Origin of the sequence: Helicobacter ailurogastricus (assembly GCF_001282945.1) — a bacterium.
GTDB classification, from domain to species: domain Bacteria; phylum Campylobacterota; class Campylobacteria; order Campylobacterales; family Helicobacteraceae; genus Helicobacter; species Helicobacter ailurogastricus.
On sequence record NZ_CDMG01000002.1, the window covers coordinates 1 to 56,607 of the forward strand.

Genomic DNA, 56,607 nt, shown 5'->3' on the forward strand with positions numbered 1-56,607 from the left:
TTAGAATGGCTCTTAGCATATTGCTCCTTTTTTTGTTTTGTAGGGTTGTAGTCTAGCCAAGAGAAAGATTAAAACAAGGGTTAAAAGCATTTAACGCCAGTCGTTAGCAGGTTGGGGTTCTGTGGCATGGAGGGGCTTGGGCATGTGTTTTTTAAAAAAATTCTTAGATTGGGGGGTTTTACTGCTCGTGGTTTGCTTAAAGCGTGTTATAATGTTCCAATTGCCTTTTGTGGCTTAAAATTGACATTATGCCTTGATGTGTGCTATACTCGGGCATTTTGTGTTCTTTTTGATTTAGCATTGTCGTTACCCTAGAGCTTTAAGTGATGGGTTTTTTTGTGTTCCCTAAGTGGGACTTTCTTAAGGACTTTCTTAAGAGCTATAGCAAAATAGGGTTTGTGTGATCTGGGCGAAAAATCGGGGGCTTAAAGGGCTTTTAGGGGGTTGGCTAATTGCTCTAAAAGCTCTTTATCTCCGCTGGCAAAGAGCTCTAATTGCGTGTGGGTGTGGGCTTTTAAGTGATAAACCTGTTTTAAACGCGCCACGATCGTCTCGCCTGAATGCACCAAGCGCACGGGGGTTTTAAAGCGGCTGGTGAAATATTTTTGCAGGCTGTTAGCGATCCAAGGAAAATGCGTACAGCCCAAAACCACAACGGCCGGGGCAACTTTTAAGGGCGCAAAATAGTACTCCATGCATGCCTCTAACAAGGCACCCTCTAAAACCCCCTCTTCAATCAAGGGCACCAACAAGCCCGCAGCTAGGCTATTGACGCAAGTGTAGCCCTGTGCTCCCAGCTCCCTTGCGTAGCGCCCTGAAGCGATGGTCGCTTTCGTGCCTAAAACTAAAATGGGCGTGTCTTTGGGCGTGCTCTGCGTGATGGCCAGCACCCCCGCCTCGATCACGCCCACAATGGGGATTTGCGCTTTTGCACGCATGGCCGGCAGGGCCCACGCGCTCACACTATTGCACGCCACGACCAGCATGTCAATGTTGTGGGGTTTAAAGAAGTCTAGGGCCTCTAGGGAGAATTTAGCAATGGTGGTGGGGTCTTTAGGACCATAGGGGACGCGGGCGGTGTCGCCATAATAAATAATGTGCTCGAATAAGCGGGCTTTAAGTAGGCTTTCTAAAACGCTTAAGCCCCCCACTCCGCTATCAAAGACACCTACCCTCAAGAACCCTCTTGCATGAGTTTTAAAAACTCTTGATTGTCCTTTGTGGTTTGCATTTTAGAATAAATAAAATTCAACGCCTCGACATCGTCCATCTGTTGCATCACATTTCTAAGCACCCAAACTTTCGTCAAGGTGTCTTTGCCAAGTAAAATATTGTCTTTGCGCGTGCCCGATTTGAGTACATCAAAGGCGGGATAAATGCGCCGATCAGAGATGCTGCGTGCCAGCACGATTTCACTATTGCCCGTGCCTTTAAATTCCTCAAAAATCACCTCATCCATGCGCGAGCCTGTTTCAATCAAAGCGGTGGCGATGATGGTTAAGCTCCCCCCCTCTTCAATGTTGCGCGCCGCCCCAAAAAAGCGTTTAGGCTTATGCAAAGCGTTGGCATCCACGCCTCCACTCAAGACCTTGCCGCTAGAGGGTGTGATGGCGTTATAAGCCCGTGCAAGCCTCGTGATCGAATCTAGCAAAATCACCACATCCTTACCCATTTCTACCCACCTTTTCGCCCGCTCTAGGACCAATTCGGCGATGCGTATGTGGTTGGTGGAGGGCAAATCAAAGGTGGAGCTAAAGACCTGTCCACGCACGCTCCTTTGCATGTCGGTCACCTCCTCGGGGCGCTCATCCACTAATAAAATGATCAACTCCACTTCGGGGTGGTTGTAGGTGATCCCATGCGCTAACTCTTTCATCAGCTCCGTTTTACCTGTGCGTGGCGGCGCAACAATGAGTGCCCTTTGACCCTTACCCATCGGGCTAAACAAATCGAGCATGCGCCCTGTAACTTTGGTGGGTTCATACTCAAGTTTGAGCTGTTCTGTGGGGAATAAGGGGGTTAAATTGTCAAAGAGGGGGCGGTTTCTAATCTCATCTAGGGGGAGGTAATTGACCGCTTCAATCTTTAGCAAAGCGTAATATTTTTCTTGATCTTTGGGCGCACGCACTTGTCCGGTCACAATGTCGCCATTACGCAAAGCAAAGCGTTTGATCTGCGAGTGGCTCACATAAGTGTCGTTTTGGTTGTCTGAAAAACTCCCATCCAATCCACGCAAAAACCCATACCCATCCCCGGCGGTTTCTAAAATCCCCGTAAAGAGGATGTATCCGCCTTGTGAAACCTGATTTTTAAGGATTTCAAACATCAAATCTTGGCGTTTAAACTCTTGCGGATTTTCAACTTTCAGCTCATTAGCGATTTCTAATAGCCGTTCTGTGGGCTGGGCGCGCAATTCTTCAATGCGATATCCGCTCACAGGGGTGTGGGTCTTTTGTTTATGGTGTTCATGCGCCATTACGATCCTTATGCTGTGTTTAGACAATTAAAAGCCTCATTTTAGGGAAGCTAAACATAAAAAAGTAGTGAATAAAACCCAAATTTTAATGTAAAACGCCCTAAAAGTCAAGGTTTTTAAACCTTTGCCATCGGCAATTTGCGCTTCAAGCCGGCCACAAAGACCAAAAGAAAAGTGCTGGCCACTAAAGGGTAAAGGAAAGTGGGGATCGGCAAGGGGTCGCCCGCAGCGTAGCTGTGCATGCCCGATAAATAGTAATTCACCCCAAAATAGGTCATTAAGATGGAGTAAAAGCCGATCACGCTAGCACTCGCAAACACATAGGGCATGAACTCAAAGCGCAAAAAGCGCAAGTGCAAAATGATCGCATACACAGCAATGGAGATGAGCGCCCATGTTTCTTTAGGGTCCCAGCCCCAGTAACGCCCCCAAGACTCGTTTGCCCACACCCCGCCAAGAAAGTTGCCCACCGCAAGCAATAAAAGCCCCATGATCATGCCCATTTCATTGAGTGCGCTTAGGGCTAAAATGCTCGAGTCGATGTGGGGGCGTTTTTCGTTCCTTAAGAGGAACAACAGCAAGGTGAGTAATCCCAAAACAAAGCAGAGCCCCAGAAAGCCATAACTCGCCGTAATGATCGACACATGGATATTGAGCCAGTAAGATTTTAGCACGGGAACGAGGTTGCTAATTTGTGGGTCCATAAAGCCCAAATGCGCTACAAATAAAGCAATGCCGGCTAAAAAGCTAGAAGCGCACAACGCCAAGTTGGAGCGCAAAATGAGCCCCGCTAAAAGAGCCGCCCAAGAGATATAGAGCATGGACTCATAGGCGTTGCTCCAGGGGGCGTGCCCGCTCACATACCAGCGTAAAGCAAGGCCCACGCTGTGCGCCAAGCCACAGAGCAACAATAGGCTGTAAAAACTGATGTGTAAGAATTTAGGTACGGGTTTATTTTTAAAGATGGCGACAAGCACCACCACTAAAAGCACCACACCCAAGAGCAAATAGGGGAGCATGAGGGTGTGAAAAAAGTTGCTGTGGTTTAAGAGAATTTCAGAATCCACCCGCCCCGGGCTTAGGGCGATTTTGCTATGTGCCCGTTGGTAGGCAAGCAGGGCGTTTAGAGTCTTATGCACTTCCTCCCATTGGTTGCTATCCACGCCCAAATCAAAGCCCTTGAATAAATCCTTTAAAAAGTGCGTGGCTTCGGTGGAGATTTTGATGTTGTCGTTTTTGATCGCATCGGCAGGGCTTAACCATGTGTTGCCGCTTGCATCGGGGAAAATCTTTAAAATGCTCCCGCTAAAGATCATATACACGAGATTGATCCGCTCATCGAGCTTTAAAACGTCCTTGTCAAACTCGTCTCTGTCTTTGGGGGCTTTTTGATTGACTTCCTCGACATAATTTTGGAGTTTATAACCATGTGGCCCAAAGACATCTAAAAACGCGATGCGTTTTTGGTTTATGGGCGTGCCTAACAAGGCTCTAAGTTTGGGCGTGGAGGTGTAGATCATTTTAATGTTTTTGTAATCGTCAGGATAAAGCATCATCCCTAGCATCACCTGCAAATTGTCCATGCCCTTAAAGCCGTCTTCTTTAGTGATTTTGTGGATGAGCTCCATGCTCAAGGTGTCTAAAGGCTTGATACGCCCCTCAAAGCTTTGGACCTGCAAGCGGGCAAAGGGGGTGAGTTGTCCTTGTGCGTGTGCCCTCAAATCCTTAAAGCGTTGCAAGATTTTGGCGTGGATTTGGGCAGTGCTGGGATGCACTTTTGCCATTTTGTCTAAGGGAGTGGGGGTGGGACTACTCTTGCCCCCGTGCATGTCAATTTTGCCCTCATCAGCGTGCGCGAGTGCCCCCAAAGACAGTGCGCATAAGAAAAGCACGATGTGTTGAGTTTTTAAAAAACGAGAAAGCCTTTGGAAACGCCCTTGTTTGCTAAAGAGCAAGAAAAGCGCTCCTGCCATGAGCATGGCATAACCCAAATAAGTTAAATTTTTGCCCGGATCACGATTAACCGATAAAATTGTGCCCTGCTCGTCTGTGTCATAGGAGGATTGGAAAAAGCGATACCCCCCATAATCCAAAACATGGTTCATAAAAATTTTATAGGGCATGACAAGCTGCCCCTTTTTGTCTAAAACCTCTACTTGGGAGGCGTAAGAGGAGGGACTCATAGAGCCGGGATAACGCGTGAGCTCAAAGCGGGTTAAATGCAGTTTAAAGGGCAAGGTGCGCTGTGTTACGCCCCAGTTGAGCGCAATGTGCATGCCATCTAAAGTGGTCTTTTCATCTTGGCTTTCTATGCCCTGTCCGCCCAAAATATGCAAAGTGTGGCTATCTCCCCCATAACTTAGCTTGATCTCTAACAACGCCTTATTATCCCTTTTTTCAGGGGTCATTTTATGCACGCTCACAGGCTCTAGGCGTAGTGGCTTGCCATAAGCCATCACTTCTTGTGTAGGCAAATAGCGGGAGAAGGGCGAAAGGGTGCTTTTTAGCGAAAAGTGCAAAGGGGGGTTTTGGTCCTTGCTAAGGGTTAAATTTAAATAGCTGTTGGTGGTGGTGATTTTGTCGCTCGTTTGGTTGGTGCGTAGGTGCATGGTCGCCTCAAAGCCAAAAAAGCGGGTAACCCCCGCCCCCAAGATGATGAACACCAAGGCACTATGAAAAAATAAACTCGCGTAGCGTTTCCTCTGCCACGCCTTGGAGGTGATGAGCGTGCCTATGATCACCAGCAACAAATACACATGCAACGCACTGAACCACCAAGTGTTATACACCACCGCGCGGCTTGCGGGCGTGCCGTAGTCGTTTTCAATGAAAGTCGCCAGCGCGCAGGCGGTCGCATAGACCATTAAAAGCGGGATCGCTACCCAAAAAGAGCCGAAGAAAAAACCAAAGATTCTTTTAACCTGCATTCTTAGCCTCTTGTGTTTTTTTAAGGATATACGCCCTTAATTTCTCAATGAATTGTTTGTCGTTTAAATCCTTGTAAAGTCCCTTGCCAACAAACTCCAGCACCGCTAGAAGTTGCACATGGGGCATGTAGCCGGGCAATTCGTAAATGGTCTTACCCGTGGGGTCGGCTAAAACGAGCGTGGGGGTGGAGCTGACATCATAAATTGAGGAGAGGTCTTGCGTGTTTAGCATGGTTTCTTTGGGTTTGTCTGTCGGCCCAATTTTAAAGTGGTGCATTTTGGAGTAGCTGATGTTGATGTAGTAGGCGCTAAAATGCTCTTTGATGTAGTTGCGTAGGTTAGAATAGTGCTTCAAATCCTGCTTCAACATTTCGCAATAAGAGCAGCCATTTTTGCCAAAAACCAGCAGCATATATTTGCCATGCGTACTGATGCTCTGTGTGTCTTGAAAGATGTCTTCCAAGCCGGCGTAACTTTGCTTGTCAAAATTATTGCTTTCTTCAAAAACACTTTTGGGCGAGGTTGCCCCTGAACTTAGCATGCTCTCATCGACTTTGTCATCGGCAAGGGCCAAGTGGTGGAAAAGAGCCAAAAGAAGAATTAAAAAAAATGGACGCACTTTTAAACCTTTTTGTTGGGATGGAGATATTGTAGCTTTTTTTGATCAATCATGGGCTTAGAGTCTTTCTAGGGGCGTTGCAAACCAAATCCACGACCGCCTGCGCGAAGCCCAGATTGTCGTTTAAACACGGGCAGACCAAGAATTTTGGCACGGCTAGGCGCATCGCATCTAGCCTGTATTGTATCTGCAACTCATAAAGGGTCTCAGAGTTGTCTATGCTAAAGGCTAGGGGATAAATGATGATTTTATCTCTGCGGTGGGTGGCGATCGTGTCTTGCGTGCTTGGCTCAAGCCACTTCATGGGCCCCACTTTAGACTGATAACTGAGAACGATTTTTTTAAAACGAAGGGGCAAGAGCTGTTGCGTTAAAAGGCTCACATGGTGCAAACACTCGGCTTGGTAGGGGTCGCCCTGTTTGATCACGCTTTCAGGCAAGCCATGCACGGAGAAAATCAGCACAAACTCTTTAGGGTTATGCCCTTTAATCGTGTCTGTGATGCTCTGGACGATGGCTTGGTTGTAGGGCGCGTGCGTGTAAAAGCGATCAATGCAAGTTAAAGCGGGGCTAAATTTTATAGCTTTTAGTGCCCTTAAAGCGTCTTGTATGGAGGATAGCGTGGTGGTGGTGGAGTATTGCGGATACATAGAAAAGAGCAAGCATGACCTAAAGCCCTGAGCTTTGAGCTCGGCAAAGACCATAGGCGCGAAGGGGGGGGTGTAGCGCATGGCGTAGGTGTAGTGGCGGGTGGGATCTAGGGCGTTTAGGCGGTGGGTGAGTTTGGCGCTCAAATCGCCTATGGGGGACTTGTGCCCGATTTTTTGGTAAATGGCCTTGGACTTCTCTTTACGCATTTTTACGATAAAAGAGGCCAAGAGCTTGCGCCAAAAGGGGCTTTGTATGGGTAGAATGCACGGGTCGTTGAACATATTCTTTAAAAAAACCTCCACTTCGTAGAGATTATTTGGTCCGCCCATATTTAAAAGGATAACGGCTTCCTGCCGTGTGTTGCTTGTATCTAAAATTTTTGACATAAGCTTTTATTATGCCATGATTTGCCATTTTTGCATGGTAAAATGCGCCTTTATGCCATGATCTAAGGATTGCCATGTTTGAAACCATCATCGGGCTAGAAGTACATGCCCAACTCAACACCCAGACCAAGATTTTTTGTGCTTGCCCCACAAGCTTTAAGGACACACCCAACAGCAACACTTGTCCCGTGTGCCTAGGGTTGCCCGGGGCTTTGCCCGTGCTAAATGCCGAGGCGGTGAAAAAGGCGATTGCCTTTGGCACGGCGATTAACGCGACCATCACGCAAGAGAGTGTCTTTGCCCGCAAGAATTACTTTTACCCCGACTTGCCCAAAGCTTATCAGATCTCCCAGTTTGATCGCCCCATAGTGGCGCACGGGTATTTAGACATAGAGAGCGCTGAGGGGATCAAGCGCATTAACATTGAGCGCGCACACTTAGAAGAGGACGCGGGCAAGAATATCCACGCTGCTAACCACTCGCAGGTGGATTTAAACCGCGCGGGCACGCCCCTTTTAGAGATTGTGAGTTGCCCTGATATGAGGAGCAGTACCGAGGCGATCAACTACTTAAAGAAACTGCACGCCATTGTGTGCTTTTTAGACATTTGCGATGGCAACATGCAAGAGGGCAATTTTAGGTGCGATGCCAATGTGTCTATCCGCCCCAAGGGCGAGAGCAAGCTCCTTACAAGGGTGGAGATTAAAAACTTGAATAGCTTTAAATTTATCCAAAAAGCGATTGAGTATGAGGTGGAGCGCCAAATTGAGGCGTTTGAAAGGGGGACATATGCCAAAGAAGTCGTGCAAGAAACTCGCTTGTTTGACACCGCTAAAGGGATCACGCAATCCATGCGCAATAAAGAGGGTTCTGCTGATTACCGCTACTTTGCTGACCCCGATTTAAGGCCCGTGCATATCCCCGATTCACTTTTGCAAGAGGGGCGCAACATTAAAGAGCTCCCCGAGGCAAAAAAAGAACGCTACATCAATAGTTTGGGGCTTAAGGCGGAGGAGGCAAACACTTTAGTTGGTAGCCTAGAGCTGGCGACCTATTTTGAGGATATGCTCGCGCTAGGGGCGAGCGCAAAGGGCAGTTGCACTTGGCTTAGTGTGGAGCTGTTGGGGCGTTTTCAAGGCGAGCAGACCTTGCAAGATTGCCCCATCAAGCCAGAAACTCTAGCCCAACTGGTGCTTTGCATCGACAGCCAGCGCATTTCAGGCAAGGCGGGCAAAGAGATTTTAGACGCTTTGATGACGCAAACAAGCGCAAACCCTAAAGACATCGATGTCTTGATAGACAAACTAGGGTTAGCGCAAGTGGGAGATGAAAACACGCTTTTAAAAGCCATCGCTGAGGTGCTAGAGAGCAACACCGACAAAGTCGCTGAGTATAAAAGCGGAAAAGAAAAACTTTTTGGCTTCTTTGTTGGGCAGGTGTTAAAAAAACTTAAAAACGCTAACCCCAGCCTCGTCAATAGCCTTTTAAAACAAGAATTAAATAAATGATTCTTAGGGTTTGAGCGTTTTGAGATTTTGCATTTCAGTAACGCTGTAACGGGTAACTTGAAAGCCCGTAGGGTTTTTAGGCATCATAGCGGTGTCAAAGGTGGGCAGGGGCTTAAACACAAAACTTAAAACGATGCTGTAACGTTTTTCAGAAAGGGGCTTGCCCCCTTCAAAGAGTTTTGCGACGATCTGCACTTGGGCGATGTTTTGCTCTTTGGATTGCTTGAGCAAGGCAATATTGACAATGTGTATATCCCTAGCCAGCTTCTTAGCGGTGTAAATGCTGCTTTTAGAAGCCACAAGGCTTTCAAAGACCTGCCACACTTGCGAGTCGCTTTGCAGGCGCACGAGCTCGTAGCGGTCTTGATCATCTATATGGTTGATAGACTCCCTATCTAAAATGTATTGCCCTACCAAAGAGCGCACCAAAGCTTCATTGCTAGCTAAATTGCCATCGGCTTTTTGGATAATGGCGTAATGCTTGTCTTGGTTAGCAAAATCTATAAAGTGGTGTTCGGTTTTCTTTAGGGGCAAGAGCATCACCAACGCCACAATCAGGGCCAAACTAATAAAACTAAGCAGTACGACTAATTTATACGCCAATGCGCTGTTGCGCCTTTCAATGCGAAACACGCTGTTTAAGTCCAAATTCTGTAAGGCCAAGCTCTCGATCTTGCTTGTGATGTCCTTTTCAAATTTGGCTTGCTCTGCTTGGATTTTTGCCCACAACTCGGCGATGATTTCTTCTTTGAGTGGGCCGCCTTTATCCTCCATACCCGGCCTTGAGTTCGCCAAATAACCCGGCTTGCAAGTCGGCAAGGGCTTGGCTGATCTCCTCTCTTGTGTTCATCACAAAGGGGCCATACCCGATGACAGGCTCGTTAAGGGGCAAGCCCGTTAAAACCAACACACTAGAGGGCTTTAAAGCTTCAAGGCGCACCCCCTCCCCGCCCTTTTGAAAAGTGATGAGCTGCTGCGCACCCGCTTCTTGTTGATCTAAGGCCACCAGCCCCTCACGCACTAAAATTAAAAGATTATGATCTTTTGGTATGGGTAAATGCAAGGACCCCTTAAGGTTTAAATCCCATAGATTGATGGGAGAAAAGGTGGTTGCTGGACCCTTGATGCCGTCTAGCTCTCCTGCAATGATTCGCGCCTTGCTTGAGCCCTCTAGGGCGACGCTTGGGATTTCTTGTGCACGGATCGCTTGGTATTTAGGGGGGGTGAGTTTATGCGCTTTGGGTAAATTCACCCAAAGTTGCACCATTTCAAACACCCCGCCCTCTTTAGCAAACTTCTTAGAGTGAAACTCTTGGTGCAAAATGCCAGAACCTGCTGTCATCCATTGCACATCCCCGGAGGCGATGATCCCCCCTCCCCCATGCGAATCGGCATGCTCCACTTCGCCACTATAGGCGATGGTCACCGTTTCAAAGCCCTTATGCGGGTGCGATCCCACGCCAGACTCCCCTCCACCCCCTTTAAAATGGTAGGGGGCGTTGTAGTCTAAAAGCAAAAAAGGATCGATGTTTTTATCAGTTTCGTTGTAAGAAAACATGGAAGACACATAAAACCCATCGCCCACCCAATGCTTGGGCGGGGCTTTATAAATTTGCGCCACTTTTTTCATAGATCCCCTTTTTAAAGATCATTTATTCTCCTACACAAAGGCCAATAAATCGCAAAAGCAAGAAAAGTCCATGTCCTCTAAACGCTCTTGGTCGCTTAAAAGCGACTCGATCTGGGTGACTTTTTTGAGTGGATAGACCTCTTTTAAGGCGTTTTGACATTTTTGCATCAAGGCTTTTAGACCTTCTTCTCTTCTAAAGCGGTGCCCCAGGGGGTATTTCACTTCGATTTTTTGGGTGCTTGTGCCGTCTTTAAAGAAAACTTGCAAAGCGTTGGCGGTTGCGCGCTTGCTAGGTTCTGTGGCCTCTTTGGTGTATGTGGGGCTTGTTTGCACCTTGACACATGTGGCCCATTTGTTTAAGCGGGAGTCTGTCTTGTTGGCTTGCACGCAAGAGTGGGCATCTAAATGCCCATAGAGCAGAGCGTAAAGCACGGGATAGAGCAAGGATTCTTGTGCTTTTTTGGGCTCAAGGGCTTGTTTTGTCAATTCTTGGGTGATCCAAAGGATTTGATCCACCTCTTTGGTTTTCTTAGACACTTCTTTATGCAAAATCAAGGCACACTCCACGGCGGTTTGGATGGCAAGGAGCACGGGGTAGGAGATTTTATACAAGACATTTTCCACCACATAGCTAGACAGCGGGCGGGTTATTTTTAAACTCTCTTGGGTGCAAACCGCTTCAAAACCCCAAGTGGGGGCACTAAGGGCCTTGACGCAGGCGGCCTCCCCTTTTAAGGCCATTAAGGCCAAGCGCACTCCACGACTAGACGCATCCGCTGCCGCCCAAGCTTGTCTTGTGCCATCAAAAGGGGCGTGGCGGAAAAGGCGCAAACTCCCCCCATCGATGAACGCGTGCGAAAGTGCGCTTAAAATTTCTCCCTTTTCCCCACCAAGCATCCAAGCCCCTACGCCCGCGCTTGCCAAGCGCACCAATAAAGTGTGATCTAAACCATTATCTTTTAAAGAAAAGCATAAAGCCAACCCCCCCTGCACTTCATAGGCCTTGATCATGGCGTTTAAAATGTCTTTAACTTTGAAAGGGGTTTTATTTTGGGCTAGGCGCACACGGCTTACATAATCGCCCAACGCCCAAATCGCCCCCAAATTATCCGAGGGGTGGCACCACTCTTTGGCTAGCCAAGTGTCGTTAAAGTCTAGCCAGCGCACCATGCAAGACACATTAAACGCCGCACTTACAGGCTCAAGCTGATAAGCCGTGCCTAGCACTTTTGCCCCAAGCTTTCTAAAATCTGCTCCGGGGACACTAGGCCCTAATAACTTCGTGCATTCGGGGTCTTTTAACGCCATTAAAGCACAGGCCAAAGAGTCTATGAGACTCAAGCGTGCGCTTTGCAAAGCTTGTTGAGAAAAAGAGGTTTCTTGAGCGATGTAGTCGGCCAAATTTTGAAGAAGAGTGTCTGCATCCGTGCTATGCATAAAAATCCTTAGTCTTGAAAAATTGCGCTGCCTAAGCGCACTAAATTAGCCCCATAGGCAATGGCAAGCTCAAAATCCCCACTCATGCCCATGGATAAAATCTTGGCGTTGGGGAGTTTATTAAACAAGTCCCTAGCTGTGCTAAAGACTTTTTCGCTTTGTAGCTCATCTCCCCCAAGTGGTCCCATCGCCATTAAGCCTTGTAGGCGCACTTGCGGGCAAGTTTGGCTAATTTGCTGATAGGTTTCCAGAGCGTTTTCCAAACACACCCCGCTTTTTTGCGCCTCGTTAGCGATATTCACCTGCAACAAAGCGTTTAGGGGCTCTTTCGCCCTAGCATTGATCGCTTGGGCCAGCTTCAAAGAGTGCAAGCTGTGCAACAGGGTGGGTTTTAACTCTAAAAGCTTGTTGATTTTGTTGTGTTGCAGGGGGCCTAGCATGTGCCACTCTAGGGGCAAATCTTGTAAGCCCAAGGCTTTGCGCTGAAACTCTTGGATGTAGTTTTCCCCAAAGGCTCTTTGCCCGCAAGAGTATAAACCCCGTACCTGCTCTAGGCTGGCGTATTTAGACACAGCGACTAATTGCACGATGTGGTGGCGGCTATAGGCTAGGCGGGCTTTTTCAATGCGTTTTAAAAGCCCATCAAGGCGTTTTCTAAGCTCCATGGGCACCTTTCGGGGAGTTGTAAATGTGGTATTTGTGATAGAGCGGGTCGCTTAAAGGCGGGATGAGCCCCTTTTTAGCCAGCCCTTCAAGCACGCTTAAGGTGCAGTCCGTTTCTTTAGGCCACTCCCTTAAATGCCCCTCTAGCGCGCCCTTGTCGGTCGCGTCTATGCAAATTAAAGGGGGGTCTAGCCAAATGTCTCGCTTTGCGTCTATGTTATTGACGATCCGCCATAAAAGCATGTAGGGATTTTTTAAGTCGTTCTTGGCGTGATCCACAAAGATGAGGGCACTGACATGGGGGGCTAGGGCTTTTAGATTGTTAAAAAGCGGGATTAGGGGCGCGGTTTTAGCCACGCCCACGATTGCGATCGGGTTTTTGCTCTCTAGTCCGTATTGTTGCACATCTTGCACTTGAGAGATGCGCTCTTTTAGGCGTTTTAAAAGCTCTGTGCTTTCTAGGGGAGTTTTGGGGTGTGGGCTAGGCTCTAGGGCCACTAGGCCTAATTTGCCCCCAAAGGCGTAGTTGGGGCTAGCGTGATCGAGTGCATCGCACACGCCTTGACTAAGAAGACTTTTTTCTAAATCTAGGTGATCTAAAATGTGCGTCAAAAGGGCTGGGTAGTCCATAAGTTTAGGGGCACTCGGGCCGACAAAAATGGCGTGTTTGACAAAGCTCATCTGCCCCGTGCCCCAAAAGTGGTGCATGATTTGGTGCGCGTGCCCGGGGTAGCTGGGCGCAATTTGGGCTAAAATTAAATTATGAAACACCCCATTTTCTGGCATGTGATAATCAATGAGCCCGTGCGCGCTTTTTTGAAGCAGGGGCAAAAACAGCCTTTCGGTGAAATAGCCCATGTATTTATCCTCTAAGGGAGGCTTACCGACCACGCTGGCTAAGTAAATGGGCTTTGGTTTTAGACTCATCGTCTGCACTTCTAACACAGGGTAGGGCTCTTTTGGGGTGTAAAAGCCGGTGTGATCGCCAAAGGGGCCCTCTGGCTCTAAATGGCTTGTATCCACCCAGCCCTCAAGCACAATGTCTGCATCCACAGGCACGCAAAGCGGATTAGCCAAACACGGGGCAAGCACCGCCCGCTTGCGCCTAATCAAACCATAAAGGGCTAATTCAAACACCCCATAGGGCAAAGGGGCTTGCCCACACCACGCGTAAAGCGCGTCCCCGCCAATCGCCACGCTCACGGGCATTTTCTCCCCCGCTTTTTTGTAAGCGTGGAAAAAGTGATTCGAGTCCTTATGGATTTGCCAGTGCAGGCCTAGGCGGTTTTTGCCCTGCACTTGCAAGCGGTAAAGCCCTAAATTGCGGTGCTTGTGATCAAGGCTCTTGGTATAAACCTGCCCCATGGTGATGAAAGGGGCGGCATCGTCTTCCCAAGTGGTTAGGATCGGCAGTTTGTTTAAATCCACTTGATCTCCCCTAAAAACTTCTCTTTGTGGGGGGTTCTTGCAAATTTTAGGCAAGCTAAAGCGCAAGTTTAAAAGACTTTTAGTCAAGTTACAGAGGTCTTTAAAGTTTTTGGGTTTTTGTAGGTTTAACAAGTTTTCTAGTTGCGCTTGGCAATCTTTTATGGAACGGTTAATGACAAGCTCTAGGCGTTCTTGCGATCCAAAGACATTCATTAAAACGGGGATGTCTAAGAGCGCATCGCCCCTTTTAGGCCGTGTGAAGAGCAAGGCCTGCCCCCCGTGTGGCTTTTTGGCTTCAATGTAGGCGATGTGGGGGATTTCTAGGCAAATGTCTAGGGGCGTGTCAAGGACACGCAACGCGTGATGGGATTTAAGTTTGGCGATGAGTCGTTGCAACTAGATAGAAACCAAGGACACGCCCAAACAATGCGGGACTTTTTGTAGGTCGTGTAAAATCGCGGGGCTGATGGGCGCATCCACTAAGATCGCCGCTAGGGCTTCGGCTTTGGCGTTGCGCCCGAGCCTAAAGTCGGCGATGTTGATGTTGTGCTTGGCTAGGGTGTGTCCCACATTGCCGATCACGCCGGGTTTATCGGTGTTTTTAAATAAAATCATCGTGCCCTGCGGTTTGACATCCATTTCAAAGCCGTCGATGTTGGTGATTTTTAAAAGGTCATCGCCAAAGGCGGTGGCGCTAATTTGGGTGCTATAACCCGGCGCGCTTAACTGCAGAGTGATGAAGTTTGTATAGGGGGTCGCATCCTCTAGGGTTTTGGTGGTCAAGTGGATTTGGCGCTCTTTAGCGATAAAGGGGGCATTGACATAATTGATTTTATCCCCCAAAGTGGGCTTTAAAAGCCCCATTAGGGCAAAGGTGAGTAGAGAATTGCCGTATTCACAAATCGAGCCGGCTAAGGTCAGCTCTAAGGCACTCCACGCCCCCTTATGCACCTGCGCACAAAAGAACCCTAGCTTTTGGGCGAGTTGTAAATAAGGCTTGGCATAAGTGGCAATGTCCTCTTGCACAGGGATATTTAAGGCATTCGGATAACTGCTCCCTCTTAAAGCCTGAATGGCGGCTTGGGCGGCTTCTTTGGCGATTTGCTCCTGCGATTCTAAGGTGTTTGCTCCAATGTGTGGGGTTACATAGACATTGTCTAGATCTAAAAGCGGGTTGGCAGTGCCCGGCTCTTTGCTAAAAACATCTAGGCCCAACCAGCGCACTTTTTTAGATTTTAAGCCTTCATACAGCGCCTCTTCATTGTAAAGCCCCCCTCTAGCACAGTTGATCAAAACCACGCCCTCTTTCATTTGGGCGATTTGTTCTTTGTCAATGATGTTGATCGTTTCTTTGTTCTTGGGGGTGTGGATGGTGATGATGTCGCAAGCGAGGATGTCTTTAAAGTCCTTCGTGTAGAGCACGCCTAAATCTGTGGCTTTGGATTTAGGGATATAAGGATCGTAGGTGATGACCTCCATGCCAAAGGCAAGGGCTCTAACGCCCACCCTTGAGCCGATGTTGCCAAAGCCGATGATGCCTAGCTTTTTACCATAAAGCTCTGTGCCATACCAATCCTCTCTTCTCCACAATTTATCGTGCTTGAGTTGGGCATTTGCGCCGGGGAAACGGCGGATGGCGTTTAACATGTGCGCCATCGTGAGCTCCACTGCCGCGATGGTGTTGGCGGTGGGGACATTCATCACCACAATCCCCCTTTGCGAGCAGTAGGGTAAATCCACATTATCCACGCCCACGCCAGCACGCACCACCGCTTTAAGCTTTGTAGCGTTAGCCAGTAAATGAGCATTTATGGGAGTCATGCTGCGGGTGATGAGCGCATCGGCATCTTTAATGGCCTCAGGCAACGCGTTTTTTTCAAGGCAAGAGAAGTCGGCGATCTCTAAATCCGCTTGTCGGTGCAAAAGGTCTAGGCCCTGCGGGTGGATGGGATCGCAAATGGCAATTTTGGGCATGGCACTTCCTTAATCGAGTTGGTAGGGAATTTGGTAGTACTTCAAATCTTCTAAAAACCGCTTGGTGGCATGGGGCAAGTAGATGATTAAAGTTGTGTGTGTCTTTTTTTTATCTAAAGCAAATTCGATGTGTTCGGCCTTAAGGACCTCGTGCAAACAAAAGAGTTTGTAGCTGTCTAAATTTTTAACCAACAACTTGCGAGTCTGGGCGTTGTCTAAAAACTCAATGTCTATCTTTTTTTCTATGGAGGGGTAGATGAAAGAAGGGGTTTTATGCTGCGTGCCTAAATGGCTTGCGGGCGGGGACACCTGATCTATCTGCGCGGGCGCGCTCTCTGCGTGGGAGGCGGCTTTGAGGGGTGCTAGGTGATCTTGAGCTGCGTGCTCTTTGTGGGCTGTGGGGTGGTGAGCGCTATACATCTTGTAGCCCAAAAAGGCGGCTACAACCAAAGCCACAGCCACCACGAGCCACAACACAAACACACGGAACTTGGCGATTTCCATCGATCAAGCTAGAATTTCCCGCTGATTTTATCCCCTAGGGTCATCTTGGTGTCGCTCGAGTTGAAAGCGTGCAACTGGTCTTGCTCTCTCTTGCGCTCTAGGCGGCGCACAGAAGCGCGCACGCGGTTATTGGCTTTTTCAATCGCCACAACTACACCCGTAATGACATCCCCCATCTTAAGCTCTTCTTTTTTCAAGGGGTGGAGATCTTCAGATTTGATGAGGACATCAATGCCCTCCACGCCCACAAAGACCCCAAAGTCTTTCATGCCCACGATTGTGCCCTCAACGATGTCGCCCACGCGGTGCTTTTGGCTAAAGGTTTCGACAGGAGAAGGTTTAGCAAACTTCATCTCCAAAGAGATTTTTTCATCTTCTTTGTTGATTTTTAAAATCTTGACTTGCACCACATCCCCGACCTTAAAATGTTCTTTGCATTTTTTGTCCTGCTCCCAAAATGCGTCTTTGTTGTGCAACAAGCCATCCACGCCCCCTAAGTTGATGAAAGCTCCAAAATCCGTTAAAGTGGCGACCTTGCCCTCGATTACATCGCCCACGTGGTGTTTAGACACAAAATCGTTAAAGGGTTTATCAGAGAGTTGTTTAAGCGAAACCCTCAAGCGGCGGTTTTTGCTGTCGATCTCGATGATTTTGACATCGATTTCTTGGTTGAGCTCTAGGTAGTCGCTGGGGTGCTTGACATCTTTATTCCACGAGATTTCAGAGATGTGTAAAAAGCCTTCAATGTCGTTGCCAATATCCACAAACACGCCGTAATTCTCAATGTTGCTCACCACGACTTTAATGGCGTAACCGACTTTTAATTTTGTCTGGATTTCCTCCCAAGGGTCTTCCATTGTGGCCTTAATGGAGAGCAAGAGGCGTTTTTTCTTCTCATCATAAGATAGGGCTTTGACCTGCACCACATCGCCCTCTTTAAAGTGTTTGGCGGGGTTGGTTGAGCCTCTGTGCGTGATCTCGGTGTAATGCACCAAGCCCTCCACGCCCTCCACTTCCACAAACACGCCAAAACTTGTCACGCTTTTGACCACGCCTGTATAGATTGCGCCCGATTCGACAAGCTTTTGGGATTGCTCGTGTTGGTATCGGCTATACACCTCAAAAAAGCGCTTGCGCGAAACAGAGATCAAGGCGCTCTCAGGGTCAATGGCCGTGATGCAGGCTTTAATGTGTTTGCCTATGTGCTTGGCATCCCGTTTTAAAGAGGATTGCGCCTTGGAAAGAAAATACTCCACACCCTGATGATCGATGACAACATAACCGCCCTTGTTTTCTCTAACGATTTTGCCCTCTACAAATTTGTCTTTAAAATCCGCCCCTAAAGTTTGGATTTTTTCTTGATTTTTCACAAACGCCAAGGCCCGCTTATAAGACACACTGGGGCGCTCTCCTCTTAAAGACACATAAACTTGGATGGGATCGTTGAGTGCAAAAAGCAACTGACCTTGTGCATCTCTAATTTCGCTCAAAGGCAAGCGCCCCTCTGTCTTGCCCCCCACGCTCACCATTGCATAATCCTCTTGCTCGTTGATAGAAACCACAACACCGTCTCTTAGCGCGCCTTTTTGCTCCACCTCTTCTGCTTGCATATACCCTTGCATGTAATCTTGGAACTCTTTAGATTCGATCTCGCTTTGGCTCCCTAGAGACTCTAATTCTTTATTCATAACACCCTTCTCAAAACAAAATTGGGTATAATTATAGCCTTTATTCCCTGATAATTGGCAAAAAAAGTAACATAAATAACAACACCTGCACTTTTAGAAACGCCCACTTTAAAAGCGTGTCTTTAATCATCACCACCTACAACCAAGAACAATACCTAAAAATGGTGTTGGATTCGGTTTTAAACCGCTGGGGGTTTTAACGAACACTTTGAGGGCTGGGGACGCAAGGATAACGAGTTTGTCGCCCGTTTCTCTTTAACCATGGCGCGCTAAGACCCCTTAAATTCTGTGCTCTAGCCTACCACAAAGAAAACGCACGCAACCCACTTTCCAAAAACCACGCCCCTACCTACAAACCCTAAAAATGCGGATGACCGATTGGAGAGATTGACCCCCTTTTTAAAAATCTATGTTGTCGGAATTGACATCAGCCGTGCCCGCGCCCACGCCGTTTTGGTAATTGCGCATTTGTTTGAACGCTTGCGCCTTGATGCGCTCAATCGCGTCCCCACGAGTGCTCTGGTCGGCGTTTAGGTGCTTGGAGTAAATGATGTCTCCTTGGCAGTTTTTAATATTGATGTCAAGCCCAATGTGAAACTGCCCCCCACCTTCGCTGGTAAAAATTTTATTGTTGATGGTGTAAAAGCCCGGGGCGGTGGTTTGATCCACAAAGCGCGCATACTGCCCCGTGAGTGCATCGACCACCTCAGCGTCTGACCCATTGGCAAAAACGATCTGCGCTTTGGGTTTGGGGCTATTGGCTTTAATGAGCTCTTTATACGAGGTGAGGGGGGCTGAGGCCCGCCCATAAGCGCTTAAAATCTCTTGCAGGGGGGTCATTTTGTCTAAGAGGCTTTGGATCTGCTGTTTTTCTTTAATGAAAATCCCGTGGCACCCTTGGGCGGGTTTAAAAGGGCTTAGAGTGTTGTAAAGGTCGGCGTAGCGCTTGGAGAGCAGATTTAAGAACATGTTTTTATCCATGCGCACACGGGTGTAGCACTTGTCCCTATGGCACTCTTGCTTGTCTGTCTCGACATGGACAAATTTAATCGAATCGACCACCAATTTAATGTTTTGGCTGGCTTTCTTGTCTAGCCTACTGTTATTTCTCGTGGTGGTGCTGGTGGTCAGTGAGGACACATGCACCGAGATGTTGCTGGCTAAATCATTTAACGCCTTTTCTTTGGCAGATTCTTTGTCGTCGCCTGCCCCGCTCCCATAGAAAAACTGGGGTTTATCGGGGGTTTTCTCATACCAGTGGGGCACGGCCTGTAACAGTAAGGGCAAGCTTAATAAAATCCACGATTTTTTCAAAAGCATCCAAACTCCTTAGTAAAAAAGCCCATTTTAACACAAGATAGACAATTTACCACAAATCCCACACATGTCCATAGTTTTCAAAACTGCGGATGTATAAGACATGGTCTTGGTTAGCGCAAAAGGCTTTGGCCCCTACTGCGGGGGTGCTTATTTGGCAAGACACAAACTTAAAGTTAAAAATTTCTTGTCCATCGGCTAAAATGTGGATGGGTTGCTTGTAGGTGTTTTTGAGGCGCAAAATGTAAAACTTGTGAGGAAAGATCGTAGGAGAGCGGATGTCAGCAGAGGTGCTGGCTGCCGCATAAATGGAGGAAAACAACCCCCCAAGCACGCCCAAGTACTGGTTAGACACGGCTTCAAGCCCCACTTTAATGGCGGTGGAGGTGATCGCCCTTGTGAGGATGTAGGGCAGTTGCTTTTTAAACTCGCTGGCGATGAGCGCGTCCAAGAGCAATAAGTTTTCAAATTTTTGATGTTTCTGCCCTATTTGCACGCTAAAAGAGTTTCTAAAGTCTGTGCCATCTTTGAGTTGCGGGAGGGCTAAACTCGCATCGTAAATCCCATTAGGCAAGGGCAATGGGATGTTGATTTTAAATTCCTGCTTTGTCGCCTGCTTGCCATCTTCAATAAAAACCCAAGTGAAGTGGGCGCTCGTGGGGTTGTTGAAAAAGATTAAATCCTCACCTATGGTGGTGGAGTGGCTGATGCCATAGGCTTCTTTAAGGTAGTCTAACCCCTTATTCAAGTCGTTGTTTTCCACAAAAAACAGCCCTGAAAGGTAGGACACCACGGGGTTGATGAGGTCGTTGTAGGCGTAGAAATCATTTAAATTAGAATATTCATTGTTTAGGATTTCTTGCACTTGGTCGTTGGATTGCTCGGCATTGAGGTGTCTGGAGCCTTGTTGTTGCATTTTTTCAATCGCCTTGCGAATCTCTTTATTGTAAAATTCTTTAGCCCGTCTTTGGCGATCGTTGGCGCGGTTAAACTCCACCCGCGCGTCTTTAGCATCGCCCATCAAGAGATAATCAATTGCTTTATAATAATTAAGAAAAACACCCTCATAAATATTGCCCGTATAAGCCCTGACATTGTCATTTACCAACACCGCCCCCACATTGCCCAAAGACCGACTAAAGAGGTTGTGGTGGTGATCGTAGCGCAACTCGGCCACATCTAGGGCTTTGATGGATTTGGAGTATTGCCCGGCCATCAACGCGCTCATGCCCTGTTGTAAATCCCACAATAAGGCGTTGCTGTGATCCTTTTTCGCCATCTTTTTAGAAAATAGATAGGCGTTTGAAAATTGCGCGCCGTTGTAATAAATCTGATCAAAGCGTTGAAATTGCTCGCGATTGCCCGTACAACCCACCAGCAAACCCACTACAACAGCCACAAAAACCCATATATAAATTTTCTTCATCGACACCCTTAAACCTTTTAGTCATTTTATCAAAATGTAAGCAAACCTATAAGATAATTTGGTTTGCCTTTTCTTAGACCTATGCAACGGGGTTTTTAGACAACGCTTCAGGGTGGGAACACAGCAGAGCAGCTGAATATCTTGTGTGCCTTAGCCATCTGAGAAGGGGCTTTAAACCACCTTTAAGTTTTAAAAATGCGTGTTTTGTTCATGGGAACGCCTGTATTTGCCCGTGTGGTGTTGCAACAACTCATCTTAGAGGACTTTAAGATTGTTGGGCTTGTAACCCAGCCTAGCAAACCCTTTGGCAGACATTATACCCCTAAAGACAGCGCAACCAAGAGCTTTATTTTAGAAAACCACCCGCATATCCCCATTTTAGAGCCTGCCAAAATCGATGAAGAGGCCTTGCAAGCCATCGCCAAGTTAAACCCACAAATGATCGTGGTTGTGGCTTATGGCAAGATTTTACCCCAAGCTTTGCTAGACCTTGCGCCTTGTTTAAACTTACACGGCTCGATCTTACCCCAGTTTAGGGGAGCAAGCCCCATGCAAGAAATGATTTTGCACGACTTAAAAACCTTTGGTGTGAGCGTGATTTTAATGAACGCCAAAATGGATGAGGGCGGCATTTTAGGTGTGGCTTCTTTTGAAAAGGACAGAGATTATAATTTACAAGATTTAGGCGCAAGGCTAGCCCTCTTGGGGGCCAAGCTTATGGTGAGCGTACTTAAAAATTTCAAGGACACCACCCCCACCCCCCAAGATCACAGCCAAGCCACTTATTGTAAGAAAATCAGCAAGGCCGATGGGCTCATAGACTTTAGCGATGCCCGCCAAGTGTATTTAAAATTCTTGGCCTACTACCCATGGCCCGGGGTGTTTTTGCCAAGCGGGCTAAAACTCTTTGGCCTAGAGCTTTTAAGCACAGAGGAGCAACGCCTAGAGGGCGAGATTTTAACCCTAGATGGCGAGGGGGTGCTCGTTGGGTGCGCTAAGGGCGTTTTGAGAATTGCCCAACTGCAAGCCCCGGGCAAACAAAAGGTCGGGGCAAAGGCGTATCTCAGTGGCAAACGCCTAAAAGTGGGGGACATTTTAAGCTAATGCAAGTTTTAGAGTTTGCAAGCTTACCCTCCACGCAAATCTATCTAGTCGAGCAGATTAAAAACGCGCGGCTAAAGCCCCCCATTTGCGTGTGGGCCAAAGCGCAAAGTGCGGGCGTGGGTAGCCGCGGGCAAGTGTGGGAGAGCGTGGATGAGGCTTTGACTTTCTCGTTTGCGCTCTTGATGGATCGCAACACGCCTCAACAAAGTTTTAGTCTATACTTTGGCTATCTCTTTAAGCAAACCTTGCATGCGTTGGGGCAAAAAGAGGTGTGGCTCAAGTGGCCCAATGATCTATATGTCAAAGAGGCGAAGGTGGGCGGGGTGATGAGCCAAATTCATAAAGACATAGTCATTTGTGGCATCGGCTTAAATATCCGCGCGCACCAACACGCCGCTTTGTCTGTGTGCGCTAAGGAGGTGTTGCAAACTTTCTTGGCACAGGTGCAAAACGCCCCGACTTGGGCGGATGTTTTTCAAAACTACACACGAGACTTTGAGCGCACCCACACCAAACAATTTTTTAAGCACCCCAGCGGGTTGATCCCGCTCTCTTGCGCTAAAATGCGCCCAGATGGCGGGCTTGAGATTGCGGGGCAAGTTTATTACTCTAACCGCTAAAGCCACCTACAAGCTTAAATGTGCTAGGATAAGGGCTTTTTACAACCAAGAGGATTTAGCGCATGAGCATTTCGATCAATGTCTATTTGATGGCCGTGGTTTTTGTATCGTTTATTGCCCTATTAGTCTTGCTCAATTTGCAGGTGTATCGCCCCCTGTTAGACTATATGGATAAGCGCGAAGAGTCGATTACAAAAGACAAGCGCAACATCGAGCAGCTCCACCAAGAAGTGGCCGCCCACCGACAAGAGGCCCAAAATATTCTTAACGATGCCCGCGCACAGGCGGATAAAATCTTGCAAGATGCGCTTCACAACGCAAGGGCCAATTACGAATCGGTCGTGGCGCAAAAGGAAGAGGAGCTAGAAAAACAAGCCGAGCAGGCCCGCATCGCATTAAAGGAAAGTAAAAGTAATTTGAAACTAGAATTAGCCCGTGATTTGCCCGCTTTAGAGGCTTTGTTAAAACTTAAAATATCTCAAATTTAAGGTTAGTTTTGTTACAGCGCGTTTTGCTCGGGGTTATGGTTTTTGGGGGTGTGGCGGTGGCCGCGCCTTTGGGGCATACAGACATTGTGATGCGGATCCTCAATTTCCTTTTGTTTATGGGGATTTTGTGGTACTGCACCGCCAACACCTTTAAGAATATCCTAGCCACAAGGCGGGCGAAAATTTCTAAAAGCCTAGAACAACTCCAAGAGGAGCGCCAAGCCGCCAAAGAGGAAAAAGAACAGGCTTTAAGAGCGCTTGAAGAGGCCAAGCAACAGGCCAGCCAAATCGTTTCTAACGCCAAACAGGAGGCGTATTTGCTCACCCAAAAGTCCGACCAGCAATCTAAAACCGCCATTGAGAAACTGATTAGAAACCACCAAATTAATCAGGAAAAAGAGAGCGAGCGCGTGCAACAAGAGGCGATCGCCGAAGTGCTGGGCGATCTCTTTGAGGGAGCTAAGGCCGAGTTTGCTACCCCCACTTACATGCATCTAATCCACCAAAAAGTCGCTAAATGATAGAGTTGATCGCCAACAAATACACCCAAGCTTTAAGACAGGCCCTAAACCCGCAGGAGCTCGCCCAAGCGATGGAGGCCCTAGAAGCCCTTTGCGCCCTTTATAACCACCCTGATTTTTTAGAAGTGATCTCCTCGCCTCATTACCCCGATAGCCTCAAACAAGAGATTTTAGAGAGTTTTTTAGAGTGCAAAGAGGACAAGTTGCATAATTTAATCCGCTTATTGGTCTTGCATAAACGCTTGAATCTCTTGCCTCTCATTTATAACACGCTAAAAACACAAGCCCAAAGAGAGGAAAACATCTATCAGGGCTATCTTTACAGCAACCAAGAGATTTCTTTAGAGCAGGTACAACAGCTTGCCAGCAAGGCTTCCGCGCATTTTAATATTTCGCTCAAACTCAAAGCCTTGCACCAAAACAAAGAGGGCATGCGCTTGATCATCCCCGATTTGGAGGTGGAGATCGCCTTTTACAAAGAAAACTATTTTAACCAACTTAAACAGCACATCATGCAAGCGGTGTAAAACACAAAGGAGACAGATTGTTAAAATTAAAAGCCGAAGAAATCAGTACCATTATCAAAGAGCGGATTGAGAATTTTACCCCAGACATCAACATCACCCAAGTGGGGCGCGTGATCGCCTACGCCGATGGTGTGGCAAAAGTCTATGGGCTCAAAGATGTGATGTCTTATGAGGTCGTGGAGTTTGATACAGGCGATCGAGGGCTTGCCTCCAACCTTGAGGAGGGCTGTATTGGGGTGATTGTGCTGGGTGGGGGCAAAGACATTAAAGAGGGCACTTCGGTCAAACGCACCAAACAACTGATGAAAGTGCCCGTAGGCGATGCTGTGGTGGGGAGGGTCATCAACACTTTGGGCGAGCCCATTGACGGGCGGGGGGCGATTGAGGCGGACACCTTTAGATTCGTGGAGCAGAAAGCCCCGGGGATTATGGATCGCAAATCCGTGCATGAACCTTTGCAAACGGGCATTAAAGCCATCGATGCGCTCGTGCCCATCGGACGCGGGCAAAGGGAGCTCATCATCGGGGACAAACAAACCGGTAAAACGACCGTGGCGATCGACACGATCATCAACCAAAAAGACCAAAATGTGATCTGTATCTATGTGGCGATCGGGCAAAAAGAATCCACCGTCGCCCAAGTGGTGCGTAAATTAGAGGAATACGGCGCGATGGAGTACAGCGTGGTGGTCAATGCCCCCGCTTCCGACTCGCCTGCCATGCAATACCTCGCCCCTTATGCCGGTGTTACCATCGGGGAATATTTTAGAGATCAAGGGCGGCACGCTTTGATCATTTATGACGACTTGAGTAAGCACGCCGTGGCTTATCGCGAGATCTCCTTGATTTTGCGCCGTCCCCCCGGGCGTGAGGCCTTCCCCGGCGATGTGTTTTACATCCACTCTAGATTGCTAGAGCGCGCCGCTAAAATGAGCGATGACAAGGGGGCCGGGTCGCTCACAGCACTGCCCATCATTGAAACCCAAGCCGGCGATGTGTCCGCCTACATCCCCACCAATGTGATCTCCATCACGGACGGACAAATTTTCTTAGAAACCGACCTTTTTTACTCCGGTATCCGCCCGGCAATCAATGTTGGCTTGTCTGTATCTCGTGTGGGTGGGGCGGCACAAATTAAGGGCACGAAACAAGTTGCCGGCACTTTGCGCCTAGACCTCGCGCAATATCGCGAATTGCAAGCTTTCTCACAATTTGCCAGCGACTTAGACGAGGCCAGCCGCAAACAGCTAGAGAGGGGACAGCGCATGGTGGAAGTGTTGAAACAACCCCCCTATTCGCCCCTACCCATTGAAAAACAAATTGTGATGATTTACACGGGGGTTAAGGGCTTTTTAGACGACATCCCGGCAAAAAAAGTCGTGGATTTTGAATCTAGTCTTTATCCTTTCTTGGAGTCTAAATATCCTAATATCCTAGAGGACATCCGCACAAAAAAAGCCCTTGACAAGGATTTAGAATCCATGCTTAAAAGTGTCATTGAAGAATTTAAGCTAGGCTTTTCTCTCTAGGGGCAGGGCATGGGCGGCAATTTAAAGGACATTAGAAAGAAAATCGCCAGTGTCAAAAACACGCAAAAAACCACTAGGGCTATGAAGCTCGTCTCCACGTCTAAGCTCAAAAAAACTGAAGAAGTAGCACGCCGCTCAAAGGTTTTTGCGACCAAGCTCAACGAAGTCTTTGCCGACATTTGCGCCAAAATCAAAACAAGGGGGCTTAAGAGCATTGAGAGTCAGTATTTCTTAAAGCTCGAACAGCCCGAAGTGCAAAAGATCGACATCATCTTTGTTACGGCGGACAAGGGGCTTTGTGGGGGGTTTAACACCACCACCATTAAAGAGGTGGTGCGCCTCATCAACCGCTACAAAACTAAGAATGTCAAGGTGCGTTTAAGAGGTGTGGGCAAAAAGGGCATCGCCTATTTCACCTACAATGGAGTCGATCTTTTAGACAAGGCCATTGATCTAAGCTCATCGCCAGACGCTGATAAAGCCACCGCTTTTATTGATAGAGCGGTGCAAGACTATTTAGACGGCTTGACCGACAGCGTGATCATCGTGCATAATGGCTTTAAAAACATGATCTCCCAAGAGATCAAAGTACAAACCATCTTGCCCATAGATTTTAGCGCCCAGCTTAAAGAGGTCCAAACAGAGAGCGAGGGGATCATGGTTGAGCCAGACGATGAAGAGGGCGTAATTTTAGACTCTTTGGCACGCAAATTCATACACTTTAACATGTATTACGCCCTGCTCGACTCGCTTGCCGCCGAGCACAGCGCGCGGATGCAAGCGATGGACACCGCCACGAACAACGCGGCGGATTTGGTGCGCAGTCTCACCATTTCTTACAACAAGGCCCGCCAAGAGGCGATCACCACCGAGCTTGTGGAGATCAACGCTGGCGTGGAAGCGATCAAATAAAGGAGAATTATGGAAGGTAAAATCATTCAGGTCATGGGGCCTGTGGTGGATGTGGATTTTAAAGACTACTTGCCCGCCATTTACGAAGCCCTAGATGTGCGTTATGACTTTGACGGGGAGGAAAAGCACCTTGTGCTCGAAGTCGCCGCGCATTTGGGCGACAACCGGGTCCGCACCATTGCAATGGACATGACAGAGGGCTTAACCAGAGGGCAAAAGGTCGTGGCGCGGGGCAACATGATCGAAGTGCCCGTAGGTGAGGGCGTGCTGGGGCGCATTTTCAATGTGATCGGCGAGCCCATCGACAACCAACCCCCCCTAGAGGAAAACACCCAAAAATGGCCCATCCATCGCCACGCTCCCGCCTTCGAGCAACAAAGCACCAAGACCGAAATGTTTGAAACGGGGATTAAAGTCGTGGATTTACTCGCCCCCTATTCTAAGGGCGGTAAAGTCGGGCTCTTTGGGGGTGCGGGTGTGGGTAAAACCGTGATCATCATGGAGCTTATCCACAATGTGGCTTACAAGCACAGCGGTTACTCTGTCTTTGCCGGTGTGGGCGAGCGCACTAGAGAGGGTAATGACCTTTATCACGAAATGAAAGAGGGGGGCGTTTTGGATAAAGTCGCCCTATGTTATGGGCAAATGAACGAGCCCCCGGGGGCAAGAAACCGCATCGCCTTTACAGGGCTTACCATGGCAGAGTATTTTAGGGACGAAAAGGGCTTGGACATTCTCATGTTCATCGACAATATCTTTAGATACGCCCAATCGGGGGCGGAAATGTCCGCGCTTTTGGGGCGTATCCCCTCAGCCGTGGGTTACCAGCCCACTTTGGCGAGCGAAATGGGCAAGTTGCAAGAGCGCATCACTTCTACAAAAAACGGCTCTATCACCTCCGTGCAAGCCGTGTATGTGCCCGCAGACGACCTCACCGACCCCGCCCCCGCTTCTGTGTTCGCCCACTTGGACGCGACCACAGTGTTGAACCGCAAAATTGCCGAAAAGGGGATTTACCCCGCAGTCGATCCGCTCGACTCGACTTCGCGCATTCTAGACCCACAAGTGATCGGGGATGAACACTACCGCGTGGCGACCGGGATTCAACAAATTTTGCAAAAATATAAAGACTTGCAAGACATCATCGCGATTTTAGGGATGGACGAGCTCTCTGAGGAAGATAAAAAAATCGTAGAGCGCGCCCGTAAAGTAGAAAAGTTCCTATCCCAACCCTTCTTTGTGGCAGAGGTTTTCACCGGCAGCCCGGGCAAGTATGTTACCCTTAAAGAAACCTTAGAAGGCTTTGCTGGGATTTTAGAGGGCAAATATGACGAAATCCCCGAAAACGCTTTTTATATGGTCGGCAACATCCAAGAGGTCGTGGAAAAATACGAGAAAATGAAAACTGAGGGCAAGAAAAACGCGTCTTAAGGATTGCAAATGGATTTAGCAGTGAGCATTGTTGTCCCGCAGGGCTTGATCTTTTCGGGGCAAGTGGATCGGGTCACCTTGCCCGGAGCCGAGGGGGAATTTGGGGTGTTAAAGGGGCATAGCAATATGGTTTCCCTGCTTAAAAGTGGGGTGATTGAGATCATAAGAGAGGGGCAAGTGAGCCTGATTGCCATCAGTTGGGGCTATGTGGAGGTGCGCAGCAACAGCGTGGATATTTTGGCCGATGGGGCCGTGTTCATTAAGGGCGACGACACCGTGTATGCGGCTAAAAAACTTTTAGAAGATGCCAGCTCAGATCGCCTTGCCATCTCTAGCGTAATCGCGCGCATTGAAGCGCATGGTTTGAGGTAGCCGTGGCGGCGATCCAAAACTTCTTGGCGACAAGTGGGTTTATCCCCTTGTTTGTGCTCGGCTTGCTCTCTTTGTATTTAATTTTGACCCTTTGGGTCTTCTTTTATAAATACATCTGCATTAAGGGCAGTGTCTTAAAAGAACAGCAAGCGTTGGAGGCGATCATGGCAGGCGCGCGCAAGGATTTACGCTTAAAAGGCATGTCCTTGCAAGGGGCTCCAGAAAAGCCCACAAAAGAGTGGCTTGCCATGTGGAAGAACCAACTTTTGAAGGAAAACACCACCGGACTTGTGATCTTAAGCATCATCGCTAGCACCGCTCCCTTTGTGGGGCTCTTTGGCACGGTGGTGGAGATTTTAGAGACCTTTGGGCACTTAGGCGCGGGCGGACAAGTGAGCTTTGATGTGATCGCCCCCGTGATTTCTAAAGCTTTGGTCGCCACAGCAGGGGGGATTTTAACCGCCATCCCCGCCTACTCTTTCTTTTTGATCTTAAAGCGTAAGGTCTATGACCTCTCCACTTACGCCCAAATGCAAATCGATTTTTTAATGGCAAGGGAGAATGATGGATTTTGAAGTTTGGGATGCCGACAAACCCGAACTCAACATCACCCCCTTAGTGGATATTATGTTGGTGCTCTTGGCGATCTTGATGGTCACCACGCCCACCATCACCTATAAAGAAAATATCCAACTCCCGCACGGCTCTAAAAGTGCCCGTGCGCCCAAGAGTCAATTTTTAGAAGTGCGTATGGATGTAACGGGCAAAATTTATGTCAATGAGTACACTTATTCACTCGCCAATTTTGCCGACTCTTTTCACGCGTTGGCTAGAGAGCTTGACAAGAGCATGGCCGTGCATGTGCGGGCAGACAAACGCTTGACTTATGACAAAATCATTTATCTTCTCAAGGGCATTAGAGAAGCGGGGTTTTACAAGGTTTCTCTAGTCACCAGCGCCTAATGCAAACAGGTCTTTTCTTTGGCTCGGGCTTGCTCGCCCTTGTGTGCTATGGCTTGCTTTTAAGTTTGTTGCTCTTTAAACCCGCTGAAAACATCCCTCCCCTAGCCATCCCCCCCATAGAGGTGGATTTGATCGACAATCCGCCCCCCTCAAACCTTAACCCCTTTGAAAGTGGGCTAGGAGTCAAAGACATGTTTAGCGCCATCCCTGACAAACAAGCCCCTGAAACCAACCCACAAGAGGCTAAAGACTTACAAAAAGCCCGAGAGTTGTTGCGCAATATCCAGTTTAACAAGCTAGACGCGCATGCTTTTAAAGATTTGCAAGATAGCCTAGCAGAGCTGGGCAATGGTCTTAAATCCTTACAAGCCAAAAAAATGGAGGTGCAAATCCCCAAAGAGGAGAAAAACACCTTAGCGCAGGACAAAGCGTGGTTTGCCGCCATTTATCAAATTTTATACTCCCAGTGGAAGTTAAATTTTGACCAAAAAGCCTTGGTGGGCGCGCTCATCACCATTTACCCCAGCGGGCAGATGCGCTTTAGCGTGGTGGATTTCTCCCCCTTTAGAGAATATAACCAACAAATAGAAAGCCTATTGTTGCGCCTGCAACAGCAAAAATTCCCCCCATATCCACAGGGGCGCGCCATCACTTTAAAAGTTAATTTTAAAACAAAGGACGAATGATGCGGATTGTGTGGCTTTTTTTAGCCTTAAGCTTAGGGCTTTTAAGGGCAGCGGATGCGACCCTAGACATTGTCAAAACCATTGAGAAGTTGCCTAAAGTCCTTGTAACTTATACAGGCACCGACCCCTATTTAAAAAAGATCGCGGATTTATTGGTGGCGGATTTAAAGGTGAGTGGGCATTTTGACGCTTTGGGGGCCAATGTGCCCAACGCGCAGGGGGCGCAACTTGTGGTTCAATTACAAAAGAGCCAGCCTAGCATCATCAACGCCCAGCTTTACAACGCCAACACCAAAGAAGTGCAGAGCAATAAAGACTACCAATTCAACACCAAAGAGCTTTACCCCTTCATCGCGCATAAAATTGCCATAGACGCGAATCGTTTAACTAAGGCGGCCCCCATTGATTGGATGGCACGCATGGTGGTCTTTTCTAAATTCTTATCCCCCGGGGTGACAAGCATCGTGGTTGCCGATTACACCCTAACCTACCAGCAGGAGATCATTAAAAATAACCTACTAAATGTTTTCCCCAAATGGGCCGATGCCCAGCAGAGTGCGATTTACTACACCCAATATTTGCGCCAACCCACCATCATTAAATACAATGTCCGCACAGGGGAAAGCGCGGTGATCACGCAAAGTCAGGGCATGGCGGCCGTGTCTAGCGTGAGTGCAGATGGACGTAAATTATTGCTCTCTTTAGCCCCCAAAGGACAAACCGACATCTACCTTTATAACACCCAAGAGAAAGAATTAAAGCAACTCACTTCTTACAGCGGGATCGATGTCTTGGGTAACTTTGTTGAAGATGAAAAGGCGATGGTCTTTGTCTCAGATCGCTCGGGTTATCCTAATATCTACTTGAAAAAACTTAAGCTAGACGCGCCCGTAGAGCAAGTGGTCTTTTACTCCAGAAACAACGACTCGGTCGCCTCTTTTGGGGATTACTTGGTCTATGTGAGTCGCGAAGAGAGGGATGCGAACGGGCAAAGCCCCTTTAATTTGTATCTGATCAACCTTAAGGGCGACTATGTCCGCCGTTTAACCGCCAGCGGAGTGAATCAAATGCCTAGATTTTCTAAGGACGGCAAAGCGGTGATGTTTTTAAAAAGGGCGGCCGCACAAAACGCTTTGGGCGTGATTTTGCTAGAAAACAACCAAAGTTACTTGTTTCCCCTAGAAAATATCAATATCCAATCCTTCGATTGGTAGCCGTTTAAGTCTCGTTAAAAGAGGCATTTAAGTCTTATTAAAAGACTTGGGTGTATAATCGAGCTTTGTTTTGTTTATTCTATCTAACACGAAGGAGTTTTATGAATAAGTGGTTTTTAGCCGGTGCTGTTTTGGCATGTGCGTTGATAACAGGGTGTGCGGGTAGCCACCAAGATGAAGCAGCTCCAGAGCCAAAACCAGCCCCCCAAGCCCAGCAAGCAGCCCCCGAGCCTGCGCCCAAACCTGAGGAGCACACCGTGCCCAAAGAAGAGGTCCAAACCAAGCCCGTAGAAAAACCAAAACCCCATGTAGAGAGCGGCACGATTGTTGGGCAGGTGTATTTTGACTTTGATAAATACAATGTGCGTGAAGACATGCAAAGCGCAATCGATGAAGCCGCCAAGAAAGTGCAAGAGTATGGCATGAAAGTGCTTTTAGAGGGCAACACCGATGAATTTGGCACAGGTGAATACAATTTTGCGCTCGGCAACAAACGCGGCCTTAGTGTGAAAGATGTTTTAACTGTTAAGGGCATTAGTGCAGACGACATTAAAGTGGTGAGTTTTGGGGAAACCAAACCCATTTGTCAAGAAAAAACCAAAGAGTGCTACCGCAAAAACCGCCGTGTGGATATTAAGGTCGTGGATTAGTGCGTCTTTTAGGTTTGCTCTTAGGCGGGCTCTTGTGCGCCGAGCCCTCGGCCTTTGAGCTACAAAGTGGGGCGACCAAGCAAGAATTAAAAACCTTAAAGAACAGCAATAAGAATCTAGGTGACATCTTAGCCACACTCAAAGGGCAGACAGACAGCCTATTGCAAGGGCAAGAGGGGTTAAAAAGCCTCGTGGAGGGGCAGGGGCTAAAACTTAAAGAAGCCACAGACACTCTAGCCACCCACGGCGACAACCTCAAAGCCTTAAAAAACACCCAAGAGATGCAGGCGGATTTAATCAAACAACAAGCCGCGCTCATCGACACGCTAAAAGCCCAAATCCAAACTAACCAAGAGTCTTTGGCCAACTTTGAGAAAAAGAGCACTGAAACCCAAAAGTTATTAGAAAACATGCGTACCGACTTTGCCGCTAAACTACAAAATCTTCAAAAATCCATAGACACCCAAGCCAACGCCAACAACCAAAAACTAAGAGAGCTCGCCGCCCTACAAGCCCAAATGCTGCAAGCCAAGAAAGAAGCCAGCTTTAGCAAAGACCCGACGCAAAAGCAAGCCACAGAACAAGAGGCGCACACGCTCTTTAAGCAAAAACGCTATAAAGAAGCCCAAGCCCGCTTTGTGTGGCTAGCTAGCCTGCCTTTTAAGCCCGCTTACACCAACTACATGGCAGGCGAGTCGGCCTACTTTAATAAAGCCTACCAACCCGCCATCGCCTCCTTTAAAAAAAGCGCCATGTTAGACGACAAGGCAAGTTACATGCCCACTTTGCTCTACCACACTGCACTGGCATTTAAGCACCTCAAAGATGTGCCAAATTATAAAAAATTCTTGCAATCAGTCGCTAACCTCTACCCTGAGAGCGAACAAGGCAAAAAGGCTAAAAATCTTTTGGAGCAAAAGCCCAAAAAAACGCTAAAATAACCCCCCAACCCACTAGAAAGGACAAACATGCAAAACCAAGTTGCGATCATTGAATATGAAGTGCGCGATCACGCCACCCAAGAAGTCTTAGACTCCAATATAGGCCAAAAGCCCCTAGAGTTTTTAATGGGAGCAGGTCAGGTGATTGTCGGGCTTGAAAAGGCGGTACAACAGGCACAAGTAGGCCAAACCCTAAACATCATCATCCCCCCCCAAGATGCCTATGGCGAGTACCGCACCGACTATCTACAAGAAGTACCCAGAGACCAATTTGAAGGCATTGAGCTTAAAAAGGGCATGACCTTATTTGGGCAGGGCGAAAACCAAGAGAGCGTGCAAGTGAGCGTAAAAGACTTTAGCGAGCGCATGGTGATGATTGACTACAACCACCCCTTAGCGGGCAAAGAATTGAGTTTTCAATTCACGCTCTTAGGGCTTAGAGAAGCTTCCGAGCAAGAAGTGCTCAAAGGCCAAGCCCACGCGAAAAAATGTTGCGGGGGCGGGTGCGGTTGCGCGCACTAAGCCGCTTAAAGCCTGCTAGGCGTTTTTAAGGTGCTTGAAAAGCGCCTTTTCATCTAAAATTTGCACCCCTTGGCTCTTGGCTTTCTCTAGCTTTGAGCCGGGGTTTTCGCCGCAAATTAAGTAATCTGTTTGTTTGTTTACGCTCGTTTGTATGTGCGCGCCTTGCTGTTCTAATTGCGTGCAAATCCTGGCTCTTGGTTGGCTTAAAGCCCCTGTCAGCACCACATTTTTACCCGCAAAAAACCCGCCTACGCTTGGCTCTTTAATGTGAGGCGCAGTGGGCGCGATGTGGCCTAAAAGCGTTTCAATGAGGGTTTTATTTTCTTGCAAGTAGCCCACAAAAGAGCTGGCGATTTTGCTTTGCCCCTCCACGCTCCCAAAGCCCTTAAGCTTGGTGATTTGCGCTTGTGTGGCGTTAAAGACTTGCAGACCAAAGGCGTTAGATAAAACTTGGCTCGCCCCCTTGCCGACATGCTCGATGCCTAGCGCACAGAGAAAGCGCCAAAGGGGGGCGTGCTTGGTGTTTTCAATGGCCCTTATCAAATTATCCGCCCTTTTTTCTTGCCAGCCCTCTAGGGTCAATAAGTCTTGCTTTTTTAAAGTGTATAAATCCGCCACGCCCTTGATTAGCTCCACTCGCAAGAGTTGTGCCACGACTTTATCACCCAGCCCTTTAATCTCTAGTCCTTGCTTAGATGCAAAATACACAATGCCCTCTTGCACCCGCGCCGGGCAACTTGTGTTGGGGCAGACCAACCCCCTTGCGCGCTCTCTTAAGTCTAAGTTACAGCGGTAACAAAACTCTTGGTAAATTAAATCTCCCCCACACTCCAAACACGCACGCGGCAAACCGACCTTATAAGCGCACTTGGGGCATTTTTGCTGTTGGGAGCTTAAGGGGGAGGCACAGGCGGGGCAGTGGGTGGGCTTTTGAAAGAAGCGCACACATTTAGGGCAAAAGTTGGGCTTGTTCTTAAGAAGCAAGGCTAAATTGCAGGCGGGGCAGACATTTAAAGCTTGGGCTTGCAAGGCGGTGGCACAGCTGGGGCAATGGGTGGGGGGGGTGATTTTCTTTTGGGTGTGGTCTCTCAACTCTTTTAAGGCGCGTAAAATTTTAGGAATCACATCGCCACTGCGCACCACAACCACAATGTCGTTGATCTGTAGGTCTTGTTGCTGTATTTGGGTGTAATTGTCTAGGGTGGCACGAGACACCAACGCTCCTTGCACGGACACGGGCTCTAAAACGCCCACGGGGGTGATTGCCCCGCTGCGCCCCACTTGGTTGATGACCTTTAAAAGTTTGGTGCATTTTTCGGCAGTGGCGAATTTATAGGCAATCGCAAAACGGGGGGCTTTAATGGTAAAACCCAGCGCATTTTGTAAGGCTAGATTGTCGAGCATGGCAACCATGCCATCGGCCTCATAGGGAGCACTAGCACGGCTAGCACAAAAAGACTCAAAAGTGTTTTGTATCTCTTCAGCACTGCTGCACGCCACAAAATTTAAACTTAAAAACCCCCACTCTTGCACCTCTTGCATGGCTTTTTGCAAGCTGTTAAATGCGCGCGGACAAAGCCCCAGCCCCCATGGATAAAAGGTGAGCTTTCTTTGGGCGGTTACACTGGAGTTTAGCTGGCGCAAGCTGCCTACGCTGGCATTGCGAGCGTTGGCAAAGGGGGCTAAATTTTGCGCCAGTCTTTGGGCGTTTAAGGCTTTAAAGTCTTCTTTTAATAAGACCACTTCGCCCCTAATTTCAATGGGCTTGGTGTAGGGGATTTTTAAGGGGATGGAGCGGATCGTTTTGGCGTTGTGGGTAACGAGCTCGCCCACCACGCCATTGCCGCGCATGCTCGCGCTCACTAATTGCCCGTTTTCGTAGTAGAGATTGAGCGATGCCCCGTCTAGTTTGGGTGAGCAGATGAAGGACTCTAGAGGGGCTTTGGCAAAGTCGCTTAGGCGTTTGAGCCACTCTTGCAACTCTTTGAAATTAAAGACATTGTCTAAGCTCCACATACGCACCTTATGCTCTTGTTTGGGCAAAAAGGGCACAACTTCGCCGCCCACGCGTTGGGTGGGCGAGTGGGCTAAAATGTCGGCGGGGTGCGCCTCTTCATAGGCTAGGGCTTCGCGGTAGAGTTGATCGTAAATCTCATCGCTCACTAGGGGGCTAGCCAACACATAGTAATGGTGGGCTAAAGTGCAAAGTTTTTCAACCAAGCGGTGGTAGTCTTGTAAAGTTTGGATCATTAGCCAGTCTTTGCTATAATGGGGTTTTGTGCGGATTTTAGATTAAATGAGCTTAAGATAAGGGGCGTGATTGATTAGCGACATTGACAGCACCATTTCCTTACACCTCAACAACGAGGCGCAGTTTTTGTGTTTCACTTTGAGCAGCGATGAAAACAACGATGCCGAATTGTATGGCATCAATATCTTTAAAATCCGCGAGATCATCCACTACGAAGGCGATGTGACTGAGACGGTGGGGGGCAATGAGAGCATCATGCTAGGCTTTCTGACCATCAGGGGCGAGTCTGTCCCCTTAATCGATGTGAATCGTTGGCTCTACTTTGATCCCAACAACCCTAACAAGGATTTGAGCGAAGCGTCTATCAAGAGCGATCAAAACTTAGTCATTGTGTGCGAGTTTTCCGGCTGTGTCGTGGGACTTAGGATTTTTGCCATTAAGCGGATCGTGCATAAGAGTTGGGGGGAGATCAGTGTGGGCGATAAGCAGGGTTTTAACACGGGGGGCAAGGTGAGTGCCATCACAAGGTTTGAACAAAGTAGGGTGATCCAAATTCTAGATGTGGAGCGCATGCTCGTAGAAGCTTTCCCCACCATGCAAGAGTTGGACCAACTCAAAGAGCAATTTGTGGATGCCATTAGGAGCGATAAATTGATCTTCATTGCTGAAGACTCCCAAGTGGCAATGCACAATTTAGAGCGCATTATTGAAGGTTTAAAGCTCAAATACGAAGCTTTTCCCAACGGGGATGCTTTGTTGAAACGGCTTTTTACAGAAAACATGATCGACAAGGTTGGAGCGGTGATCACGGATTTAGAAATGCCTGTTGTGTCTGGCTTTGAAGTGTTAAAGCGCATTAAAGCGGATGCAAGGACCAAACATTTACCCGTGATTGTCAATTCGTCCATGAGCAGCGAGTCGAACAAGCAATTAGCCGATTCGCTGCACGCCGATGGGTTTGTGATCAAGTCGCACCCCCATGAGATCCAAGAGCTTTTACAAGAATATTTAAGACAATAAGGGCAAATATGTTGAGGACACAATTATGTGCTGAGGTCGGGCTGTGTGATGTAAAAAAGCGGGTGAAACTCTGCGGATGGTGCCACAACTACCGCGATCACGGAGGAGTCATCTTCATCGATTTACGCGACAAAAGCGGGCTAATACAGCTTGTGTGCGACCCCACTTCTAAGGCTTACGCGCAAGCGGCTTTGATCAGGCACGAGGATGTGCTCATCATTGAGGGCGTGGTGCGCCCTAGAGGCGAGGGGCTAGAAAACCCCAAACTTGCCACAGGGGCGATTGAAGTGGTGCTGGAGGATTTGCGTCTTGAGAACAAGAGCCTAACCCCGCCCATTGCCATTGGCGATCCAAGCGTGAATGAGGATTTGCGCTTGCAATACCGCTTCTTAGACTTGCGCGCGCCTAAGTCTTACGCCATTTTTAAAATGCGCAGTAAAGTCGCTAAGGCGGTGCGTGATTGTTTAGATGGCCTAGACTTTTTAGAGATTGAAACGCCTATGCTCTCTAAAACCACGCCCGAGGGGGCACGCGACTTTTTAATCCCTAGCCGAATCCACGATGGGCAGTTTTTCGCCCTGCCCCAAAGCCCCCAAATTTTTAAACAAATCCTTATGGTGGCGGGGATGGATCGCTATTATCAGATTGTTAAATGCTTTAGAGATGAGGATTTGCGCGCCGACCGCCAGCCCGAATTTACCCAAATCGATGTGGAGATGAGTTTTTGTACGCAAGAGGACATCATGGAGGTTGCCGAAACCTTGCTAAAAGCCGTCTTTAAAGCGATGGACATTGACATTAACCCCCCTTTTAAGCACATGACCTACAAAGAAGCCACAGAGAGCTATGGCAGCGACAAGCCGGACTTGCGCTTTAACATGCCCCTTGTGGAAGTGGGGGATTTGTTCATCAACTCTAGCAATGAGATTTTTAAAACCATCGCCAGTGACCCCAAGCACAACCGCTTTAAGGCGCTCAAAGTCGAAAAAGGCGACACGCTTTTAAGCCGTAAAGATTTGGCCGAGCTGGAGGCTTTTGTGCGCCAATTTGGGGCAAAGGGCTTGGCCTATATCCAAATGAAGGCAGAGGGGCCCAAGGGGCCTTTGGTGAAGTTTTTAGAGCCCAGCGCCTTAAAAGAACTCCTAGAGCGCACGGGCGCAAAAGAGGGGGATTTGCTCTTTTTTGGGGCGGGTGAAAAGGCGATCGTTTTAGATTATATGGGGCGCTTGCGCTTGAAACTCGGGCATGATTTAAATTTAATTGACCCCGATGCCTTTGACTTTTTATGGGTCGTGGATTTTCCCATGTTTGAGAGGGTGGAGGGCAAACTTAGCGCCATGCACCACCCCTTTACGATGCCAAAAGAGATCGACAGCGCCGACCCTGAAGAAGCGCAATCGATCGCCTATGACATTGTGCTAAACGGCGTGGAGCTTGGAGGGGGGAGTTTGCGTATCCACAAAGAAGAAATACAAAAAAAAGTCTTTGAAATTCTGGGGATTGGGGCGCAAGAGGCGCAAGAGAAATTTGGCTTTTTACTCGAGGCTTTGCGCTATGGTGCCCCTCCCCATGGAGGTTTTGCTATGGGCTTTGATCGCCTCATCATGCTCTTAGCCAAAGCCCCCAGCATCCGCGATGTGATCGCCTTTCCAAAAACACAAAAGGCGACCTGCCTTTTAAGTAAAGCCCCCAGCCCCGCTAGTGAGGAGCAACTAAGAGAATTGCACATCCGCTTGAGAAATCCCAAACACTAATCAAAGGACAGACATGAAAGCGTTATTTTTAATCATCGGGGCCCCGGGCAGTGGCAAGACCACGGACGCGCAACTCATTGCCGAACGCAACAGCGATTGTATGGTGCATTACTCCACGGGGGATTTATTAAGGGCCGAGATTGCCAAACAAAGCGAGAGGGGGCAGCTCATCGCCAGTTTCACCAGCAAAGGGGAGTTAGTGCCCTTAGAAATCGTCATAGACACGATCATCACGGCGATTAAAAACGCCCCTAAAGAGGTGATCATCATCGATGGCTATCCGCGCAGTGTGGAGCAGATGAACGCTTTAGATCGGGTGCTAAAAGCCCAAGAGGAGGTGAAATTAAAGGGGGTTGTAGAAGTGCATGTGAGCGAGGTTGTGGCGCGCGAAAGGGTGCTGGGCCGCTCAAGGGGAGATGATGACAACATCGAGGTCTTTAACAACCGCATGCAAGTGTATTTAAAACCCCTAGAGAGCATTGTAGAGTTTTACAAAGCCCTAGAAGTGCATCAACAAATCAATGGTGAAAGGAGCATTGAAGCCATTGTTGCCGACATTGAAGCCTACATTAAAACCCACATAAAGGATAAAAATGGACTTGTCAAAAATTAAAGCGGGCGAGGCTGAGGCTTTAAACGCCGTGATTGAAATCCCCTACCAGTCTAAAGTGAAATACGAAGTGGATAAGAACAGCGGGGCGGTTGTGGTCGATCGCATCATGTACCCCTCTATGGTCTATCCGGCTAATTACGGGTTTGTACCCCACACTTTAAGCGAGGATGGCGACCCCGCAGACATTTTAGTGTTGAACGAAGACCCTTTGTTGCCGGGCAGTGTCATTAAATGCCGCTTGATCGGGGTGCTTGTGATGGAGGATGAGGGCGGATTGGATGAGAAGTTATTGGCCCTGCCTCTTAGCAAAATAGATCCGCGCTATGACAACATTAAAGATCTGCACGACTTGCCCCCCATTGTGCTAGAAAAAATCAAACACTTTTTTGAAACTTACAAAGACCTAGAGCCTGAAAAATGGGTGAAAGTCAAAGACTTTGGCGACAAAGCACAGGCAGAAGAAATCTTTAAAAAAGCCCTAGCCAGCTACAACAGCAAGGCATGTTAAGCCTACACACAAGCGCCCCCTATATCCCCCACCCGCTCGCCCTTTATGCCCAAGTGCAGGGGGCTAACACGCTCTTATTAGAGAGCGCGCAGGTGGAGAATAAAAAACACACCAAATCCATCATTCTAGCCAAGGCGTGTTTGCGGCTTGTTTGCCAAAATGCACAGGTGCGCCTAGAGGCTTTAAATGCCAATGGGCAGGCCCTTTTAGACAAAATGGCCCAAGTTTTAGGCCTAGAGCCCAAGCAAGGGGTTTTAACAAAGCACTATGTCAAAGACACGAGTCTAAGCGATGAATTTAGCAAGCTTAAAAAGGCCAGCCCGCTAGATGCTTTAAGGGCGGTGTTTAAAAGCGTGGATACCCCTAACACACCCGCTTTTGGGCTGTTTTGTGGGGGGTATTTTGGCTTTGAGTTTGTTGGGGCGTTTGAGGACTTGCCACACCTAGAGGCAAAGGACAACACCGCTCCCGATTTTATCTTTTTAGTGGCACAAAATTTAATTTTAATCGACCACCAAGCTAAGAGCACGCAGATTTTTGGTTCTTGTTTTGAGCCCACTTTACAAGCACAAATCCAAGCCGAGATCAACAGCCTAGCCGCACTCACGCCCCCCCCCTTTAGCCCAAAGATGAGCCCGCAAAACAGCGATTTAGGCACAAATTGCAGTGATGAGGACTTTGCCAAAATCGTGCTGGCTTTGCAAGAGCAAATCCAAAAGGGCGAGATTTTCCAAGCCGTGCCCTCAAGGAGCTTTTATTTAGAGTGTAGAGAGCCTTTGAGCGCTTACCACTATTTAAAAGACCAAAACCCTAGCCCTTACATGTTTTACATGCAAACAGAGGATTTTACGCTCTTTGGGGCCAGCCCTGAGAGTGCGCTAAAATACGAAGCAAGCACAAATTTGGCCCAAATTTACCCCATTGCCGGCACGCGCCCTAGGGGTAAAAACCCCGATGGCACAATCAACCTAGATTTAGACAATCGCCTAGAACTGGACCTACAAAATGACCCCAAAGAGCGGGCAGAGCACATCATGTTAGTGGATTTAGCCCGCAACGACATTGCCAGAGTGGCTAAACCCTTAAGCCGTGCGGTCTCTAAGTTGCTGAAAGTCGAAAAATACGCCCATGTGATGCATTTAACCTCGGCCGTGCAAGGGGAGCTCAAAGAGGGCTTAGATGCTTTGCACGCTTACCAGAGCTTTATGAATGCGGGGACTTTAAGCGGTGCGCCCAAAATCGCTGCCTTAAAACTCATTGCCACTTTGGAGGGCAAAAGGCGGGGGTCTTATGGGGGCTCGATGGGCTATTTATGCGCCGATGGCTCGATGGATAGTTGCATCATCATCCGCTCGGCTTTCGTGCAAGAGGGGCGGGCTGTGGTGCAAACGGGGGCGGGCATTGTGCTTGATAGCGTCATTGGGGCAGAGATTGCCGAAACCAAAGCGAAATCTCAAGCCGTGCTCTCGGCCATTTTAAAGACCCACACATGAAAATCTATTTTATCGACAACTTCGACTCTTTCACCTACAACCTTGTTTATGATTTAGAGGGCTTAGGGCATACAGTCTTGGTGCTGCGCAACACCACCCCCGCCCCCCTTTTGCTTGAGCGCATGCAAGTTGAGGGTGAAAAACCTTTATTGTTCATCTCTCCGGGGCCGGGCGATCCCACGCACTCAGGGCAACTTTTAGAGATGATTAAAGCCGTAAAGGGAAAATACCCCATTTTGGGGGTGTGCTTGGGCTTGCAAGCCTTGGCGCAAAGCTATGGGGCGCAAATTGTTAAAAGCCCTCGCATTGTACATGGCAAAAGCTCGCACATCACTTTAGAGCCCTTTGAGGCGTTTAAAGGGCTTGGCAATTCTTTACAAGTGGGGCGTTACCACTCCTTAGTGGCGTGCAATTTGCCCGATTGTTTGCAAGTCATCGCCCATTGTGAAAATATTGTGATGGGGATTTATCACGCACAAGACAAAGCCCTAGCCTATCAATTCCACCCCGAGAGCATTTTAACGCTTAAAGGGGCGCAACTTTTACAACAAAGTCTAGAGTTTATACAAAGCTAGAATAAATAGGCGTAAGACACGAGCCAATAATAAAAATCCATCGCAAGGGGTTTTGGACGGGTGGATTGGATTTGTCCAAAGGGGATTTTGATCCCCAGTTCCACCCTTTGCTTTTGCGCGATGGTGCCCCCAACGCCAATGTCGAGCACCCCGTTATAGCCCATAAAGGAGAGATGATCGACAGAACTATGCAAGCTCATCGCGCTTTGGAAGTAGCCAAAGCCCAAACCCACAAAAGTGCCAAAATTAAACTTTTTTCTGCGGTAAAAGTCATTCACCATGTCCATGTGTATGTTAAAAAACGAATACACATCGGTGTTAAAGGCGGTGGGTTTTAGGGTCTGAATGTAGTCCATTTGCCCGCGCAAGGACACGAAGCGATTCAGATTGTACTGATAACCCGCCTTAAGCCCCCACAAAAAGGCGTTGTTGTAGGGCTGTTTAACGACATTAAAAGTGGAAAAGCCCGTGGTAACCCCAATAAAAATTTGACTCTTGGGCAACGCCTGCTGTTGCCCTAAAGCAAAACTCACCAGCCCTAAAACCCCTAAAGCCCATTTTTTCATTTACTGCTCTGATAGAATTTTTTAAGCTTGTCATCAAGGGGGGCGAGCAAGCGATAAAAAATCGGCACGACCAACAAACTCAACGCCATTGAAACCATTAACCCCCCACTCATGGCAATGCCGATGGGCGATTTCATCGCCGAGCCCTGCCCCACGGCGATGGCTAAGGGCAACATGCCACACACCATCGCAATGGTCGTCATTAAAATGGGGCGCAGGCGCGATTCGCCCGCTAGTACGATGGCCTCTTCGATGTCGTGCCCTTCTTTACGCCTGTCGTTGGCGATGTCGATGATGAGCGTGGCGTTCTTACCCACCATGCCGATGAGCAAAATGAGCCCCATTAAAGAGAACAAGCTCATGGATTGGTGCACCATCCCCAGAGCAAAGAACGCCCCGGAGAAGCTTAAGGGCATGGTCACCATGATGATCAAAGGCTCTAAGAGCGACTCGTAAAGGGCGGCTAGGATCATGTAAATGAGGATAAAGGCGGTCACGATCGCCACGCCAAAGGCTTGGTTGCTTTCTTTAAGTCGGTCCGACTCGCCTGTAAAGCGGAAAGCCGCCCCTTTGGCAAGCCACTGATCCTTGTGTTTTTCTACTTGGCTTAAAAGCTCGCCCAAACTTGCTCCCTTAGCTGGACGCGCTAAAACCGTTACGCTTCTTTGGCGGTTGTAACGGGTGATGTTGGAAGCCACTTTGCGCTCAACCACTTCGATCAAGCCGTCTAAAAACATCAACTTGCCGTCTTTGTTCTTGATCTGTAGGCGTTTGATGTCATCTATAGACATTTTTTTATCCGGTGGAACGCGAATGATGATGTCGTATTCTTTGCCAGCTTCCTTAAAGTAGCTCACCCGATTCTCCCCAGAAAAGGCGTTGCTCACCACATTGGCGATGTCCTGTGCTGTAACCCCGTATTTTACTGTGGCTGCCCTTAAAATGCGTAGTTGGTACTGCGTTTGGTAGTCGGAGGTGTTGGTGTGGTAGCCCGCAACTTTGCCCTTCATCTCAGGGCTCTCAAGCAAGAAGTGTCGCAGCTTCGCCACGCTCTCATCCACGAGCTTTTGCGTGGGGGCATAGACGAACACCTGAAACGCCGAGCTGTCCCCCCCACCCACTAAAGGCACTTCGGCGAGGTTGATGGATTGCAGGTCCTTAGCTTCGGGGATGGCTCTTAGTTTTTGGCGCATCTCTTCCATGATGACAAATTGGTTCTTTTTATGGTCTTCTTTCAGCTTGACATAAAATTTGCCCTTAAAAGTGCTTTGGATATTGCCATAACCCACTTGCATGGAGTCAAATTCCACATCGGGGTCTTTGTCAATCACAGCCTGTAAGGCCTTCATTTTGGCGAGCATCGCTTTCAAGCTGATGTCGGTTTGCGCCTTGACATAGACATAGAACTTGCCCCGATCTTCTTTGAGCAAAAACTCCATCCCCAGCTTGCCAGCCACATGCAAAGAGGCGGCAAAAATGCCCGCCACCACCAGCCCCACGAGCAGTTTATGGTTTAAAAGCCAGCCGAGCAATTTAGCGTAAGATTTCTCCATTTTTTGAAAAAAGGGCTCGGTGCGCTTGTAAAGGGCGGATTGCTCGGGGGATACGATGAGCGAGCTAAGCATAGGGACCACCGTAACGACCACAAAATAAGAGATCGTGATGGCAAGGGCAACGGTGATCCCAAAGCTTTGAAACCACCGCCCCACCACCCCGCTCATGTTGCCCACGGGGATAAACACAGACAAGAGCATGGCAGAAATGGCGATGATCGCAAAGGCGATTTCGTGCACGCCCTCGTAACTGGCCGTTCTTTTGTCCATCCCGGCTTCTAGTTTTTTGTGGATGTTCTCGATCACCACGATCGCATCGTCAATGATGATCCCAATGGAGAGCGTGAGCGCCACCATGGTCATCATGTTTAAAGAAAAGCCAATCCACTTAATGAGCGCAAAAGTCCCCATGATGGAGATGGGGATGCTCATCGCCGACACAAAGGTGATGGAGAAACTGCGTAAAAACACAAAGACGACCGACACCGCCAAAATCCCCCCCAAGATCAAGTCAAAACGCACATCTTTAATGGAGTGGCGGGTGTAGTCTGTGGTGTCTAAAAAGGGGCGCAACTCATAGCCCGGGCTCACGGCGCGCATGGCATCTAATTCCTTATAGATCGCGTCCACAATTTTGATCTCATTAGCCCCGGCGATCTTTTGCACTTCTAAAACGATGCCCTGATCGTGCCCATAGCTGGCATAAGTGATGTCTGGGTCGATGCCCTTTTCAATCGTGGCAATGTCTCTTAGGCGGACATGGTTACCGATTTGGATGTCGCCCAGCTCTTTAAGCGTGTAGCTGTTGCCGTCCACCAAGATCGCATAGTTTTTCTTAGGGCTGATGATCTTGCCCCCGTCCATTTCAAGGTTTTGGGTTTTAAGGGTGTTGTAAAGGTCGTTGTAGGTGAGGCCGTATTTATTCATCAAGCTTGGGTCGGCGTAAATGCGGATTTGCTTTTCTTCATAGCCCTGCAGCTGGACATTACCCACACCCTCCACCTTTTGCAGCATGGGCTTAATGATGTTTTTGGCGTGGTCGTTTAATTCCGCTGGGGTTTTGGTTTTGCTGGTAAGAAAGATGGAGAGGATCGCCTGCCCGCTGGTATCCACCTTGTCGATGGAGGGGCGGCGGATGTTGGGGTCGTTAAAGCTCACCGAAGACACCTTATTGATGATGTCGTTTAAAGCGGTCATGATGGGCTTTTCAAGCACAAACTCCACCACCACAATGCTGACATTGCGTGCGCTGTTGGAGGTTACTTTTTTGATCCCATCCACACTCATCACGGCTTCTTCGATCTTGTCCGTAACCTTGCTCTCTACAATGTCCGCACTGGCTCCCGGGTAGCTGGTTTTGACCACAATAATGGGAAAGTCAATGTTAGGAAAAAGCGCCACGCTGATTTTTTTCAGCGCCATCATCCCAAAGAAAACGATCATGCACGCAAACATTAAAGTCGTGATGGGCCTTTGGATCGCAAACTTATACACGAAAGCTCCCTACTGGATAAAGCCATCCCCGAATACACCGGGGACTAGAAGGCTATTAGCGGGCAGCAAGGCTTCTGCGCTCACCTTACGGGTGTTCTCATCAATGGTGGGGTAAATTTTGGTGATTTTGACTTTTTGTTTCTCAGGTTTGCCATCAATGCTGTAAACGAAGGTATCGCCTACTTTCACATCGGGTAGATATTTGGAGTCAAACTCGATCACCATTTTTCTTCCCTTACTCACGAGTCGAAATAAAATCGTGCTGTTCGCGCTCATCCCATCGCCCAGCTCAATATTCTTGCTGGCAATCACGCCATCAAAGGGGGCTTTTAAAATGGTTTTATCCACCACCGCCTGCGAGTAATTGCGGTCATACTCTAATTTTTTATAATCCGAGTAATATTTATCCAGCGTGTTTTTATCGATGGAGCGCCCGATTTTGCTATAACGCTCGTATTGCTTGCGCATGAAGTCGTATTGCTGGATGATGGAGTCTACCTGTGATTTTTTATCTCTATTGTAAAGGGTCAAAAGAACCTCTCCCTTTTTCACCTTGCTGCCCACATCTACATAAATCGCATCCACAATCCCGGCCGAGTCTAAAGTCAGATTCGCGTCTTGTAAAGCCTTGACATTAAAGATTGCATAGACTTCTTTAGCCCCCAGCCCCGCCACAAAGAGCAGGGCGCATAAAAGATGTTTCATTGTTGTCCTTTAGCGTACATAATCTTGAATATGGTGTCCGCTGTAAAAAATGTAGTTGGCTTTTTGCATTTCGTAGTTGTTGAGCGATTGGTTATAGACCACTTCAGCGTCAAAGCGGGTTCTTAGGGCCCGTAAATAAGTGGTGAAATCCACTAAGTTAGCGGCGTATTTTCTCTTAATGCTCTCATAAGAGATGGTCGCTGACTTTAAGCTGGCTTCCGAGCTTTTGATTTTAGCCCGCGCCATGTCTAAAGACTTGCGGTAAAGTTGCTCGTCTTTTTCTTGCTCCATTCTTTTATACATTAAGGTCTTTTCTTGGGAGAGTTGGTTTAGGCGCAAATACTGCTTTTGTAAATTAATGCCTATGTCGTCTAAAATGTTTAAACCCACTGCGATCCCAAAGGTGTTTTGTTGATCGGGATAGAGGTTGCCAAAGCGGTTGTCTTTACCCATCGCGTAGGCGGGTTTTTGGATGTAGTATTGCCAGTCATCGTTGATATCCACCGTGGGGTAGAAGTTGAGTTGCTTATTTTGGTAGTGGATGGCTGTGATCTGCTCTCTTAACGCCCGAATGTCCGCGCGCTCTTTTAAAGACAGCGTGGGCGGAAGTATGGTCGTACGACGCAAAGAGGGGATTTTAGAGTTGGTCAAATACTCCAAAGTCAAGCGGTTTTGCTCAATGGAAAATTGCATGTCCGTGATGTCGTTTTCACTAAGTGCCCCCTGGGCCTTTGCACTCTCTAAGTCATCAATCGTGGTCAAACCTTCGTTGTAAAGGTCGCGGATGCGCTTGATGTTGGAGCGTAGTTCAGCCAGCTTCTTTTGCAAAGCGACTAATTGCGCCATGTTGTTGAAGTACTGGTAATACTGCTGCACCACTTGCAAATAAATGTTTTGCTTGGTGTATTCCATGTTTGCGCTGTTGGAGCGGTAACTTGCCGCCTTTTCGCGCACATTGTTGATGTCGCTAAAGCCATTAAAGAGGTTGAGCTTTAAATTGGTGTTGAGCAGTTGCATGTTGTAGTTGGGGTAAAAAGGCGTGTCCCTGTCCCGGCGATCGAAAGTGTAATTGCTCTTCATGCTGGGTAAAAACTTCGCCTTAGCGATGCTGTGGTTTTTGAGCGCCTGTGCCACTTGCAAACGGGCGGCTTGCAAAGAGTAGTTGTTGTCGGCGTTCCTAATCAAGTCGGCTAACCCGAGGGCGTGCCCTTGTGTGGTGTCTTGTTTGTCTTCAAGCCGCTCCAGCCGTTTTAAACTCAGGCTAAAATCATCGTCAGCGGGGGCGGGGGCGTATTCTTGTAACTCTAAAGCCTGCAAACCCAAATTAAAAAAAATTGTTAAGCTGCCTAAAAAAAGTCGTTTCCTTTTTGATAAACGCATCATTGAACTCCAAAGCTTAAGAAAGCGTGGTGTCCTTGGCGGGATTTGAACCCACGGCCTCACGATTAGGAATCATGCGCTCTATCCAACTGAGCTACAAGGACACAAAAAACCAAAAACCCGAAGAGTCTGAGTTGCGCAGCACAACTCATTTTAAGGATAAAGAATCAGTCTATTTCTTTTTGCTGGATTTAGTGGTTTTGCCTTTGTTTTTTTCTTGCACCACCATATCCCTTAAAACCTTGCCGGGTTTAAACTTAGGCACCATTTTATCTTCTGTCGCGTAGGTTTTATCGCTGCCGGGCACTTTACCGCTTTTGCCTTTTTGCAACGCCACCTCAAATTTACCAAAGCCCACAAGCTCCACGCTTTCGTGCTTACCCAAAGCTTTTTGCACGGCTTTGACAAAACCATCTAGAGCAAACTCCGCATCTTTACGGCTCTCAAAGCCCCCCTCTTCCTTCATCAACTCGACAAATTCCGCTTTTTTCATAAGGCACCCTTTCCAAATTTTGCTCCAAATGTGGCGCATAAGGCGGTCATTATACTACAAAATCAACAATCTGTGCCCTATTTTTGCATTTAAATTTGCAAATAATTCCCATTTTATGCCCTCTTAAGAGCCTTGCAAGCTAGCTACTTGTATGATAAGCCCTCATTCTAAAATCAAGGGGTTGTGTTGCGTGTCGCTGTGAATGGAGCCGGGCGGATCGGGCTGTGTGCGTGCCGTGTTGTGGGGGCAAGAAAAGATTTAGAATTGGTAGCCATCAACGCCACTTATGGGATTGAAGCCCTAGCGCACCTCTTGCGCTATGACTCTTTACATAAGCACGATTTACCCATTGAAATTTTAGACCAAGAACATTTACGCATCGGACATAGCCCAAGAGTTAAAGTTCTTAGCGAGCGCGACCCTGTTAAGTTGGATTTGAGCCCCGCGCAGGTGGTGTTAGAATGCACGGGCAAGTTTAACGAGGCGAGTCTAGCCAAAGCGCACATAAAGGGGAGCGTGCAAAAGGTGGTGATCTCGGCTCCGGCTAAAAACACCCCGACTTTTGTCTATGGAGTCAATCACGCTAGCTACAAGGGCGAGGCGGTGATCTCCAACGCCTCTTGCACCACCAACGCCCTAGCCCCGCTTTTAAAGGTGCTCGATGAAAACTTTGGTGTGCAACACGCTTTAATGACAACGATTCACAGCTACACCAATGATCAAAATCTTTTAGACTCTAAGCATAAGGACTTGCGCCGTGCCCGCGCGGCTGCCCTCAACATCATCCCCACAAGCACAGGGGTGAATAAAGCCATTGCTTTAGTTTTGCCCCACTTAGCGCATAAAATCACAGGTTTAGCCCTAAGAGTGCCCACCCCCGATGTGAGTTTAGTGGATTTGAGTTTTGAGACCGCAAGGCCTTTGAGCCTAGAAGCCTTGCACGCCAACATAAAGCACGCCAGCCAAACAGAGTTAAGGGGAATTTTAGGCATCGACCAAGAAAAACGGGTGTCTAGCGATTTTATTGGATCGCCCTTTAGTGCCATTTACATTGAAGATCAAAGCTTGGTTTTAGACCAACACCACGCCAAAGTTTTAGCGTGGTATGACAACGAGATGGGTTATAGCCACCGCTTGGTGGATATGGCCGCTTACATTTGCCAAAAGGATTAACATGCTAGCAGGGATCAAGCGCATGCAAGAAGTCGTAGGGATTCAAGACATCAGCGTAGAGAATAAACGGGTTTTGATCCGTGTGGATTTTAATGTCCCCCTTGATAAAGACTTTAACATCACCGAAGACACGCGCATGCGCGAGAGCATCCCCACGATCAATTATTGCATCGACAATGGGGCTAAGTCTGTGGTCTTGGTGGGGCATTTGGGCCGTCCCCAACCCCAAATAGAAGGGCAAAGAGAAGAGAAACACTCGTTTAGGCATTTATTAAAAAGGCTAGAGAGGCTGTTGAATAAAGAAGTGTTGTTTGCCAGCTCCCCGCAAATGGCTAAGGATTTGCAAGAGAGCCAGGAAAACCCTATCATCTTGGTGGAGAATTTGCGCTTTTACAAGGGCGAAAAAGAGAACAACCCCGAGTTTGCCAAATGTTTAGCCGACTTGTGCGATGTGTATGTCAATGACGCTTTTGGCACGAGTCATAGAAAGCACGCCAGCACCTATGGCATCGCCGCCTATGTCCCCGTGAAAGTCGCTGGCTTTTTGCTTAAAAAAGAGATCAACTCTTTTGCTAAGGCACTGGCTAGCCCCTTGCGCCCTGTGTTGTTGGTCGTGGGCGGGTCTAAGGTGAGCTCGAAGCTCACTTTACTTAGCAACATTTTAGAGCGGGTGGATAAGGTCATCATCGGGGGGGCGATGAGCAACACTTTTTTAAAGGCTTTGGGCTATAACATGCAAGCCTCCTTAGTCGAAGAGGACTTGATCCAAGACGCTTTAGAAATTCTTAATAAAGCTAAACAAAAGGGCGTGCATGTGTATTTGCCCGTAGATGTGGTGAGCAGCCCGCATTTAGAGCACACCGATCAAGTCCAAATCACCCCCGCCCAAGACATCCCGCTAAATTACATGGCGGTGGATATTGGCCCTGCCACTTCTAAGCTCTTTTCTTTGGTGATCCAAAGCAGCCAAACGATCATTTGGAACGGGCCGCTTGGGGTGTATGAAGTGCCTTTATTTAGCCGTGGCTCTAGCCAAATCGCACACAGCATTTCTAACACCTATGCCTTTTCGCTCATCGGCGGGGGGGACACCATCGATGTTTTGACAAGGGCGGGCTATAAGGATAGTGTCAGCTTCATTTCTACGGGCGGGGGGGCGAGCTTGGAGCTTTTGGAGGGCAAAATTCTAGTCGCTTTTGAAGTCTTGGATCGCCGCCCATGACAGCAAGCGAACCATGCCCATCGGGTTACAGGAGTGGGCATGATCAATGTCTTTACAAAAAATGCTGAATTAGTCGAAGTCTTTTCCTTTAGCGATTTTGCAAATTTTCCCTTTGAAGAGAAAAACATTTTATGGTTTGAGCTCATCAACCCCACTTTTGCCGAACTCTATTGCATCGCCCAAAACTACGATTTAAACCTCTATGAAGACCCCGAAAAAAGCGCGGTGGTGAAGTATTGGGAGAACAGTACCTCGATCACCATCAACACTTATTTTATTTACAAAGACACCCCCCTAGCCTTCCACACAGAAGCCATCACTTACTTCATCGCCAACAACATTCTTTTCACCCTCTATTATGGAGATTTTCCCATTTTTAAGGAGGTGCAGGGGCGGGTGTTGGCTAGCCCTAAAAAATTCCATGACGGCTTTGACATTTTGGCAAAAATCTTGGAGCTTTACTTTGAGAAGGGGGCGGATTGTTTAGAAGAGGTGAATCGTGAAACCAGTGTGCTTAGAAAGCAAATTGTCTTTGACTTGGAAGCCTGCACGCACGAAGAAATCTTAATCTCTCTGTCGTTCTTGCAAGAGTTTAATATGGAGCTTAGAGACTCCCTATTTGATAAAAGACGGATCATCACGGCCTTGCTTAAAAGCAATAAAGTGGATAACGAAACCAAGAAAGATTTTAACATCATCATCAAGGATTTTAGTTCGCTAGTGGAGTTTAGCACGGCCAACCTCAATGCCCTAGACAACATCCAAAACCTCTTCACCTCTCAGGTCAATGTGGAGCAAAATAAAATCATCAAGCTTTTCACCGTGGCAAACTTGGCGATGATGCCCCCCACTTTGATTGGCACCATTTATGGCATGAACTTTGAAGTGATGCCAGAACTGAGATGGGAATTTGGCTATCCGATGGCGGTGGTGGCAATGATCGTTTCTACGATCTTGCCTATTATTTACTTTAAAAAGAAAGGTTGGCTCTAAAGGGCTAGGGCTAAAAACCCGCCCAACACGGCCGTGCCTAGCAAAAACGCGCTCAAAATGGAAGCTGTGTTCTTGCGCTTAAAGTCCATCAAAAGCCCGCTGATATAAAAGAAACACAAGAACACCCCAAAGACCACGCCAAACGCCTTTAGCACGACCCCTGCCCTGCCCTTATGCACCTGCATTAAAACTCCCAAAAAAGAGCGCTGGATCACGCTCACCACGCTTTGTTTTGGGTCAAATTCGATTTCATAGGCGGGTGTACCGATGATCAAATCCCCCCTGCGTTTCCTTGGTGCGAGTTTGCTAGGCTGTGGGATATTGTGTGTTTTTAAAAAATCTAGTAGAAAATCTAAATCCGTTTTAGACGACTTTTCTACATGCCATTTGCGGATTTTAGCCCCGCTGTTGGCATTAAAACCTAGAAGAAACGCCGCCCCACTTAAGGCGAACAACAAGGCAAAAGGCAAGAAAAACACGCTCGTGTAGGCGTGGAATTTATAAATGCTTGACAAGGGCACTATTGGATGATGTGGCTGACAAATTTAGAGTAATTGTCCATCACCAGCCCGCCCTTTCTAAAGCCCAGCCCACAGGCCTCATAGGCGTAAAAGACATTGGGTTGGTAGTAAAACTCGCCCACTTTATTTAAAGGGGCGAACTCTTGATAAATGGGCTTGTGGTTGCCATAAACACCCTTAGTTTCATAAACCACGCTCAAATCGGGGTTTAAGACTTGGGTGTTTGCCCCCTCTCTACCAAAGGCAACCTTGCGTACTTGCTTCTTATTGCGCAAAGGCTCGTAGCTTGTTTCCAAAAGCAGGGGGTGGTTGGGGTAGCGCTCCCAAAGCAATTTTAAAAACCGCTTGCTTTGAAAAATCAAGGTGTAGGCGGGATTTAAAAAAATGGTGTTTTGATTTTCCATCATACCTTGCATGAGCATGGCTAGCTCGGGCTCGTCTATGGCGATGCTCTCCCAAGGGATGAGTTTAAAGAGAAATTCGTAATTCACGCCTTCATAAAACACCCCGGTTTCGGCGTTAAACTCCACTTTATCGATGTAGGCAAAATGCGTGTTAAAACCCGCACTCTTGGCGCACTCTTGTAAAAACCTTGTGGTGCGCTCCTCCTCGCTGCTGCCTTGCAAGCAAGAGAATAAAATTTTCCAGCCCTCATATTCCTCATTAAATGCGCTCGTGTCCTCTTGTAAGGTTACCAAGCGTTTAAAATTCTCCCCCAAAGCCTCAAAGATATTATTAAACTGCAACTCGGCGTTGTAGCCATTGTGCTTTAACAACGCCCATTGCACCAGCGCGCTTTCATAGAGCATGGTCGGGGTGTCGGCGTTAAACTCTAAGAGTTTGATAGGTTGTCCGTCCAAACCGCCGGCTAAATCAAAACGCCCGTAAATGTGCCAGTGGATGTCGTTTTCCCAACTTTGTTTAATCATGGGCACAATGCTATTGGGGATGTCTAGCTCAAAAAAGCGCTCTTGATCGATCACCATCTGCGCCGTTTCCACGCACATGTCGTAAAGCTCGTTGCACGCGGCATAATAAGCGTCTGCCTGCGCTTGGCTGATGCTGATTAAATCTGTGCTGATGTATGCGCTGTTGTCTGGGTCTGTGTGCCACTCTAGCCCGATTTCCTCGAGGGCTTGCTTACTTAGGGGGTTTAAAGTTTTCACTTGCATGGGTTTCCTTTAAGAGATGTTGGAGCCGCTGTGTGAGCCAAAAAAGCCACTTTGTCCGTGTGTGGTGGTTTGCATGGGGGCACTGGAGGGCGTGTGCGTGGCTTGGGGTCTAGTGGTGCTAGCTGGGCTGGCAGAGGAGGGCGTGTTTTGTGCACCTTGTTGGGGGCTAAAAAAGCCGCTGTGTGTAGGGCTGCCGCTAGAAGGCGATCTAAAGCTATTTTGGCTCCTTTGATAGGCTTGCGGAGAAGTGTAGTTTCTTTGGGCGTTTTGGTGGTAGTTGGGGTTGTTGAAAAGCTTGTTGCCGATGTAACTGCCTAAGATCGCCCCGGCCGCGCTGCCTAAGATCGCCGCCCCGATGCCAAGCCCAGAACCCCCACCTTCAGCAGCGGGCTTGGTGAGCTGGCTTGTGCCCTTATCAATTTTTACCTCTTCATCCTTGATGAGTTTTTGAATCTCCTCATCGCTTAACATCCGCTCTTTGCCCTGTAAATCCCGCACCACGACTCGTGTTTTATCGCTGGGGTATTCTTCAGCGACCTTATAACTCTTGTCCGCCTGCTCTTGCAAGATCACAAACGCCCCTTTCTTAATGGGTGTGGAGGTGTTGCTTTGGGGTTTTTGCTCTTGGTTATTGTCCGTCCCTTTGCACCCGACAAGAGTTACCACCACAAGGGCACTAAGCCCCCCCACAATGGCGTAATCTGAAATCTTTCTAAAGGGTTTTTGCATGGATCATCCTTTTATTGTAAAGTGCTTATGATAGCATGTTTAAAGGGGGTTTTTATGTTGCTAGGCGTCGATGAGGCGGGGCGGGGGTGCTGGTGTGGGGCGTTGTTTGTCGCGGGCGTGGCCTGCGAGGCGCTTTTAGCCCAAGAATTTAGCAAACAAGGCTTGAAAGAAAGCAAGAAATTAAGCCGCAATAAACGCTTTGAGTGGGCGCAAAAAATCCAAGCCCACAAGGACATACAAAGCGTGGTCATAGCCAAGAGCGCACAAGAGATAGACAGCAAGGGCTTGAGCTTGTGCATGCAAGAAGCCATTAAAGAGATTGTTTTAAGCTTGCCAAAAGTTTTAAGCGTTTGCATCGATGGCAACACGCTGTTTAAATTGCACTTCCACCATTTAAAAAGCTTTCAGGCGGTGGTAAAAGGCGATGATAAAATCCCCCAAATTGCCATGGCCTCTATTTTGGCAAAAGTACATAAAGATCAAGAAATGCTAGAACTGGATAGACTCCACCCCGAGTATGGCTTTGGCAAGCATTGTGGCTACGGCACGCGCACGCATGCTTTGGCCTTGGCTCAATACGGCTACACCAACGCCCACCGCCAAAGTTTTAAGCTAAAACCACTTGTAGATAGAGACGGCTAGGGACAAAGTATAAACAACCATGAGTGAAAGACGATGGATTTGCGCGCTCACCTTTGGCACAAGCCTAACGCCCAAGAGCACGCCCAGCACGCTACCCACCCCCACCAACAGCCCCCATTGCAAGTATTGCCACTGCAAAATATGGCTTTGATAGAGCGAAACCACTCCGCTTATGGAGGAGAACACCACAAAAAACAGGCTTAAGGGCACGCTTTGCTTAGGGGTTAAACCCAAATAATAGGACAAGAGCGGGACCATCAGCACTCCCCCGCCAATGCCAAGGCTGATCGCAAAAATGCCCGTTAAAACCCCGATGGCTATTAAGGTGGCTTTATTTTTTAGGTTGAGTTGCAACTTTTTAGCGTCTTGCTCTTGCGCCTTTTTAGGCACAAAAATAAAGCGCAAAAGGGCGTATAAAGTCACCAAAATAAAAATGCCAAGCAAAATTTTATGAGGGGTGTGGGTTAAAACTGCTCCGCTAAAGCTTGCCCCCACAAGGCCGCCCAGCCCCACCCAAAAGCCCACATGCAAATCTAAAAGCCCTTTTTTAAAGTTTGCCACGCTCCCCACCACAGACGAGCAAGCCATTTGTAAGATCGAGATTCCCACCGCGCTGTCATAGCCATGCCCGCATAAGAGCATCGCCGGCACAATCACCATCCCTCCTCCAATGCCAAAAAACCCCGCTAAAACCCCTGTAAATCCCCCCAGCAATAAAAACAAAACAGAGCCCAAAAAATCCATCCCTAACCTTTAAGTTTGTGCTAAAATAACCCACCACAAAAAAAGCGAGCGCATGGTCAATAGGAAGATTTTAACACACTTTGATTTTTTATTGCTCTTTTTTCTTGTCCCTCTCATGGGGCTGTCTTTTTTCTTAATTTATGAAGCCAACACGGCGTTAAGCTTAAAACAAGCTTTATATTTCGGGGTGGCCTTTGTGATCTTTTGGATGATTTTTTTCATCCCTTTTCGGCAACTCGATCGCATTTTTCATTTTTTCTACTGGTTTTGTGTGTTCTTGTTGGTGTTGGTGGCTTTCTTTGGTTCGGTCAAACTGGGGGCAAAACGCTGGCTCACCCTCCCGGGTACTTCCTTTTCTTTGCAACCCAGCGAGCCCGTTAAAATCGCTATTTTATTGCTCTTGGCCCACTTGATCAGCACGCACCCCATCCCCCCGGGGGGCTATGGCTGGAGGACCTTTGGCAAACTCAGTTTATACATCACCATCCCCGCCGCCCTCATTTTAAAGCAACCCGATTTGGGCACAGCTTTGGTGGTACTCATCATGGGCTTTGGGGTGTTGTTTTTAGTTGGGGTGCATCCTAAAATTTGGATCACCATCGGTTTGGTCTTTGCGATCGCCTCCCCGCTCATTTACAGCTCTTTGCACGATTACCAAAAAAAACGCCTGCACGACTTCATCGCCGAAAAACCCAACTACCATGTACGCCAATCCATCATTGCTATCGGCTCGGGGGGGTTGCTTGGCAAATCCAAAGAAGAATCTACGCAAGCCAAGCTAAAATTCTTACCCATTGCCACGAGCGATTTTATCTTTGCCTACTTCGTGGAGCGCTTTGGCTTTTTGGGGGCACTGGGGCTTTTGGCGTTTTATATGGGCTTTATTTTGCACTTTCTCTCGTATTTTAACAGCGACCCCAACGACCGCTTTTTGCAGACCATCACGGGGGGCATTGCGATTTTGCTCTTTGTCTATACGAGCGTGAATGTCGCCATGACCTTGGGGCTTGCGCCTGTGGTGGGTTTGCCCCTGCCCTTGTTGAGCTATGGGGGAAGCAGCTTTTTAACTTTCATCGCCCTTTTTGCCATCTTTGAAAACTTACTTGCTTTTAAGTTTGGTTTTGGTTATAATCGCCCTCTTTATAAAGGTGGATTCTTAGCTCAGTTGGTCAGAGCATTCGGCTCATAACCGATTGGTCGTAGGTTCGAGCCCTACAGAATCCACCACACCCACAAAATTTAAATGTTTGACAAATAAGTGTTAAATGATTAAAATAGCCCCCTTTTGTGGGGCGAGACTTAAATTGGGCGTTTCAAGTTGCTGCCATTGGTTACGCCCTAGTGGAGCGGGGCTTGCTCCAAATCTTGGGCGTTTTGCTGCGGTGAAAAAGCCGCCAAAACCCTTGCAAAGGGCGAAAGGGTTTTAAACATGGAAATAGCAGCCAGCATTCTAAGCGCGGATTTTATGGATTTGAAGCAGAGCCTCAAGCGCGTTATCGGCGCGGACTTCTTACACATTGATGTTATGGACGGACATTTTGTGCCAAATCTCACCTTTGGCCCCTGTGTGTTGCAAAATTTGGCCCATCACTCCGACACGCCCCTAGACATTCACCTCATGGTCGATGACCCCCTCTTTGGCATTGAGCTTTATAAAGACTTAACCCCCGCCTACATCACCATCCACCTAGAGAGCACGCCCCACCTGCATAAATTGATCCACCACATCAAAAACTTGGGCTTTAAGGCGGGAGTGAGCCTTAATCCTGCCACGCCCTTAAATGGTTTGGAGTATGTCATTGCGGATTTGGATTTGGTGCTGTTTATGAGTGTGAATCCGGGTTTTGGGGGACAAAAGTTTTTGCCCCTCGTGCTGGATAAAATCACCCGCTT

General features: G+C 48.1%; 54 protein-coding genes, 2 tRNA genes, 1 other RNA gene and 1 pseudogene (1 of these 58 only partly in view). 32 read left to right on the plus strand and 26 right to left on the minus strand.

The window, feature by feature from the left end:
• Positions 1-425: 425 nt before the first annotated feature.
• The 5 genes from murI to hemH all read right to left on the minus strand — a co-directional run bounded on the left by murI (position 426) and on the right by hemH (position 7,058).
• On the minus strand, positions 426-1,178 hold the full coding sequence (gene murI, locus HAL07_RS00055; RefSeq protein WP_053944697.1) for a glutamate racemase: 753 nt from the start codon (positions 1,176-1,178) through the stop codon (positions 426-428).
• Positions 1,175-2,476, minus strand: coding sequence for a transcription termination factor Rho (gene rho, locus HAL07_RS00060; RefSeq protein ID WP_053941870.1), 1,302 nt, complete (start codon positions 2,474-2,476; stop codon positions 1,175-1,177). The genes murI and rho overlap by 4 nt, the downstream gene beginning before the upstream one ends.
• Positions 2,477-2,592: 116 nt before the next feature.
• Entirely contained in the window at positions 2,593-5,403 is a 2,811-nt protein-coding gene (gene ccsA / locus HAL07_RS00065) for a cytochrome c biogenesis protein CcsA (RefSeq protein WP_053944698.1), read from the minus strand.
• Positions 5,393-6,022 carry a SoxW family protein gene (locus HAL07_RS00070; protein WP_053944699.1) on the minus strand — a complete coding sequence of 210 codons (630 nt, stop codon included), beginning with the start codon at positions 6,020-6,022 and terminating at the stop codon, positions 5,393-5,395. Before HAL07_RS00070 ends, ccsA begins: the two co-directional genes overlap by 11 nt.
• A 49-nt stretch (positions 6,023-6,071) precedes the next feature.
• The gene (gene hemH / locus HAL07_RS00075; protein WP_053944700.1) at positions 6,072-7,058 is read right to left on the minus strand and encodes a ferrochelatase; all 987 of its coding nucleotides are present in this window, start codon (positions 7,056-7,058) and stop codon (positions 6,072-6,074) included.
• Between the two features lie 68 nt (positions 7,059-7,126).
• On the opposite strand from hemH, the gene gatB reads away from it, so the two are divergent.
• On the plus strand, positions 7,127-8,566 hold the full coding sequence (gene gatB, locus HAL07_RS00080) for an Asp-tRNA(Asn)/Glu-tRNA(Gln) amidotransferase subunit GatB (RefSeq protein WP_053944701.1): 1,440 nt from the start codon (positions 7,127-7,129) through the stop codon (positions 8,564-8,566).
• Between the two features lie 3 nt (positions 8,567-8,569).
• On the opposite strand, the gene HAL07_RS00085 is transcribed toward gatB, so the two are convergent.
• The 8 genes from HAL07_RS00085 to HAL07_RS00120 are packed head-to-tail and all read right to left on the minus strand — an operon-like array spanning position 8,570 to position 17,890.
• Positions 8,570-9,340 carry a type IV secretion system protein gene (locus HAL07_RS00085; protein ID WP_053944702.1) on the minus strand — a complete coding sequence of 257 codons (771 nt, stop codon included), beginning with the start codon at positions 9,338-9,340 and terminating at the stop codon, positions 8,570-8,572.
• Positions 9,330-10,196, minus strand: coding sequence for a pirin family protein (locus HAL07_RS00090; protein WP_053944703.1), 867 nt, complete (start codon positions 10,194-10,196; stop codon positions 9,330-9,332). Before HAL07_RS00090 ends, HAL07_RS00085 begins: the two co-directional genes overlap by 11 nt.
• 30 nt (positions 10,197-10,226) lie before the next feature.
• Positions 10,227-11,633, minus strand: coding sequence for a 2-methylcitrate dehydratase (prpD, locus tag HAL07_RS00095; protein ID WP_053944704.1), 1,407 nt, complete (start codon positions 11,631-11,633; stop codon positions 10,227-10,229).
• An 8-nt stretch (positions 11,634-11,641) separates the two neighbouring features.
• The gene (locus HAL07_RS00100) at positions 11,642-12,298 is read right to left on the minus strand and encodes a YggS family pyridoxal phosphate-dependent enzyme (RefSeq protein ID WP_053944705.1); all 657 of its coding nucleotides are present in this window, start codon (positions 12,296-12,298) and stop codon (positions 11,642-11,644) included.
• Positions 12,288-14,120, minus strand: a complete 1,833-nt coding sequence (locus HAL07_RS00105; RefSeq protein WP_053944706.1) for a menaquinone biosynthesis decarboxylase — start codon at positions 14,118-14,120, stop codon at positions 12,288-12,290. The genes HAL07_RS00100 and HAL07_RS00105 overlap by 11 nt, the downstream gene beginning before the upstream one ends.
• Entirely contained in the window at positions 14,121-15,698 is a 1,578-nt protein-coding gene (gene serA, locus HAL07_RS00110; protein WP_053944707.1) for a phosphoglycerate dehydrogenase, read from the minus strand.
• A gap of 9 nt (positions 15,699-15,707) precedes the next feature.
• Complete coding sequence (locus HAL07_RS00115; RefSeq protein ID WP_053944708.1) at positions 15,708-16,202, minus strand: hypothetical protein; 495 nt, start codon at positions 16,200-16,202, stop codon at positions 15,708-15,710.
• Positions 16,203-16,210: 8 nt separating this feature from the next.
• Positions 16,211-17,890, minus strand: coding sequence for a 30S ribosomal protein S1 (locus HAL07_RS00120; protein WP_053944709.1), 1,680 nt, complete (start codon positions 17,888-17,890; stop codon positions 16,211-16,213).
• A gap of 195 nt (positions 17,891-18,085) precedes the next feature.
• Between HAL07_RS00120 and HAL07_RS08100 the strand changes: the two are divergent.
• Positions 18,086-18,163 (plus strand): annotated as a pseudogene (locus HAL07_RS08100) (hypothetical protein); the annotation flags it as partial.
• Between the two features lie 126 nt (positions 18,164-18,289).
• Here HAL07_RS08100 and HAL07_RS00130 read toward each other — a convergent pair.
• Both HAL07_RS00130 and HAL07_RS00135 read right to left on the minus strand, forming a co-directional pair.
• Positions 18,290-19,210, minus strand: coding sequence for an LPP20 family lipoprotein (locus tag HAL07_RS00130; RefSeq protein ID WP_053941883.1), 921 nt, complete (start codon positions 19,208-19,210; stop codon positions 18,290-18,292).
• A 46-nt stretch (positions 19,211-19,256) separates the two neighbouring features.
• Positions 19,257-20,633 carry a COG3014 family protein gene (locus HAL07_RS00135; protein WP_053944710.1) on the minus strand — a complete coding sequence of 459 codons (1,377 nt, stop codon included), beginning with the start codon at positions 20,631-20,633 and terminating at the stop codon, positions 19,257-19,259.
• 70 nt (positions 20,634-20,703) lie between these two features.
• Between HAL07_RS00135 and ffs the strand changes: the two genes are divergently transcribed.
• The 17 genes from ffs to HAL07_RS00220 all read left to right on the plus strand — a co-directional run bounded on the left by ffs (position 20,704) and on the right by HAL07_RS00220 (position 33,113).
• An RNA gene (gene ffs / locus HAL07_RS00140) (signal recognition particle sRNA small type) lies at positions 20,704-20,801 on the plus strand.
• A gap of 27 nt (positions 20,802-20,828) precedes the next feature.
• Positions 20,829-21,737: a methionyl-tRNA formyltransferase gene (gene fmt / locus HAL07_RS00145; RefSeq protein ID WP_053944711.1), complete on the plus strand. Its 909-nt coding sequence runs from the start codon at positions 20,829-20,831 to the stop codon at positions 21,735-21,737.
• Positions 21,737-22,357: a biotin--[acetyl-CoA-carboxylase] ligase gene (locus HAL07_RS00150; RefSeq protein WP_053944712.1), complete on the plus strand. Its 621-nt coding sequence runs from the start codon at positions 21,737-21,739 to the stop codon at positions 22,355-22,357. Before fmt ends, HAL07_RS00150 begins: the two co-directional genes overlap by 1 nt.
• 62 nt (positions 22,358-22,419) lie before the next feature.
• Positions 22,420-22,845, plus strand: coding sequence for a F0F1 ATP synthase subunit B family protein (locus HAL07_RS00155; RefSeq protein WP_053944713.1), 426 nt, complete (start codon positions 22,420-22,422; stop codon positions 22,843-22,845).
• Positions 22,846-22,853: 8 nt separating this feature from the next.
• Positions 22,854-23,366, plus strand: a complete 513-nt coding sequence (locus HAL07_RS00160; protein ID WP_202903456.1) for a F0F1 ATP synthase subunit B family protein — start codon at positions 22,854-22,856, stop codon at positions 23,364-23,366.
• Positions 23,363-23,893 carry a F0F1 ATP synthase subunit delta gene (locus HAL07_RS00165; RefSeq protein ID WP_053941889.1) on the plus strand — a complete coding sequence of 177 codons (531 nt, stop codon included), beginning with the start codon at positions 23,363-23,365 and terminating at the stop codon, positions 23,891-23,893. Before HAL07_RS00160 ends, HAL07_RS00165 begins: the two co-directional genes overlap by 4 nt.
• Before the next feature lie 17 nt (positions 23,894-23,910).
• Positions 23,911-25,422 (plus strand): F0F1 ATP synthase subunit alpha, encoded by a 1,512-nt coding sequence (gene atpA, locus HAL07_RS00170; RefSeq protein ID WP_053941890.1) that lies wholly within the window; start codon positions 23,911-23,913, stop codon positions 25,420-25,422.
• A 9-nt stretch (positions 25,423-25,431) separates the two neighbouring features.
• Complete coding sequence (gene atpG / locus HAL07_RS00175) at positions 25,432-26,334, plus strand: ATP synthase F1 subunit gamma (protein WP_053944715.1); 903 nt, start codon at positions 25,432-25,434, stop codon at positions 26,332-26,334.
• Between the two features lie 9 nt (positions 26,335-26,343).
• A complete protein-coding gene (gene atpD / locus HAL07_RS00180; protein WP_053944716.1) occupies positions 26,344-27,765 on the plus strand; it encodes a F0F1 ATP synthase subunit beta in 1,422 nt (473 codons plus the stop codon).
• A 9-nt stretch (positions 27,766-27,774) separates the two neighbouring features.
• Positions 27,775-28,137 carry an ATP synthase F1 subunit epsilon gene (gene atpC / locus HAL07_RS00185; RefSeq protein WP_053941893.1) on the plus strand — a complete coding sequence of 121 codons (363 nt, stop codon included), beginning with the start codon at positions 27,775-27,777 and terminating at the stop codon, positions 28,135-28,137.
• A gap of 2 nt (positions 28,138-28,139) precedes the next feature.
• Positions 28,140-28,712, plus strand: a complete 573-nt coding sequence (locus tag HAL07_RS00190; protein WP_053944717.1) for a MotA/TolQ/ExbB proton channel family protein — start codon at positions 28,140-28,142, stop codon at positions 28,710-28,712.
• Positions 28,702-29,100: a biopolymer transporter ExbD gene (locus HAL07_RS00195; RefSeq protein ID WP_053944718.1), complete on the plus strand. Its 399-nt coding sequence runs from the start codon at positions 28,702-28,704 to the stop codon at positions 29,098-29,100. Before HAL07_RS00190 ends, HAL07_RS00195 begins: the two co-directional genes overlap by 11 nt.
• Entirely contained in the window at positions 29,100-29,786 is a 687-nt protein-coding gene (locus HAL07_RS00200; RefSeq protein WP_053941896.1) for a TonB C-terminal domain-containing protein, read from the plus strand. Before HAL07_RS00195 ends, HAL07_RS00200 begins: the two co-directional genes overlap by 1 nt.
• Positions 29,786-31,000: a Tol-Pal system protein TolB gene (gene tolB / locus HAL07_RS00205; RefSeq protein WP_053941897.1), complete on the plus strand. Its 1,215-nt coding sequence runs from the start codon at positions 29,786-29,788 to the stop codon at positions 30,998-31,000. Before HAL07_RS00200 ends, tolB begins: the two co-directional genes overlap by 1 nt.
• A 101-nt stretch (positions 31,001-31,101) precedes the next feature.
• Entirely contained in the window at positions 31,102-31,650 is a 549-nt protein-coding gene (locus HAL07_RS00210) for an OmpA family protein (protein ID WP_053944719.1), read from the plus strand.
• A complete protein-coding gene (locus HAL07_RS00215; protein ID WP_053944720.1) occupies positions 31,650-32,591 on the plus strand; it encodes a hypothetical protein in 942 nt (313 codons plus the stop codon). Before HAL07_RS00210 ends, HAL07_RS00215 begins: the two co-directional genes overlap by 1 nt.
• 27 nt (positions 32,592-32,618) lie before the next feature.
• Positions 32,619-33,113 carry an FKBP-type peptidyl-prolyl cis-trans isomerase gene (locus tag HAL07_RS00220; RefSeq protein WP_082346455.1) on the plus strand — a complete coding sequence of 165 codons (495 nt, stop codon included), beginning with the start codon at positions 32,619-32,621 and terminating at the stop codon, positions 33,111-33,113.
• Between the two features lie 15 nt (positions 33,114-33,128).
• Here HAL07_RS00220 and ligA read toward each other — a convergent pair whose 3' ends face one another.
• Positions 33,129-35,363: an NAD-dependent DNA ligase LigA gene (gene ligA, locus HAL07_RS00225; protein ID WP_053944721.1), complete on the minus strand. Its 2,235-nt coding sequence runs from the start codon at positions 35,361-35,363 to the stop codon at positions 33,129-33,131.
• A 70-nt stretch (positions 35,364-35,433) separates the two neighbouring features.
• Here ligA and HAL07_RS00230 point away from each other — a divergent pair, with 70 nt between their 5' ends.
• Genes HAL07_RS00230 through HAL07_RS00255 form a run of 6 tightly spaced genes read left to right on the plus strand, consistent with a single transcriptional unit; the run spans position 35,434 to position 41,327 of the window.
• Complete coding sequence (locus tag HAL07_RS00230; RefSeq protein WP_053944722.1) at positions 35,434-36,384, plus strand: chemotaxis protein; 951 nt, start codon at positions 35,434-35,436, stop codon at positions 36,382-36,384.
• Positions 36,385-36,395: 11 nt separating this feature from the next.
• Positions 36,396-38,138, plus strand: a complete 1,743-nt coding sequence (gene aspS / locus HAL07_RS00235; protein WP_202903467.1) for an aspartate--tRNA ligase — start codon at positions 36,396-36,398, stop codon at positions 38,136-38,138.
• 13 nt (positions 38,139-38,151) lie between these two features.
• Complete coding sequence (locus tag HAL07_RS00240) at positions 38,152-38,751, plus strand: adenylate kinase (protein WP_053941180.1); 600 nt, start codon at positions 38,152-38,154, stop codon at positions 38,749-38,751.
• Complete coding sequence (gene ppa / locus HAL07_RS00245; protein ID WP_053941181.1) at positions 38,732-39,259, plus strand: inorganic diphosphatase; 528 nt, start codon at positions 38,732-38,734, stop codon at positions 39,257-39,259. The genes HAL07_RS00240 and ppa overlap by 20 nt, the downstream gene beginning before the upstream one ends.
• On the plus strand, positions 39,253-40,752 hold the full coding sequence (trpE, locus tag HAL07_RS00250; protein WP_053944724.1) for an anthranilate synthase component I: 1,500 nt from the start codon (positions 39,253-39,255) through the stop codon (positions 40,750-40,752). The genes ppa and trpE overlap by 7 nt, the downstream gene beginning before the upstream one ends.
• Entirely contained in the window at positions 40,749-41,327 is a 579-nt protein-coding gene (locus HAL07_RS00255) for an aminodeoxychorismate/anthranilate synthase component II (RefSeq protein WP_053941183.1), read from the plus strand. Before trpE ends, HAL07_RS00255 begins: the two co-directional genes overlap by 4 nt.
• On the opposite strand, the gene HAL07_RS00260 is transcribed toward HAL07_RS00255, so the two are convergent.
• The 6 genes from HAL07_RS00260 to HAL07_RS00285 form a co-directional block, all read right to left on the minus strand.
• A complete protein-coding gene (locus HAL07_RS00260) occupies positions 41,324-41,893 on the minus strand; it encodes an outer membrane beta-barrel protein (protein ID WP_053944725.1) in 570 nt (189 codons plus the stop codon). The genes HAL07_RS00255 and HAL07_RS00260 overlap by 4 nt on opposite strands.
• Positions 41,890-44,940, minus strand: a complete 3,051-nt coding sequence (locus HAL07_RS00265) for an efflux RND transporter permease subunit (protein ID WP_053944726.1) — start codon at positions 44,938-44,940, stop codon at positions 41,890-41,892. Before HAL07_RS00265 ends, HAL07_RS00260 begins: the two co-directional genes overlap by 4 nt.
• Positions 44,941-44,949: 9 nt before the next feature.
• Positions 44,950-45,645, minus strand: coding sequence for an efflux RND transporter periplasmic adaptor subunit (locus tag HAL07_RS00270; RefSeq protein ID WP_053944727.1), 696 nt, complete (start codon positions 45,643-45,645; stop codon positions 44,950-44,952).
• A 9-nt stretch (positions 45,646-45,654) separates the two neighbouring features.
• On the minus strand, positions 45,655-47,028 hold the full coding sequence (locus tag HAL07_RS00275) for a TolC family protein (protein ID WP_370695947.1): 1,374 nt from the start codon (positions 47,026-47,028) through the stop codon (positions 45,655-45,657).
• Between the two features lie 24 nt (positions 47,029-47,052).
• Positions 47,053-47,129: transfer RNA gene (locus HAL07_RS00280), tRNA-Arg, on the minus strand.
• A gap of 68 nt (positions 47,130-47,197) precedes the next feature.
• On the minus strand, positions 47,198-47,518 hold the full coding sequence (locus HAL07_RS00285) for an HU family DNA-binding protein (protein WP_053941187.1): 321 nt from the start codon (positions 47,516-47,518) through the stop codon (positions 47,198-47,200).
• A gap of 183 nt (positions 47,519-47,701) precedes the next feature.
• Between HAL07_RS00285 and gap the strand changes: the two genes are divergently transcribed.
• Genes gap through corA form a run of 3 tightly spaced genes read left to right on the plus strand, consistent with a single transcriptional unit; the run spans position 47,702 to position 50,906 of the window.
• The gene (gap, locus tag HAL07_RS00290) at positions 47,702-48,691 is read left to right on the plus strand and encodes a type I glyceraldehyde-3-phosphate dehydrogenase (RefSeq protein WP_053944728.1); all 990 of its coding nucleotides are present in this window, start codon (positions 47,702-47,704) and stop codon (positions 48,689-48,691) included.
• A 1-nt stretch (position 48,692) separates the two neighbouring features.
• A complete protein-coding gene (locus tag HAL07_RS00295; protein WP_053941189.1) occupies positions 48,693-49,913 on the plus strand; it encodes a phosphoglycerate kinase in 1,221 nt (406 codons plus the stop codon).
• Positions 49,914-49,952: 39 nt separating this feature from the next.
• Positions 49,953-50,906, plus strand: coding sequence for a magnesium/cobalt transporter CorA (gene corA / locus HAL07_RS00300; protein ID WP_053944729.1), 954 nt, complete (start codon positions 49,953-49,955; stop codon positions 50,904-50,906).
• Here corA and HAL07_RS00305 read toward each other — a convergent pair.
• The 3 genes from HAL07_RS00305 to HAL07_RS00315 are packed head-to-tail and all read right to left on the minus strand — an operon-like array spanning position 50,903 to position 53,328.
• The gene (locus tag HAL07_RS00305) at positions 50,903-51,427 is read right to left on the minus strand and encodes a PepSY domain-containing protein (RefSeq protein ID WP_238374448.1); all 525 of its coding nucleotides are present in this window, start codon (positions 51,425-51,427) and stop codon (positions 50,903-50,905) included. The two genes, corA and HAL07_RS00305, sit on opposite strands and share 4 nt — an antisense overlap.
• Positions 51,427-52,599, minus strand: coding sequence for a glutathionylspermidine synthase family protein (locus HAL07_RS00310; protein ID WP_053944731.1), 1,173 nt, complete (start codon positions 52,597-52,599; stop codon positions 51,427-51,429). The genes HAL07_RS00305 and HAL07_RS00310 overlap by 1 nt, the downstream gene beginning before the upstream one ends.
• 9 nt (positions 52,600-52,608) lie before the next feature.
• Positions 52,609-53,328 (minus strand): UPF0323 family lipoprotein, encoded by a 720-nt coding sequence (locus tag HAL07_RS00315; RefSeq protein WP_053941193.1) that lies wholly within the window; start codon positions 53,326-53,328, stop codon positions 52,609-52,611.
• A gap of 54 nt (positions 53,329-53,382) precedes the next feature.
• Between HAL07_RS00315 and rnhB the strand changes: the two genes are divergently transcribed.
• Positions 53,383-53,970: a ribonuclease HII gene (rnhB, locus tag HAL07_RS00320; RefSeq protein ID WP_053944732.1), complete on the plus strand. Its 588-nt coding sequence runs from the start codon at positions 53,383-53,385 to the stop codon at positions 53,968-53,970.
• On the opposite strand, the gene HAL07_RS00325 is transcribed toward rnhB, so the two are convergent.
• Entirely contained in the window at positions 53,941-54,714 is a 774-nt protein-coding gene (locus tag HAL07_RS00325) for a sulfite exporter TauE/SafE family protein (protein ID WP_053944733.1), read from the minus strand. The two genes, rnhB and HAL07_RS00325, sit on opposite strands and share 30 nt — an antisense overlap.
• A 52-nt stretch (positions 54,715-54,766) precedes the next feature.
• Between HAL07_RS00325 and HAL07_RS00330 the strand changes: the two genes are divergently transcribed.
• From HAL07_RS00330 to rpe, 3 genes are all read left to right on the plus strand, one after another.
• On the plus strand, positions 54,767-55,903 hold the full coding sequence (locus HAL07_RS00330; RefSeq protein ID WP_082346392.1) for an FtsW/RodA/SpoVE family cell cycle protein: 1,137 nt from the start codon (positions 54,767-54,769) through the stop codon (positions 55,901-55,903).
• Positions 55,865-55,941 (plus strand) — tRNA-Ile (locus HAL07_RS00335). The genes HAL07_RS00330 and HAL07_RS00335 overlap by 39 nt, the downstream gene beginning before the upstream one ends.
• A gap of 202 nt (positions 55,942-56,143) precedes the next feature.
• Positions 56,144-56,607, plus strand: the 5' portion of a protein-coding gene (rpe, locus tag HAL07_RS00340; protein WP_053941197.1) for a ribulose-phosphate 3-epimerase. It continues 169 nt past the right edge of the window; the window shows 464 of its 633 coding nt (coding positions 1-464); the start codon lies at positions 56,144-56,146; its stop codon lies off the right edge, out of view.

What these genes read in the sequence shown, in the direction of transcription:
- rho (WP_053941870.1), bottom strand. Translation starts at nt 2,476, where the DNA reads ATGGCGCATGAACACCATAAACAAAAGACCCACACCCCTGTGAGCGGA.
- ccsA (WP_053944698.1), bottom strand. Translation starts at nt 5,403, where the DNA reads ATGCAGGTTAAAAGAATCTTTGGTTTTTTCTTCGGCTCTTTTTGGGTA.
- hemH (WP_053944700.1), bottom strand. Translation starts at nt 7,058, where the DNA reads ATGTCAAAAATTTTAGATACAAGCAACACACGGCAGGAAGCCGTTATC.
- HAL07_RS00085 (WP_053944702.1), bottom strand. Translation starts at nt 9,340, where the DNA reads ATGGAGGATAAAGGCGGCCCACTCAAAGAAGAAATCATCGCCGAGTTG.
- HAL07_RS00090 (WP_053944703.1), bottom strand. Translation starts at nt 10,196, where the DNA reads ATGAAAAAAGTGGCGCAAATTTATAAAGCCCCGCCCAAGCATTGGGTG.
- prpD (WP_053944704.1), bottom strand. Translation starts at nt 11,633, where the DNA reads ATGCATAGCACGGATGCAGACACTCTTCTTCAAAATTTGGCCGACTAC.
- HAL07_RS00100 (WP_053944705.1), bottom strand. Translation starts at nt 12,298, where the DNA reads ATGGAGCTTAGAAAACGCCTTGATGGGCTTTTAAAACGCATTGAAAAA.
- serA (WP_053944707.1), bottom strand. Translation starts at nt 15,698, where the DNA reads ATGCCCAAAATTGCCATTTGCGATCCCATCCACCCGCAGGGCCTAGAC.
- HAL07_RS00115 (WP_053944708.1), bottom strand. Translation starts at nt 16,202, where the DNA reads ATGGAAATCGCCAAGTTCCGTGTGTTTGTGTTGTGGCTCGTGGTGGCT.
- HAL07_RS00120 (WP_053944709.1), bottom strand. Translation starts at nt 17,890, where the DNA reads ATGAATAAAGAATTAGAGTCTCTAGGGAGCCAAAGCGAGATCGAATCT.
- HAL07_RS00130 (WP_053941883.1), bottom strand. Translation starts at nt 19,210, where the DNA reads ATGCTTTTGAAAAAATCGTGGATTTTATTAAGCTTGCCCTTACTGTTA.
- HAL07_RS00135 (WP_053944710.1), bottom strand. Translation starts at nt 20,633, where the DNA reads ATGAAGAAAATTTATATATGGGTTTTTGTGGCTGTTGTAGTGGGTTTG.
- fmt (WP_053944711.1), top strand. Translation starts at nt 20,829, where the DNA reads ATGCGTGTTTTGTTCATGGGAACGCCTGTATTTGCCCGTGTGGTGTTG.
- HAL07_RS00150 (WP_053944712.1), top strand. Translation starts at nt 21,737, where the DNA reads ATGCAAGTTTTAGAGTTTGCAAGCTTACCCTCCACGCAAATCTATCTA.
- HAL07_RS00155 (WP_053944713.1), top strand. Translation starts at nt 22,420, where the DNA reads ATGAGCATTTCGATCAATGTCTATTTGATGGCCGTGGTTTTTGTATCG.
- HAL07_RS00165 (WP_053941889.1), top strand. Translation starts at nt 23,363, where the DNA reads ATGATAGAGTTGATCGCCAACAAATACACCCAAGCTTTAAGACAGGCC.
- atpG (WP_053944715.1), top strand. Translation starts at nt 25,432, where the DNA reads ATGGGCGGCAATTTAAAGGACATTAGAAAGAAAATCGCCAGTGTCAAA.
- atpD (WP_053944716.1), top strand. Translation starts at nt 26,344, where the DNA reads ATGGAAGGTAAAATCATTCAGGTCATGGGGCCTGTGGTGGATGTGGAT.
- atpC (WP_053941893.1), top strand. Translation starts at nt 27,775, where the DNA reads ATGGATTTAGCAGTGAGCATTGTTGTCCCGCAGGGCTTGATCTTTTCG.
- HAL07_RS00195 (WP_053944718.1), top strand. Translation starts at nt 28,702, where the DNA reads ATGGATTTTGAAGTTTGGGATGCCGACAAACCCGAACTCAACATCACC.
- HAL07_RS00200 (WP_053941896.1), top strand. Translation starts at nt 29,100, where the DNA reads ATGCAAACAGGTCTTTTCTTTGGCTCGGGCTTGCTCGCCCTTGTGTGC.
- tolB (WP_053941897.1), top strand. Translation starts at nt 29,786, where the DNA reads ATGCGGATTGTGTGGCTTTTTTTAGCCTTAAGCTTAGGGCTTTTAAGG.
- HAL07_RS00210 (WP_053944719.1), top strand. Translation starts at nt 31,102, where the DNA reads ATGAATAAGTGGTTTTTAGCCGGTGCTGTTTTGGCATGTGCGTTGATA.
- HAL07_RS00220 (WP_082346455.1), top strand. Translation starts at nt 32,619, where the DNA reads ATGCAAAACCAAGTTGCGATCATTGAATATGAAGTGCGCGATCACGCC.
- ligA (WP_053944721.1), bottom strand. Translation starts at nt 35,363, where the DNA reads ATGATCCAAACTTTACAAGACTACCACCGCTTGGTTGAAAAACTTTGC.
- HAL07_RS00240 (WP_053941180.1), top strand. Translation starts at nt 38,152, where the DNA reads ATGAAAGCGTTATTTTTAATCATCGGGGCCCCGGGCAGTGGCAAGACC.
- ppa (WP_053941181.1), top strand. Translation starts at nt 38,732, where the DNA reads ATGGACTTGTCAAAAATTAAAGCGGGCGAGGCTGAGGCTTTAAACGCC.
- trpE (WP_053944724.1), top strand. Translation starts at nt 39,253, where the DNA reads ATGTTAAGCCTACACACAAGCGCCCCCTATATCCCCCACCCGCTCGCC.
- HAL07_RS00255 (WP_053941183.1), top strand. Translation starts at nt 40,749, where the DNA reads ATGAAAATCTATTTTATCGACAACTTCGACTCTTTCACCTACAACCTT.
- HAL07_RS00260 (WP_053944725.1), bottom strand. Translation starts at nt 41,893, where the DNA reads ATGAAAAAATGGGCTTTAGGGGTTTTAGGGCTGGTGAGTTTTGCTTTA.
- HAL07_RS00270 (WP_053944727.1), bottom strand. Translation starts at nt 45,645, where the DNA reads ATGAAACATCTTTTATGCGCCCTGCTCTTTGTGGCGGGGCTGGGGGCT.
- HAL07_RS00275 (WP_370695947.1), bottom strand. Translation starts at nt 47,028, where the DNA reads ATGATGCGTTTATCAAAAAGGAAACGACTTTTTTTAGGCAGCTTAACA.
- HAL07_RS00285 (WP_053941187.1), bottom strand. Translation starts at nt 47,518, where the DNA reads ATGAAAAAAGCGGAATTTGTCGAGTTGATGAAGGAAGAGGGGGGCTTT.
- HAL07_RS00295 (WP_053941189.1), top strand. Translation starts at nt 48,693, where the DNA reads ATGCTAGCAGGGATCAAGCGCATGCAAGAAGTCGTAGGGATTCAAGAC.
- corA (WP_053944729.1), top strand. Translation starts at nt 49,953, where the DNA reads ATGATCAATGTCTTTACAAAAAATGCTGAATTAGTCGAAGTCTTTTCC.
- HAL07_RS00310 (WP_053944731.1), bottom strand. Translation starts at nt 52,599, where the DNA reads ATGCAAGTGAAAACTTTAAACCCCCTAAGTAAGCAAGCCCTCGAGGAA.
- HAL07_RS00315 (WP_053941193.1), bottom strand. Translation starts at nt 53,328, where the DNA reads ATGCAAAAACCCTTTAGAAAGATTTCAGATTACGCCATTGTGGGGGGG.
- rnhB (WP_053944732.1), top strand. Translation starts at nt 53,383, where the DNA reads ATGTTGCTAGGCGTCGATGAGGCGGGGCGGGGGTGCTGGTGTGGGGCG.
- HAL07_RS00325 (WP_053944733.1), bottom strand. Translation starts at nt 54,714, where the DNA reads ATGGATTTTTTGGGCTCTGTTTTGTTTTTATTGCTGGGGGGATTTACA.
- HAL07_RS00330 (WP_082346392.1), top strand. Translation starts at nt 54,767, where the DNA reads ATGGTCAATAGGAAGATTTTAACACACTTTGATTTTTTATTGCTCTTT.